Here is a 54,925-nt window from a genome sequence, read left to right as displayed (position 1 = left end):
GTGGCGTCCGGCTGTCCGCCGCCGTCGGTGAGGCCGAGCTGATCGGGGCCGACGCCGAGGAAGAGACCGAGAAGCAGGACGACCAGGCCGCCGATGCCACCCCCGATGGTCGCCTTCCCGCCCGGGACGCGGCTGCCGCGCACGTCCTGCACCTCGGAGGTGTCCAGACTGGCGTCGTCGTCGAACTGCATGCGGATTCCGCCCTCTGCGCGTTCCGGCCCCCCGCAGGGCATCCTTGCCCGGCGGTCCCCGCCCGGCCCAGGTCACTCACCCGAACGGGGGACGTCGACGGGACCGGGCGACGGAACCGACCGGATACCCGGAGCGAGACCGATCGAACACCCGAACGCAGAAAAAGTGCTTGCACGGCCCCGTTAGACTTGGCCCATGGCCATTCTCCTCGCGCATTAGACGGCGGGAACGTCCTCAGCCGCCCACCCGCCACACAACCCGCCCCTGGAGTCTGTCCGTGATCTCCGCCTCCGGTATCGAGCTGCGCGCCGGCGCCCGAGTCCTCATCGAGTCCGCCACGTTCCGCGTCGCCAAGGGCGACCGCATCGGTCTGGTCGGCCGCAACGGCGCGGGGAAGACCACGCTCACCAAGTGCCTCGCCGGCGAGGGCATCCCCGCCGCGGGCCAGATCACGCGCTCCGGCGAGGTCGGCTACCTCCCCCAGGACCCCCGCACCGGCGACCTCGACGTGCTCGCCCGCGACCGCATCCTCTCCGCACGGGGCCTGGACGTTCTGCTCAAGAAGATGCGCGACAACGAACAGCGCATCGCGAACGGCCAGGGCGCCACCCGCGAGAAGGCCATGCGGCAGTACGAGCGCCAGGAGACGGAGTTCCTCACCAAGGGCGGGTACGCCGCCGAGGCCGAGGCCGCCACCATCGCCGCCGCGCTGAACCTCCCCGACCGGGTGCTGGGCCAGCCCCTGCACACCCTCTCCGGTGGTCAGCGCCGCCGTATCGAACTGGCCCGGATCCTGTTCTCGGACGCCGACACCCTGCTCCTCGACGAGCCGACCAACCACCTCGACGCCGACTCGATCATCTGGCTGCGCGACTACCTCAAGAGCTACCGCGGCGGCTTCATCGTGATCTCCCACGACGTCGACCTGGTCGAGACGGTCGTCAACAAGGTGTTCTACCTGGACGCCAACCGCGCCCAGATCGACGTCTACAACATGGGCTGGAAGCTCTACCAGCAGCAGCGCGAGGCCGACGAGAAGCGCAGGAAGCGCGAGCGGCAGAACGCCGAGAAGAAGGCCGCGGCCCTGCACTCGCAGGCCGACAAGATGCGCGCCAAGGCGACGAAGACGGTCGCCGCGCAGAACATGGCCAAGCGCGCCGACAAGCTGCTGTCCGGCCTGGAGGCGGTCCGCCAGCAGGACAAGGTGGCCAAGCTGCGCTTCCCCGAGCCCGCGCCCTGCGGCAAGACCCCGCTGATGGCGGAGGGTTTGTCGAAGTCGTACGGCTCGCTGGAGATCTTCACCGACGTCGACCTGGCCATCGACAAGGGCTCCCGCGTGGTCATCCTGGGCCTCAACGGCGCGGGCAAGACGACCCTGCTGCGCCTGCTCGCCGGGACCGAGCAGCCGGACACCGGCGCGGTCGTGCCCGGCCACGGCCTCAAGCTCGGCTACTACGCCCAGGAGCACGAGACCCTCGACCCGGAGCGCACGGTCCTGGAGAACATGCGCTCGGCGGCCCCCGACCTCGACCTCGTCGAGGTGCGCAAGACGCTGGGTTCCTTCCTGTTCTCCGGCGACGACGTCGACAAGCCGGCCGGGGTCCTCTCCGGCGGCGAGAAGACCCGCCTCGCACTCGCCACCCTGGTCGTCTCCTCGGCCAACGTCCTGCTCCTGGACGAGCCCACCAACAACCTCGACCCGGCCAGCCGCGAGGAGATCCTCGGCGCGCTGCGCACCTACAAGGGCGCCGTCGTCCTGGTCACCCACGACGAGGGCGCCGTCGAGGCGCTCCAGCCGGAGCGGATCATCCTGCTGCCGGACGGCGTCGAGGACCTGTGGGGCGCGGACTACGCGGACCTCGTCGCCCTCGCCTGAGAGCGGTCCGCCGGGGTCAGCGCGACTTGATCGAAAGCGTGATCCACGGCGTATGGATCATTCGGCTTACCGGTGATCCATCATCTGTGTGAGATCTCCTCGTACCGAAGTGTGTCCTACATCCATTTCACGGCCGAGCCCTTCATCGACAAGGGCTCGGCCGTTGCGCGTCGCTGACCTGGCACTTCACAAATGAACCCGTTCGGCGGTACGAACACGCTTCGGTGGAATTACAGATTCCGTATGTGGGGACTCGCTCCTGTCGTCAAAACCATGTCTCACGGACCTTGCCGAATGGGTGGCCATGAACGCCCGGAGGGGTGATCATGAGGAGACCAGAGCGCACTTCCCATGAGGAGGCACGGGTGGCCGAGACTCTGAAGAAGGGCAGCCGGGTGACCGGCGCCGCGCGCGACAAGCTCGCGGCAGACCTGAAGAAGAAGTACGACTCCGGTGCGAGCATTCGGGCGCTGGCCGAGGAAACCGGCCGCTCGTATGGCTTCGTCCACCGGATGCTCAGCGAATCGGGCGTCACGCTTCGAGGGCGTGGCGGAGCGACGCGGGGCAAGAAGGCCGCATCGTCCTGAACCGGGCGGCCCATCGGCTTCGATGGTGGCCACCCGGTCGATCGACCGGTCGACCGGGTGGTTACTGTGCAGTCACTTAGCTGTGCCGAGCCACGGCACTGAGATGACCGCACGCATCGGAGGCGCCCCATGGCTACGTCCAGCCAGGACGGCCAGGAACTCGTTCCCCTGCTCGACAAGGACGGCGTACGGCTCACCGTCGAGGACACCCTCGCCACGGTGACGCTGACCAACCCCGCCAAGCGCAACGCCCAGAGTCCCGCTCTGTGGCGTGCCCTCGGCGAGGCGGGTCGGCTGCTGCCGGGCTCCGTCCGGGTCGTCGTCCTGCGTGGCGAAGGCAAGTCCTTCTCCGCCGGGCTCGACCGGCAGATGTTCACGCCGGAGGGGATCGAGGGCGAGCCGTCGTTCATCGACCTCGCCCGCAGCGGTGACTCCGAACTCGACGCCGCCATCGCCGAGTTCCAGGAGGGATTCACCTGGTGGCGGCGCAGTGACGTCGTGTCCATCGCCGCCGTACAGGGCCACGCCATCGGGGCCGGTTTCCAGCTGGCCCTCGCCTGTGACCTGCGCGTCGTCGCCGACGACGTGCAGTTCGCCATGCGTGAGACCAGCCTCGGCCTGGTCCCCGACCTCACCGGCACCCACCCCCTGGTGGGCCTCGTCGGCTACGCCCGGGCGCTGGAGATCTGCGCCACCGGGCGCTTCGTCACGGCCGAGGAAGCGGTGAACACCGGCCTCGCCAACATCGCCGTCCCCCTGGACCAGCTGGACGGCGCGGTCAAGGACCTGGCGGCGGCGCTCCTGTCCGCCCCCCGCGACGCGGTCATCGAGACCAAGGCGCTGCTGCGTGGCGCCCAGGACCGGACCTACGACGAGCAGCGCGGCGCCGAGCGGGCCGCCCAGACCCGACGGCTGCGCGACCTGGCCGGCATCGGGGACTGACCCCGTCACGGCCGTCACCAGCACGGCATCGGTGACTGACCCCCGTCACGGCCGTCACCAGCACGGCATCGGTGACTGACCCGCCATGGCCGTCACCAGCACGGCATCGGGGACCGACTAACCCGTCACCGCCGTCACCAGCACGGCCACCGTCGGATGATCCGGTAGCGCGGTGCCCACGGCGGCGCGGACCTCACGGGCCACGTCCACGGCCCGGCGGCCCGCGCCGACCGCCAGTTCGACGCGGACATGGCGGCGTGGCAGCGCGCCCTCCCCGGTCTCACGGTCCCCGATATGCACAGGGCGCCCCAGGAGACCGGTCAGCATGCTCACACCGGGCACCGCCAGCGCGGCGACGGCCGCCAGGGTCTCGTCGCCGGGCGCCGCTTCCGCGGGACGCGGCGCCGTGGGCTGTCCTGCGGAAGGGGGTCCCGGCCGTACGGCGGAGGGCTCCGCCGCCTCGTCCGGCAGCGGCGTCTCGTCCAGCAGGGCCGTCACCCGCAGGTCCACCGCGCCGAGATCGAGGCCCAGGGACTCGGCGGCCGCCCCGGCCAGGACCCCGCGCAGCAGCTCCGCCGTCACCGGCAACGGCTCGGCGGGCGTGGCCCCGAACTCCGCGGTGAGCCGCAGCGGGCCGGGCCGCAGCGCGGACGGCGGCGCCGGCACGACGGACTCGTGCGCGTCCCCCGGATGGGCGAGTCCGATCCGGACGGTGCCCAGCCGTACCCCCACAAGGCCGTGCGCGGCGGTCCGCAGCACCGCCGTGGCCGCCTCCTCGGAGATCCACGCCCCGTCGCCCGGCCCGCCCAGGGGCAGCAGCCTGCCCAGTCCCAGCTGGTGCCGCACCGTCCGTGCCCATTGCTCCGCCGTCATTCCTCCAGCCTGCCGCATCTCCGGCGCGAGATCGCGCCAGCGCACTTACGGTGGTCGAAGGAGGACCACCGAAAGGGGTGACGGCGATGACCGACATGACGCAGAGCACCGAGGCGGAGCCGCAGCTGCGCAAGACCACCAGGCGCGGTGGCGGTGACCCGGCCACCCGGGGCCGTACCACCATCGCCGACGGGGTCGTGGAGAAGATCGCCGGGCTCGCGGCCCGGGACGTCCTCGGCGTGCACGCCATGGGGAGCGGCCTGAGCCGCACCTTCGGTGCCGTGCGCGACCGGGTGCCCGGCGGCTCCAAGTCCGTGACCCGCGGGGTCAAGGCCGAGGTCGGCGAGGTGCAGACCGCGCTCGACCTGGAGATCGTCGTCGACTACGGCGTCTCGATCGCCGACGTGGCCAAGGCCGTACGGGAGAACGTCGTGGCCGCCGTGGAGCGCATGACCGGGCTGGAGGTCGTCGAGGTCAACATCGCGGTGAGCGATGTGAAGCTGCCCGACGAGGAGGACGAGGAACCGGAACCCCGGATCCAGTGACCGCACCCACCTTGAGGACCTTCAGAGGAGCGCACGATGAGCATGGCCGTGGCCGGCATGATCGCCGGTATGGCGCTGGGCTTCGCAGGGTATTTCGGCGGGTTCGGTGCCTTCCTGCTGGTGGCGGCGCTGGGCGCCATCGGCTTCGTCGTCGGCCGGTTCCTGGAGGGGGACCTGGAGGTCGGCGACTTCTTCCGCAGCCGTGACGACCGGCGTGACCGGCGGCGATGACGCCTGTGAGCAGCGAGACCGGTGAGGCGGGCGAGGCGGAAGCGGTCCGCAGACCCGGGACCGCCGACGTCGTGGCGCCGGGCGAGCGGGGCGCGACCCGCATCGCCGACCGGGTGGTGGCGAAGGTCGCCGGACAGGCTGCCCGCGAGGCGCTCGGAGCGCTGCCCGCCGACGCCGAACCCCCGTACGCCACCGTCGTCGTCCACCACGGGCTGGCCCGCGTCCGCATGCACCTGGAACTGGACTATCCCTGCGACATCGGGGCGCGTTGCAAAGCGGTGCGTCAGCAAGTGGTCGAGCGGGTAGTCGCGTTGGTGGGCATGGAGGTGTCGGAGGTCGCCGTCCAGGTGGAGCGGCTGCATCCGGCACAGGGACACGGCGTGGCACAGGGGAGGACGCGATGAGCGAGCCCCAGGGCTCCGAGGGCACCACACAACGACTGCCGGTCATCGAACGGGCGGCCGAGCCGGATCAGCGCGGTCAGTCCGCGTCGGCGGCCGCGTACGGACCACCACCGGTGCCGGAGGGCGAGACCGGCGGCACCCAACGCCGGTTCTGGTCGGCGCGCAGGATCCCGGCGGCCGTCGTCGCGCTGCTGCTCCTGCTGACCGCGGGCGTCTTCCTCTACGACATCGCAGCCGTCCGGGCCCACCGGCCGCCCATGCACTGGCGCCGCGAACTCGCCCGGCAGCTCGCCGCCCGCCCCCTGGACGACACCTGGGTCCTGCTCGGCGCGGGCGTGGCCGCAGTCCTCGGCCTGTGGCTGATCGTGCTGGCCGTGACGCCGGGCCTGCGCGCGGTCCTCCCGATGCACCGCGCCCACCCCGACGTCCGCGCCGGCCTCCACCGGGACGCCGCCGCCATGGTCCTGCGTGACCGGGCCATGGAGGTGGCCGGCGTCCAGTCCGCGCGGGTCCGGATGAGGCGGCGGAAGGCCGACGTCCGCGCCGTCTCCCACTTCCGCGAACTGGACGACGTGCGCGCCGACCTGGACCTGACCCTCGCGGAGGCGATCAGGGGACTGGGTCTGTCCCGGCCCCCCGCCCTCGCGGTGCATGTGGCGCGCGCCGCCCGGAAGAAGGGCTGAGACCGATGCTGAGGACCGTCAACCGCGTACTGATCGGCCTGGTGGGTCTGTCGCTGCTGGTGCTCGGCGGCTCGGTGCTCGCCGTGGGCCTCGGTGTGAACCCGCCGTCCTGGTGGATCCACGACGGCAAGCACGACGTCCTGCTGAGCGACGCCGAGCGCACCCGCTGGAACAGCGAGAGCTGGTGGTGGCCGACGGTCATCGCCGCGCTGGCCCTGGTGGTGCTCCTGACCCTGTGGTGGCTGACGGCGGTCCTGCGCAGGCGCCGCCTCACGGAGGTCCGCGTCAACACGGGCGACGGCGAGGGCGCACTGCTGAGGGGCCGGGCCCTGGAGGGCGTACTGGCGGGCGACGCGGCCCAGTTGGACGGAGTGCACAGGGCCCAGGCCCGCCTGAAGGGCCGTCCGGAGGCTCCGGAGACCCACGTACGCCTCCACCTGGAACCGCACGTGGACCCCGGAACAACCTTGAACTACCTGACGGCAGAGGCCCTGACCCACGCCCGCAATTCAGCAGGGCTCGAGTCCCTTCCGGCCGAGGTCCGCATGACGGCGGTCAAGCACAAGGCAGAAAGGGTCAGTTGAGAAGCCCAGGGGCGCGGGGCTGTATCAATTTGCGGCTCTGCCGCGTGGGCGCGACAAGCCCCCACCGGCCCGCGCCTCAGAACCCGTGCCGCATGCCCCCGTCAACGGGCAGCATCACCCCGGTCAGGTATGAAGCAGCCGGCGACAGCAAAAACGCCGACACCCGCCCGAACTCCTCCGGCGTCCCATACCGCCGCAACGGAATCCGGGACTCGTTCGCAGCCCGAGTAGCCTCCGGGTCCGCGGACATCCCGTCCAGCTCCCGCACCCGATCCGTATCGATACGGGACGGCAGAAGCCCCACCACCCGAATTCCGCGCGGCCCCAATTCGTCGGCAAGAGACTTCGCGAACCCGGCGAGCCCCGGCCGCAGCCCGTTCGAAATGGTCAACCCGGGAAGCGGCTCGTGCACGGACGCCGACAGCACGAACCCGATGACACCCCCGGCCTCCAGCTCCGCCGCGGCCGCCCGGGCCAATCGAACGGCCCCCAGGAACACCGACTCGAACGCAGCCTGCCACTGCTCGTCCGTGGTGTCGGCGACGAACCCGGGCGGGGGCCCACCGACACTGATGAGCACCCCGTCGAACCCGCCGAAATGCTCACGCGCGGCGGCGATCAGAGCCTGCGCCGCCGACGGGTCGGCGTTGTCGACGCCCACGCCCACCGCGTTCGGCCCCAGCTCCGCCGCCGCGGCGAGCGCACGCGACTCGTCCCGCCCGGTCACCACGACCTTCGCCCCGTCCGCGACCAGCTCACGCGCGGCCGCGTTGCCCAGCCCACGGGTCGCTCCGGTGACGACGTACACACGGTCCTTCAGCCCAAGATCCATGGCCCCTATCCTGCCTGCTCGGCGCCGAAGAGGGTGAGGGCGGTCGTCACCAGTCCGATGTGACTGAAGGCCTGCGGGAAGTTCCCGAGCTGCGCGCCGGCCACCGGGTCGTACTCCTCGGACAGAAGCCCCACGTCGTTGGCGAGGCCCAGCAGCCGTTCGAACAGCGCCCGCGCCTCCTTCCTGCGGCCCGTCATATGCAGCGCGTCGGCGAGCCAGAACGAGCACACCAGGAAGCTGCCCTCGCCGCCGGGCAGCCCGTCCACCGGCGTCTTCTCGGCGCTGTACCGCCGTACGAACCCGTCGTGCTCCAGCTCGGCGCGGACCGCGTCGATGGTGCCGACCACCCGCGGGTCGTCCGCGGGCAGGAAGCCGACTCGGGGGATGAGCAGCAGGGACGCGTCGAGCTCGCGGGAGCCGTAGTACTGGGTGAAGGTGTTGCGTTCGGCGTCGTAGCCCTTCTCGCAGACCTCGCGGTGGACCTCCTCGCGCAGCGCGCGCCAGCCCTCCAGGTCGCCGCCCAGCTCGGGGAAGGCCTCCAGGGCGCGCACCGCGCGGTCGGCGGCGACCCACACCATGACCTTGGAGTGGACGAAGTCGCGGCGCCCGCCGCGCACCTCCCAGATCCCCTCGTCCGGCTGCCGCCAGGAGGCCCGGAGGAAGTCCAGCAGGACGCTCTGGAGGGACCACATGTGCGGCTTGGCCGGCAGTCCGGCCCGCCGGGCCAGCGACAGCGAGTCCATGACCTCGCCGTACACGTCCAGCTGGAGCTGTTTCACGGCCTCGTTGCCGATCCGGACCGGCCGGGAGCCGCCGAAGCCGGACAGCCAGGGCAGTTCGAACTCGGGCAGCCGCCGCTCGCCCGCGACGCCGTACATGATCTGGAGGTCCGCGGGGTCGCCGGCGACCGCGCGCAGCAGCCAGTTCCGCCAGGCCTCGGCCTCTTCCAGGTAGCCGCACTGCACGAGGGCGCCCAGGGTGAGGGTGGAGTCGCGCAGCCAGCAGTAGCGGTAGTCCCAGTTGCGCACCCCGCCCATCTCCTCGGGCAGCGAGGTGGTGGCCGCGGCCACGATGCCGCCGGTGGGCCGGTAGGTGAGCGCCTTGAGGGTGATCAGGGAGCGGACCACGGCGTCCCGGTGCGGGCCGTCGTAGCGGCAGCGCGCCGACCACTCCTGCCAGTCGGCCACACTGCTTTCCAGCGTCTCGAACGGGTCGGTCAGCGGAGGGCGCGGCTCGTGCGAGGGGTGCCACGTGAGGACGAACGCGACCTTCTCGCCCTCCTCGACGGTGAATTCCGAGTGCGTGCCGAAGTGCTCGCCCCAGGTGTGCACCGGGGGGACGCTGCGCAGCCATGTCGAGTCGGGTCCCGCGACGGCCACCCGCTGCCCGTGGGCCCTGCGCACCCACGGCACGATCGAGCCGTACTCGAAGCGCAGCCGCAGCGTGCTGCGTACGGTGACCCGGCCGCGCAGCCCTTCCACGACCCGTACGAGATCGGGGGCGACGTCGCGCTGCGGCATCAGGTCGGTGACCCGCACCGCGCCCTCGTCGGTCTCCCACTCGGTGTCCAGGACGAGGGTGCCGGGGCGGTAGCCGCGCCTGGTGCACCGGTCCGCGCCCTGCGGGGCGATCCGCCAGTGGCCGTTCTCCTCGTCGCCGAGCAGCCGCGCGAAGCAGGCCGCCGAGTCGAAGCGGGGCAGGCACAGCCAGTCCACGGAGCCGTCCGTGCCGACCAGCGCGGCGGTCTGTTCGTCGCCGATGAGGGCGTAGTCCTCGATACGGGGGATCCGGTGAGCCGGCGGGGTTCGGGGGTGCACGCAGTGCGGATTCCCGGCTGGTCGAAACGGCAATCAGCGGTGGGGCCGGGGGAGTGACACCGCCGGGCCGAGAAGATCACCGCCGGGACCGGAAGGGCCACCTGTCCGGTCCGCCGTCGGATCACACCGCGGCCGGCTCGGCCTCCGCGGCGCTCTCCCGCTCCGCCTTCTCGCGGCGGTCGCGCAGCTCGCGCCGGACCAGGATCACCCAGCCGATGGGCACGCCGACCGAGAACAGCCACCACTGGATCGCGTAGGCGTAGTTCAGCGCGGCGTCCTCACTGCCGGGGTTGCCGCCGATCAGCTCGGGGGTGTCACCCTTCGGCTCCGGCGAGATCTGCGCGATGTAGCCGCCGAGGACCTGCTTGCCCAGCCGCCGGGCCTCCTGCTCGCTGTTGATCAGCATGACCTGCCGGTCCGGGAGCCCCTTGAGGTTCTTGATGCCGCTCGCCGCGGTCGTCTCGTCAGGCATCAGCCGCCCGGTGACGGTGATCTCTCCGGCGGGGGGCGCGGGGATCCTCGGGAACGCGGTCTGGCTCGGCCCGTTGGAGGGGATCCAGCCACGGTTGACCAGGAGCACCTTGCCGTCGTCGAGGACGAAGGGGGTCAGGACGTGGTAGCCGACCTCGTCGTCGGAGTTGGTGCGGCGCCGGACGACCTCCTCGGCGGCGGTGTCGAAGCGCCCCTTGGCGGTGACCTTGCGGTACCGGTCGTGCGTGGTCACCGTGTGCCCCGGGGAGGTCATCTCCTCCACCGGCACCGGCTCGGCGTTCAGCGCCTCGGTCACCAGGTTGTTGCGGGCGGTGCGCTCCTCGTAGCGGTGCATCTGCCAGATGCCCAGCCGGATCATCGTGGGGATGAGGAGCAGGGCGACCAGCGTGAGGATCACCCACTGCCGGGACAACAGGAAGCGGTACACCCCACGACGGTACCTCCAGGGTCGTGGGGTGCCATGGGCAGGGGGTGCCCTCCTGCCGGGCAGGGGTGGGTCAGACCCGGTCCACGATGCCGGCCTTCCCTTCCGCGCGGGCGCAGTGCGCACCACAGAACCAGTGGCCCTCGACCTCCACGCCCTGCCCGATGATCTGCACACGACAGTGCTCGCAGATCGGTGCCATCCGGTGGATCGCGCAGGAGAAGCAGTCGAAGACATGCACCGCGCCCTGGGCGTGCACCTCGAAGGTCATTCCGTAGTTGTTGCCGCAAACTTCGCAAGTCGCCATGCGCCACAGGGTGAGCGGTGACCGCCGCGGGGGCGAGCCGATGCCGGGCGAGTCGTACGACAATCACCCGTCCGTCGGCAGCCACCGGCCCCCGCCGACGCCGGTCACCCTGTGGCGTACGGCCGTCCCTGACGCCGGCACCTGTTCCGCACGGCCTCCGCTGACGCCGCTCGCTTGGTCCCCACGGCCGCCCCCGGTGCCGGTCGCCTGTTTCCTGCGGCCTCCCCTGCCGCCGGTTCGCTCGTTCCCTACGTCTGCCCCTGCTGTTCCTTACGGACGCCCCTGCGCCGGTGATCCGTGCCGTACGGTCACCCCTCCGACGCCGGTTCCACGTCCCGGAGAAGTTGTCCGAAGGCCGCCTCGTCGACGACGGGTGTGCCGAACTGCCGTGCCTTGACCACCTTGGACGTGCCCGAGTCCGGGTCGTTGGTGACGAGGAGGCTGGTCAGCCGGGAGATGCTGGTGGCGACATGCAGCCCGGCCTCGACCGCCCGGTCCTCCAGGAGGTCCCGCTCGGTCGAGGTGTCCCCGGAGAACGCGATCCGCATGCCCTGCTTGAGCGGTCTGCCGTCCACGTACCGCCCCGGGTTGGGGTAGGGGCACGCGGGCCGCTTGCGCGCGGGCCGCCAACTGGTCGGCCGATAGCTGCCGTAGCCCGAGGACTGCCGGGGCACGGCCCGGTCCGTCCACTCGGTCAGCGGCCGGCACTCGTGCAGCGGCAGCCGCACACTGCGCGCGGCCGCGGCCCGCAGACTCGGCCGGAACGCCTCCGCGAGCACGCGCGCGTCGTCGAGGGCGTGGTGCGCCCGCCGCTGTACGACGCCGAAGTGGGCCGCCAGCGTCTCCAGTTTGTGGTTGGGCAGCGGCAGCCCGAGCTCCTTGGACAGGACGATGGTGCACAGCCGCTGACTCACCGGCGCCACCCGCCCCGCGCGCGCGTACTCGCGGGCGATCATCTGCCAGTCGAAGACGGCGTTGTGCGCGACGAGGACGCGCCCGTCGAGACGGGCCGAGAACTCCTCGGCGATGTCCTGGAAGAGGGGCGCGCCTTCGAGGGTGTCGCTCGTCAGCCCGTGGATCCACACCGGGCCGGGATCGCGCTCCGGATTGACCAACGTGTACCAGTGGTCCTCGACCTCACCGCGGGCGTCCAACCGGTAGACGGCCGCCGAGATTATCCGGTCGTCCCGGGCCAGGCCGGTGGTCTCCACGTCGACGACCGCGTATCCCTGCGGATACGCGGCCGGCCACGCTGTGGGGGAGGACGCTGCGGTCGACTGGTCTTCGAGCATGGTCCCTGAGGATACGGGCCGCGACTGACAGTCCTTCACGGCGGCGTCGGTACCAGGCTCCTGGGCACAGGAGTGCGATCCTCCGGGAATGACCGAACCGACGCATGACGAGGCCCACGGCGGCGCCCTCGGCGCCCGCCTCAACTGGCTGCGCGCGGCTGTCCTGGGCGCGAACGACGGCATCGTCTCCACCGCGGGACTGGTCGTCGGCGTGGCGGGGGCGACGAGCGACCGCTCCGCGTTGCTGACGGCGGGTCTGGCCGGGCTGCTGGCCGGCTCGCTGTCCATGGCGGCCGGCGAGTACGTCTCCGTGTCGACGCAGAGGGACTCGGAGAAGGCGGCGCTGGCCCAGGAGAAGCGGGAACTCCGCGAGCAACCGGAGGCGGAGCTGGAGGAGTTGACGGAACTCCTGGAGCAGCGCGGCCTCTCCCGGGACGTGGCCCTGGAGGCGGCTCAGCAGCTGACGGAACGTGACGCCCTGCGGGCCCACGCGCGCGTGGAGCTCGGCATCGACCCGGACGAACTGACCAACCCCTGGCACGCGGCCTGGGCGAGCTTCCTGGCGTTCACGGCGGGCGCGTTGCTTCCCCTGCTGGCCATCGTCCTGCCCCCGTCGGGATGGCGGGTGCCGGTCACGGTGGTGTCGGTGGTCGGCGCGCTGGTGCTGACCGGCTGGAGCAGCGCGAGGCTGGGGGCGGCGGCGCCGGGGCGGGCGGTGCTGCGGAACGTGGGGGGCGGGTTGCTGGCGATGGGGGTCACCTATGGCGTGGGGATGCTGTTGGGGGCGGCGGGGGTCTAGTCGACGGGCAGACCGTCCCTTGGGCGAGCGTCTCTCTGCGAGGGCGTTTCGTTGCCCGGGACCCCTTGGCGGAGATCACCAAGAAGCAAGCGCGTACCGCCGTCAATACTTGTCGGTAACAACGTCTAGCCGGGCCCGATCTGCGGTTCTACGGTGCACGCATGCCGAACCTCCCCGATGTCGTGGTCTGGTCCATACCCGCCTTCGTGCTGCTCACCGTCGTCGAGGTGATCAGCGTGCGCATCCATCCCGACGAGGACGCGGCGGGCTACGAGGCGAAGGACGCCGTCACCAGCATCGGCATGGGACTCGGCAGCCTCCTCTTCGACTTCCTCTGGAAGATCCCGATCGTCGCCGTCTACACGGCCCTGTACGAACTCACCCCGCTGCGCGTCCCCGTCCTGTGGTGGACGATCCCCCTGATGCTGCTCGCGCAGGACTTCTTCTACTACTGGTCCCACCGCGGCCACCACGTCGTCCGCATCCTGTGGGCCTGTCACGTCGTCCACCACTCCAGCCGGAAGTTCAACCTCACCACCGCGCTGCGCCAGCCCTGGACGAGCCTGACCGTCTGGCCGTTCTACGTCCCCCTCGTCGCCGCGGGGGTCCATCCGGCCGCGCTCGCTTTCTGCTCCTCCGCGAACCTCGTCTACCAGTTCTGGATCCACACCGAACGCATCGACAAGATGCCCCGCTGGTTCGAGTTCGTGTTCAACACCCCGTCCCACCACCGGGTCCACCACGCCTCCCAGGGCGGCTACCTGGACCGCAACTTCGGCGGGATCCTCATCGTCTGGGACCGGCTCTTCGGCTCGTTCGTCGCCGAGACCGAACGGCCTGTCTACGGGTTGACCAAGAACATCAACACGTTCAACCCGATCAAGGTGGCCACCCATGAATACGTGGCGATCGTCAAGGACATCAAGAACGCGCGGAGTTGGCGCGAGCGGGCCGGCCGGGTCTTCAGAGGACCGGGCTGGGGGCCTGCCCCCGCTGCGGAGACCGCCGAGGAAACCGTGCCCGCGTGAGGACTCCGCGCATCTCCGGGAACCGCTGCCGCGTCCTCCTCGCCGCCTTCGCCCTCGCCGCCGCCCTCGATCTCGCCTCCCTGGCCGTCGGCTCCCACGGCGGTCACGTCGTCGCCAAGCCCCTCCTCATGCCGCTCCTCGCCGCGTGGGCGGCCGCCCGGGGCGCGCCACGTCTGCTCGTCGCCGCGCTCCTGTGCGGCTGGGGTGGTGACATCCTCCTGTTGTCCGACGCCGACCCCGCCTTCCTCGCGGGCATGACCTGCTTCGCCGCGGGACACGTCTGCTACCTCGCCCTCTTCGGCCGGCGCGGCACGCCACGCGCGCGAGCCGCCCTCCTCGTCCCGGCCTATGCCACGGCCCTCGTCACCACGGTCGCCCTGCTGTGGCCCGACCTGCCGGCCGGCCTCCGCGTCCCCGTCGCCGGCTACAGCACCCTGCTCGTGGCCATGGCCTGCGCCGCCGCCGTCCGGCTCGGCCCCGTCGCCGGACTCGGCGGTGCGCTCTTCCTGCTCTCGGACACCCTCATCGCGACCGGCGTCGCCGACTGGCCCCAGCCGCCCCGCCCCGACCTGTGGATCATGCTCACGTACCTCGCCGCCCAGTTCCTGCTGGCCACGGGCACCCTGCGAGCCCTCGAAGCGCGCCCGGGGCCGATGGCGACGTACGGTGAGGTGCGCTCGACCACCCCCTGAGCGCAGCCGCACCCTCGCACGAGAAGGATCCTCGACATGCGCGCCACCACCATCCACGCCCCGTACGACATGCGTGTGGAGGACGTCCCCGAGCCGGTGGTGCAACTGCCCACCGACGCCGTGCTGCGGGTGCTGCGCGCCTGTATCTGCGGCAGCGACCTGTGGGCCTACCGCGGTGAGGCGGCCCGGCAGCCGGGGCAGCGCATCGGGCACGAGTTCCTCGGCGTGGTCGAGGAGACCGGCTCCGAGGTCGGCACGGTCAGGCGCGGTGACCTCGTCGTCGCGCCCTTCATGTGGTCCGACGGCGTCTGCGACTACTGCCGCGAGGGCCTGACCACCTCCTGCGAGCACGGCGGCTTCTGGGGCTCCGTCGGCTACGACGGCGGTCAGGGCGAGGCCGTACGCGTCCCCTTCGCCGACGGCACGCTCGTACGGCTGCCCAAGGAGGCGGCCTCCGACAGCCGTCTGCTGTCCTCCCTGCTGACCCTCTCCGACGTCCTGGGCACCGGCCACCACGCCGCCCTGGGGGCGGGCGTCCGCCCGGGCGCCACGGTCGCCGTCGTCGGTGACGGAGCGGTCGGCCTGTGCGCGGTGCTCGCCGCCAAACGGCTCGGCGCGGAACGGATCATCGCTCTGGGCCGCCACCAGGTCCGCACCGACATCGCGCGCCGCTTCGGCGCCACCGACGTCGTCGCCGAGCGCGGGGAGGCCGCCGTCGAGGCCGTACGCGAACTCACCCGCGGCCAGGGCGCCCACGCCGTCGTCGAGGCCGTCGGCACCGAGCAGTCCATGCGGACGGCGGTCGACATCACCCGCGACGGCGGCGCCATCGGCTTCGTCGGCGTGCCGCACGGCAGCGGCACCGGCCTCGACCTCGGTGTCCTGTTCGACCGGAACATCGCCCTGCGCGGTGGCGTGGCGCCGGTCCGCGCCTACATCCCCGAGCTGCTGCCCGACGTCCTGGACGGGACCGTCGACGCCTCACCCGTCTTCGACATGACCGTCGGCATCGAGGGGATCCCCGACGGCTACAAGGCCATGGACGAGCGCACCGCTCTCAAGGTCCTCGTGACCAACTAGCAGCCGGGCCACGCCGACCAGGGCCGGCGCTCACCAGCGGATCGGCAGCGGCAGCGCCGTCAGCAGCCCCGACACCACGACCACCAGACCCAGCGCGACGACCTCCGCGCGCGCGGGGACGCAGGCGGCCAGCGGGTCGGGGGCACGGCGCAGCCGCAGCCGGGCGCACAGCGCGAGCACGGCGACGACCGCGACGAGGAGCACCTTGGCCAGCAGGGTGCGCCCGTAGGCGGTGTCCGTCAGCTGCGTCAGGATCGTGCCGGACGGCATCCGGCGCAGCGAACTCCACACCCCGGTCGCGGTCACGGCGGCGAGCAGTACGGCCGCCACGCGCGCGTAGCGCCCCAGCAGCGCGGCGCCCTGCCCGGTCGGCCCCCAGCGGCGCAGGGTCCGCAGCACATGCAGCAGTCCGCCCGCCCACAGCGCCGCGCACGTCAGATGCACCGCCGTCAGCCCGGAACCCACCATGGGCGTGTGCTCGGTCGGAGGATGCGCGCGCAGGGCCTCCGCCACGACCACGGCGCCCAGGGGCCACACCTGGACGGAGGACCGGTAGGTGCGTGCGCACAGTCCGGCCACCAGGAACGCGTTGATCTCCAGCAGGGCCAGCTTGCCGTCGCGTGACGCGTACAGGCCGCCGAAGTCGATCTGGGAGAGGCGGTGCGGCACGTGGTTGCCGGTCGCGACGACCGCGGCGAGCCCCAGCGCGGCGACGGCACCGACGGCGGCCGCCCAGGGGGCCCAGGAACGCGGGCGGTCCGGGGAAGCGCCGGGTACCGAGCGGGCCAGGCGGCGTACGGACAGCTCGCCCAGCGGCAGGCACAGCGCCGCGAACAGCATCGCCCGCAGGAGGGCCACCCCGCCCGCACCGGGCGCGGCGGCCTCCCCGGTGCCGTGCAAGGCGGCGGACGGACCCAGCAGCGGTATCGCCACGGCCAGCGTCACCAGCACGAGGACGACGGCCGCCCGGCCGATGCCGGTGCCGGTGCGCCGCACGGATCCGCTCGCGTCAGCCGTCTCGGCGGTGGGTCTGCTCAAGGTCACCCGACGATACTTGCCAGACCGGACAGAACGGGCAACCTTGGGGAAACAACTGGGAGTACGGCATTCCGTCCACCGGCAGATCTCAGGGCCCGCCAAGGGGCCAGGCGGGCTCAGCCCCAGCGCGCCGCGTCCGTGCCCCACGGCACCGGCGGCCGGTCCCAGTCCACCGGTCCGCCCTCGAAGGAGACCGGCGACCGCGCGTACCGCAGCCGTCCCAGTGGACTGTCCGTCTCCGAGAGCCAGCCCTGGAGGCCGTCGTAGGGTGCGCTCCCGGCGTTGTCCGCCGCCGTCCCGCTCGGCCCCGCCGTCCAGCCCCTCTCCTCCGTCAGCCGGAGGGCCGTCCGCGCCAGCGCCAGCCGCACGGACCGGCTCCCGCCCTCCCGCGCCTGTTCGGCAAGCGCCCGCAGGACGGCCGCCGCCAGCAGATAGCCGGTCCCGTGGTCGAGGGCCTGCGCGGGCAGTGCACCCGGGGCTTCAGCGGAACCCTCCAGGACGGCTATCCCCGTCGCCGCCTGCACCAGGCTGTCGAAGCCCCGCCGCCCGGCCCACGGCCCGTACGCGCCCCATGCCGACAACTGCGCCACGACGACACCGGGCCGCCGCTCCGCCAGCGCCTCGGGGGACAGCCCGAAACGGTCCAGGGCGCCCGGCCGGTACCCGGTGACGACCACGTCCGCCTGTGCCAGCAACTCCTCGAAGGTCCGCCCGCCGGTGACCAGGTCGAGGGTCGCCGACCGCTTTCCGAAGCCCGTGTCGGCGTGCTGGTCCGGCAGTTCGGGGAGGTGCGGCGCGTCCACGCGCAGGACGTCCGCGCCGAGCAGGGCGAGGGTGCGGGTGGCGACCGGTCCCGCGAGGACCCGCGTCAGGTCGAGGACCCGCAGACCGGCGGCCGGCAGCAGGGGAGAGGCACCGATCGGGGCGAACACGCGCGCGGGTGCGCCGTCCAGCCGACCCCGCTCGACCAGCGGCCGCTTCGCCACCTCGGCCGCCTGGGGGTGTGCGGCCCACTCCTCGGGGGAGCGCAGGGCGACGGCGAGCCCTCCGGCCGCGTACACGGTTTCCTCGACGTCCAGGGCGGACCGCTCGGCGAGCACCGCCTCGACGGCCGCCGGGTCGTCCGGCACCCCGAGCGCGGCCAGGAGCCGCGCGCGGTGGTGCGGGTAGTTGGCGTGCGTGCGCACCCAACCGTCCGCCGTCCGCCAGAACCGTGACAGCGGTGCGAAGGTGACCGGCGCGCGACCGTTGATCAACAGATGGCGCTCGCTCAGGAAGGCGGCGGCGACCGACCCGTCGTCCACCCGTGCGGTCGGCACCTCGGGCAACCCGGCCCGCATCGCCCCCAGTTCGGCGGCGGCCCGTGCGCACTCGCCGACACAGGCGCGCGCCAGTTCCCGGACGGGAAGGCGCCCCTGAAGGACGCCTTCCCGCACGACAAACTTGATTCCAGTCATGACTGCACTATGCAGTATTGACTGCATCAATATATGGACCGACCTCGATCGACCCGATCGACCCTTGTTCCTGCTCCAGTTCCTACTTCGTCACCGCGTCCAGCGCGTCCACCGTGCCCCAGCCGTAGAAGCCGTTGCGGTTCTTCGCCCCCTCGCACACCGCGTCGACCTTGCCGTCGCCGTTGATGTCGTACGGCTTCGTGCACGCCGTGGCGTCGGCCTCGGCGTACAGCAGTGCCTTCACCAGGGCCGGCGGGGCGTACGGGTGCGTCGACTTGATGAGGGCGGCCACGGCGGCGACGTGCGGCGACGCCATCGACGTACCGGCCATGTAGCCCCACCTGCCGCCGGGCAGCGTGCCCAGGATCAGACCGCTGGTCGCGGGTGGCGCGGGCGTCTGGTAGGCCGTCGAGTCACCGCCGGGCGCGGCCACGTCGATGACACCCAGGCCGTAGTTGGAGAACGACGACTTGATGCCCTTCGCACCGGTCGCCGCGACCGTCACGACACCCGGCAGCTGCGTCGGTATGTCGAAGCACTCCGACGGGTCGATCACCCGGTCCGACGGGGTGCCGTCGTTCGGCGAGACCGGGTCGGTGATCTCGTCGGCCGCCAGGTCGTAGTTCTCGTTGCCGGCCGCGGCCACGTTCACCACGCCCCGCTTCTCCGCGTACCGCGAGGCCCGGGTGACGGCGTCCACGAGCGCCTTCTGGTCCGGGTCGTCGGTGCAGTTGAAGTACCAAGGGTCGGTGTAATAGCTGTTGTTGGTGACGTCGACACCATGGGTGGCCGCCCACATGAAGCCGCACACGACGGCCTCGGTGTAGAAGTAGCCGTCGGTGGTCGACACCTTGATGCCCGCCACCTTCACCCCGGGCGCGACACCGGTCATGCCGACGCCGTTCTTGGCCGCGGCGATCTCACCGGCCACGTGCGTGCCGTGCGGGCTCTCCGCCGCGCTCGGCCGCCACGCCCCGTCGGTCGTGTCGGGCTTGCCCGTCACGCAGTTGACCGACGCGGCCCGGTCGAAGTTCGGCGCGAGGTCCGGGTGGGTGTCGTCCACACCGGTGTCGATCACGGCGACGGTCACCTTGCTGCTGCCGAGCGACTTCTCGTGCGCCTTGTCCGCCTTGATGGCGGGCAGGTCCCACTGCAACGACTCCAGCGGGTCCTGGCCGGCGTCCGCGGCGGCCTGTGCGGCGGCCATCTGCGCCGAGCTGAGCGCCTTCGGTGTGCCCTCGTCGGTCGTCGACTGCGCGGGCAGCGGCGCGTTGCGGGTGTTGCCCGCCGACTCGACCCCGCGGACCTTGCGGATCGTCTTCGCGAAATCGGGGTTCGACGAGTGGACGACGATCACGCCGATCCGGTCGTACGACGTGACGATCGTGCCGCCGGCCTGGGCGATGGCCTTCTTCACCTGAGCGGAAGGACCGTGCCCGGCACGGACGTTGACGACATAGCTGAGCGCCGTGCCGTCCGCGTCGGCGGTGGCGGCGAGGAGGTCGGCCGCGGTGCCGGCACCGGCCGTGGTGGCCGGCACGCCGCTCGCGGTGCCGGGCAGGCCGGCCGCGGACGCCGTGGCCCCCGGGAGGAACGCCATGGCCGTCGCCATGGCCATGCCGAGCGGGAGCGCGAGTGCGCGCCGCCGGCGCGGGTGGAGCCCTGTCATGATGAAAGTCTCTCCAGTTCGTTCTCGGGACAAGCGGTCCGTACGAGTGGTGCCGTGGGTCCGGATCGGCGCGTCACTTGACCGCGCGCAGCGCGTTGACGATCCCGAAGCCGTAGAACCCGTTGACCCGGGTGCCGCCCTCGCAGACCGCGTCCTGCGTACCGTCGCCGTCCTGGTCGTAGGAGGCCGGGCAGCTCGTCGCGTTCGCCTGCACCTTGAGCAGCGCCTGGAGCTGGGCCGGGCTCGCCTTGGGATGCGTCGACTTCAGCAGCGCGGCGACGCCCGCGGCGTGCGGCGAGGCCATCGAGGTGCCCTGGAGGAAGCCGTACGCGCCGTTGGGCAGGGTGGACAGGATGCGGCCGTTCTTCGACGGCGTGTCCGGGATCTGGTAGAGCCGGTCGCCGCCGGGCGCCGCGACGTCGATGACGCCCTTGCCGTACGAGGAGTAGTACGACTTGAGGTTCTTGACGCCCGTCGCGCTGACCGTGACGACGCCCGGGAGCTGCGTCGGCACGTCGAAGCACTCGTGCGGGTCGACGGTCCGCTCCACCGCCGTCGAGTCGTCGGGGCTGGAGTCGTCGACGATCGCGTCGGAGTCCAGGTCGTCGTTGGAGTTGCCCGCCGACGCCAGGCTGAGCGTGCCCTTCTTCTGCGCGTACTGCTGCGCCCTGTTGACCGAGTCGACAATGGCCCGCTGATCCGGATCGTCCATGCAGTTGTACAGCCATGGATCAACGTAGTAGCTGTTGTTCGTGATCTCGACGCCGTGGTCGGCCGCGAACACGAAGGCGCACACGACGCTCTCGGGATAGAAGAGGCCGTTGCTCCGGTCGGTCACATTGATGGCGGACACCTTCACGCCGGGCGCGACCCCGGCCACGCCGATGCCGTTGCGTGCGGCGGCGATCTCACCGGCCACGTGGGTGCCGTGGTAGTCGTCCGCGGTGTACGGCCGCCAGGCGCCCGGCGTGGTGTCCGGGACACCGCCGTTGCAGTTCGCCGACTGGGCGGCGGAGAAGTTGGGCGCGATGTCGGGGTGGGTGTCGTCGACGCCGGTGTCGATCACGGCGACGGTCACCTTGCGGCTGCCCGGGTTGATCCTGGCGGCCTGGTCGGCGCCTATCGCGCGCAGGTCCCACTGGTCGGCCTCGAGGGGCTCGCTGTCCGGCGTGGCGGCCGAGGTCTTCGCGACCTTCGCGGCCTGCTCCGCCGACAGCACCTGGACCGCGCCCTCGTCCGTCGTGCCCGCCGGGGTCAGCGCCGAGGTGCGGGTGGCGCCGGCCGACTGCACCCCGCGCACCTGGCGGATCTTCTGCGCGAAGTCCGGGGCGGAGGAGTGGACGACGATCACGCCGATCTTGTCGTAGGCGATCACGACGGTGCCGCCGGCCACCGGTATCGCCTTCTTCACCGCCGCGATCGTGCGGTGGTCGAGCCTGGTGTTGACGACGTACGACAGGTTCGTCGCGTCCGCGGCCCGCGCAGTGGAGTCCGTGGCGGGGGCGGCCGAGGCGGCCGAGGGCAGGAAGCCGAGCGAGGCCGTGAGGGACAGCACGACCGGAACGGCGAGCGCGAGGCTGCGTCTCGAACGTCGGGAACGCGGCTGGGACATGGGGTCTCCACATCATCCGGAAACGAAACCGGCCCGAGGCACAGGGTGGTGCTCGGGCAGGTACATGACGGGTGGTGCAGCCCGAAGCTATCTCCCGATGTCGCTGGCCAGCAATGACTTCCCCAAGGCGAGTTCGGAAAGAAGCAAAGTGAGTTGAACCGGTCCCAGCGCGGCGCCGTGACCTTGAACAGGGAACGCGAGGACACTCGCCCCCGATCCCCGTCACCACCGCACCCGCAACGCGAGGAGACCCCGTGGCCACCGACGCACCGCCACCCTCGAAAGAGACCCACAAACTCCCCACCTCCGCGGAGTTCACCGAGGTTCAGGAGAGCGCGGAGTTCGGTGAACTGCGCCGCTCCTACCGCTCCTTCGCCTTCCCGCTGACCGTCGGCTTCATCGCCTGGTACCTGCTGTACGTCCTGCTGTCCAACTACGCGGGCGACTTCATGGGCACCAAGCTCTTCGGCAACATCAACGTCGCCCTGGTCCTCGGTCTCGCCCAGTTCCTGACCACGTTCCTCATCGCCTGGTGGTACTCGCGCGTCGCCGCCGCCAAGTTCGACCCCAAGGCCGAGGCCATCAAGTCCCGGATGGAGGGCGGAGCATGAGCCCCGCGATCACCCTCGCCGCAGGCGAGGCCAGCGAGCACCGGCCGCTGATCATCAGCCTGTTCGCCGTCTTCGTCGTCGCGACCCTCGTCATCACGGTCTGGGCCGGACGCCAGACCAAGGACGCCTCCGACTTCTACGCGGGCGGACGGCAGTTCACCGGCTTCCAGAACGGCCTCGCCGTATCCGGCGACTACATGTCCGCCGCGTCCTTCCTCGGCATCGCGGGCGCCATCGCCCTGTTCGGCTACGACGGCTTCCTGTACTCCATCGGCTTCCTGGTCGCCTGGCTCGTCGCCCTGCTCCTGGTCGCCGAACCGCTGCGCAACTCCGGCCGCTACACGATGGGTGACGTCCTCGCGTACCGCATGCGCCAGCGCCCGGTCCGCACCGCGGCCGGCACCTCCACCATCGTCGTCTCGATCTTCTACCTGCTGGCCCAGATGGCCGGCGCGGGCGTCCTGGTCTCCCTGCTGCTCGGCATCACCAGCGACGGCGGCAAGATCGGCATCGTCGCCCTGGTCGGCGTCCTGATGATCGTGTACGTCACCATCGGCGGCATGAAGGGCACCACCTGGGTCCAGATGGTCAAGGCGGTCCTGCTGATCGCGGGCACCCTGCTGCTGACCTTCCTGGTGCTGCTCAAGTTCGACTTCAACGTCTCCGACCTGCTCGGCACGGCCGCCGACAACAGCGGCAAGGGCGCCGCCTTCCTGGAGCCGGGCCTGAAGTACGGCGCCACCGGCACCACCAAGCTGGACTTCATCTCGCTCGGCATCGCCCTGGTCCTCGGCACCGCCGGTCTGCCGCACATCCTGATCCGCTTCTACACGGTGCCCACCGCCAAGGCCGCCCGTAAGTCGGTCATCTGGGCCATCGGCCTCATCGGCGCCTTCTACCTGATGACCCTCGCCCTCGGCTTCGGCGCCGCGGCCCTCATCAAGCCGGACGAGATCATCGCCTCCAACAAGGCGGGCAACACGGCGGCACCCCTGCTGGCCCTGCATCTGGGCGGCGTCGACTCCAACTGGGGCGCGATCCTGCTGGCCACCATCTCGGCGGTCGCCTTCGCCACCATCCTCGCGGTCGTCGCCGGACTCACCCTGGCCTCGTCCTCGTCGTTCGCCCACGACATCTACGCGAACGTCATCAAGCGCGGCCAGGCCACCGAGAAGCAGGAGATGAGCGCGGCCCGCTGGGCCACCGTCGGCATCGGCGCGGTCTCCATCCTGCTGGGCGCCCTCGCCCGCGACCTCAACGTCGCCGGTCTCGTCGCGCTCGCCTTCGCGGTCGCCGCCTCCGCGAACCTTCCGACGATCATCTACAGCCTCTTCTGGAAGCGGTTCACCACCTCCGGCGCCCTGTGGTCGATCTACGGCGGCCTCGTCACGGCGGTCGGCCTGGTGCTGTTCTCGCCGGTCGTCTCCGGCAAGCCCTCCTCGATGTTCCCGGACGTCGACTTCCACTGGTTCCCGCTGGAGAACCCGGGCATCATCTCGGTCCCGGTGGGCTTCCTGCTCGGCATCCTCGGCACCTACCTCTCCAAGGAGGAGCCGGACAAGGGCAAGTACGCGGAGCTGGAGGTCCGGTCCCTGACCGGCACCGGCGCCCACTGACCCGCTCCCTGAGCAGCGGCCGTGTCGTAGGTCTCTACGACACGGCCGCTTCGTACGTCGTGGGATCGGGCACTGTCGTTGTCAGTGACGTCACGTAGGCTCGCAAGTGACGGAAAGAGATGACCGCCGACTGAACCGCCACGAGGGAGGGGGCCCACGTGCTCATCGACACCTTTGGCCGGCAGGCCACCGACCTGCGGGTCTCGCTGACCGACCGCTGCAATCTGCGCTGCACGTACTGCATGCCCGAAGAAGGTTTGCAGTGGCTGGCCAAGCCGGATCTGCTCACCGACGACGAGATCGTCCGCCTGATCGACATCGCCGTCACCTCCCTCGGCATCGAGGAGGTCCGCTTCACCGGCGGGGAGCCGTTGCTGCGCCCCGGTCTGGTCGGCATCGTCGAGCGCGTCGCGGCCCTGGAGCCGCGCCCCCGGATGTCCCTGACCACCAACGGCATCGGCCTCAAGCGCACCGCGGAGGCCCTGAAGGCGGCGGGCCTGGACCGGGTCAACGTCTCCCTGGACACCCTGCGCCCCGACGTCTTCAAGACCCTCACCCGCCGGGACCGCCACAAGGACGTCCTGGAGGGCATGCGGGCCGCCCGCGAGGCGGGCCTGACCCCGGTCAAGGTCAACTCCGTCCTGATGCCGGGGCTCAACGACGACGAGGCGCCCGACCTCCTGGCCTGGGCCGTGGAGAACGACTACGAACTGCGCTTCATCGAGCAGATGCCCCTGGACGCCCAGCACGGCTGGAAGCGCGACGGCATGATCACCGCCGGGGACATCCTGACCTCCCTGCGCACCCGCTTCGAGCTGACGGAGGAAGGCTCCGAGGAGCGCGGTTCGGCTCCCGCGGAGCGCTGGATCGTCGACGGCGGACCGCACCGGGTGGGTGTCATAGCCTCCGTCACCCGGCCGTTCTGCGCGGCCTGCGACCGCACCCGCCTGACGGCCGACGGCCAGGTGCGCACTTGTCTGTTCGCCCGCGAGGAGACGGACCTGAGGGCCGCCCTGCGCTCCGACGCGGGTGACGAGGAGATCGCCCGTCTCTGGCGTGAGGCGATGTGGGGCAAGAAGGCGGGAGCGGGCCTGGACGACCCGACGTTCGTCCAGCCGGACCGCCCGATGTCGGCGATCGGCGGCTAGGCCCCTTCGGGCGCCTGCCACTCCTCGAACGCCACGACGTCCTTGAGGAAGCCCCGCACCCCGAGGAACTGCGACAGATGCTCCCGATGCTCCTCGCACGCAAGCCACGTCTTGCGCCGCTCGGGCGTGTGAATCTTCGGGTTGTTCCACGCGAGCACCCACACGGCGTCGACACGGCAGCCCTTGGCAGAGCAGACAGGGGTCTCGTCACTCACGGAATTCGTCTCACAAGAGGGGGAAAAAGGCGACGCCGAGCAGCCACGGGGGGAGCTGCCCGGCGTCGGTCCGTCGCTCCGACGGGGGATGCGGAGCGCGTACGAAGTATGTCACGGGTAACCCTTGGCCCGGCACTGGAACAACATGATTGATCTGAGCTTTTCTTGAGCTTGGTGCGGAGCGGACTCGTCATGTCCGTTCGCGCGGTTCACCCCGTACGCCCGCCGTCGGCTCAGCCTCGCCGTCCTCCGCCGGGCGTTCCGCGAAGCCCTCGTCCGCACGCGGCGGCATGATCATCGGCCGGTTCGGAACGGTCACGAACGTCGACGGCAGGGAGGGCGCGTTCTCCCGCCCCGCGTTGGCGATGACGACGGCGATGTAGGGCAGCACCGCCCCCAGCACCAGCGCCACGATCGCGACGTGCCGTTCGACGTTCCAGAGCGTGGCCGCGAGCACCACGGAAATCGTACGGACGGTCATCGAGATGACGTACCGGCGCTGCCGTCCGCGCACGTCCTCCTGGAGGCTGGTCCGGGCGCCGGTGATCCGGAACACCTGGGCGCTGCCGCCGCCATGCTGCTTCCGCATCACATTCCACCATCCGCCCGCATCGGACTCCCGCCGCCCCGTATCCGCTCCGTACCCGGTGGAGGCACCGGGCCAGGACACTCTCCACGGTACGCCGCACCTGCGCCGTCTACGAGACCGGGTCACCTCTCGCCGGGCCGAACAGGCTCACTCCCGCGCGTACGGCCGTACCCGACATGCGTCGTAGCGCGAACGGGCCGACACTGGCCGTAATGCTCACGTCGAGCCGTACGAGGAGGCAGCCATGGGCTGGTTGTGGGCGATCATCGTGGGATTCGTGCTGGGCCTGATCGCGAAGGCGATCATCCCCGGCAAGCAGCACAGCCCCCTCTGGCTGACCACCATCTTCGGCATGCTGGGCGCCATCGCCGGCAACGCCATGGCGCGCGGGTTCGGCGTGGAGGAGACCCCCGGCATCGACTGGAGCCGCCACGTCTTCCAGCTGATCGCCGCGATCATCATCGTCGCCGTCGGTGACATGGCCTACATGGCGACGCTGGGCAAGAGGAAACACCGCCGGGCCTGAGAGCCGCCGTACGACGAAGGGGGCGCCCTCCGCGAGGAGAGCGCCCCCTTCCGACATGCCCGGAACCTACGCGGACGTGACCTCGACCGCCGCCAGGTTCTTCTTGCCCCGGCGCAGCACCAGCCAGCGACCGTGCAGCAGGTCCTCCGCGGCCGGGACGGCGTCCTCGGCGGTGACCTTGACGTTGTTCACGTAGGCCCCGCCCTCCTTCACGGTCCGGCGCGCGGCCGACTTGCTCGCCACAAGACCGACCTCTGCGAACAGGTCCACGACCGCGCCGAGCTCGGCCACCTGGATGTGCGGGACCTCGGAGAGCGCCGCGGTCAGCGTCTTCTCGTCGAGCTCCGCCAGCTCACCCTGCCCGAACAGCGCCTTCGAAGCGGCGATCACCGCGGCCGTCTGCTCGGCGCCGTGCACCAGCGTCGTCAGCTCCTCCGCGAGCGCCCGCTGCGCGGCACGGGCCTGCGGACGCTCCTCGGTCTGCCGCTCCAGCTCCTCCAGCTCCTCGCGGGACCGGAAGGACAGGATGCGCAGGTAGGTCGAGATGTCCCGGTCGTCCACGTTCAGCCAGAACTGGTAGAACGCGTACGGCGTCGTCATCTCCGGGTCGAGCCAGACGGCGCCGCCCTCGGTCTTGCCGAACTTGGTGCCGTCCGCCTTGACCATCAGCGGCGTCGCCAGACAGTGCACCGAGGCGTCGGGCTCCAGGCGGTGGATCAGGTCCAGGCCCGCCGTGAGGTTGCCCCACTGGTCGCTGCCGCCCTGCTGGAGCGTGCAGCCGTAGCGCCGGTACAGCTCCAGGAAGTCCATGCCCTGGAGCAGCTGGTAGCTGAACTCCGTGTAGCTGATGCCCTCCTGCGACTCCAGCCGGCGCGCGACCGAGTCCTTGGTCAGCATCTTGTTGACCCGGAAGTGCTTGCCGATGTCCCGCAGGAACTCGATGGCCGACAGGCCGGCCGTCCAGTCCAGGTTGTTCACCATCGTGGCGGCGTTCTCGCCCTCGAAGGACAGGAACGGCTCGATCTGCGCGCGCAGCCGGGTCACCCAGTTCGCGACCGTCTCCGGGTCGTTCAGCGTGCGCTCCGCCGTGGGGCGCGGGTCGCCGATCTGGCCGGTCGCCCCGCCCACCAGGGCCAGCGGACGCAGCCCCGCCTGCTGGAGCCTGCGCATGGTCAGGACCTGCACCAGGTGGCCGACGTGGAGGGAGGCCGCGGTCGGGTCGAAACCGCAATAGAACGTGACGGGACCGTCCGCGAGCGCCTTGCGCAAAGCGTCCTCGTCAGTGGACAGGGCCCACAGCCCCCGCCACTTCAGCTCGTCGACGATGTCCGTCACGGTTCTCGTATCTCCTAGAAAGTTCCTCGGGCAGTCGAGTGGCTGCCGGCTACGAGGTTATACGCCCTGACTGACAGAACTCATATTGAAATCCGGCACCCGCAGCGCGGGCATCGCGGCCCTGGTGAAGTAGTCGCTCCACTCCCGCGGCAGCGTCTTCTCGGTCCGCCCCGCCTCCGTCGCCCGCCCCAGCAGGCCGACCGGCGACTCGTTGAACCGGAAGTTGTTCACCTCACCGGTCACCTCGCCGTTCTCCACGAGGTACACGCCGTCCCGGGTCAGCCCGGTCAGCAGCAGCGTGGCCGGGTCGACCTCGCGGATGTACCACAGGCAGGTCAGCAGCAGCCCGCGCGCGGTGTTCGCGACCATGTCCTCCAGGGACAGGTCCGAGCCGCCGTCGAGGACGAGGTTGCCCGCCCCGGGGGCGACGGGCAGCCCGGTCAGGCCCGCGCCGTGCCGGGTGTTCACCAGGTGCGCCAGCTCGCCCGCACGGACCCAGTCGGTGGCCGCGATCGGCAGACCGTTGTCGAACACCGACTGGTCGCCCCCGGAGGAGTGCGCGACCACGAAGGGCGCCGACTCCAGGCCCGGTTCGTTGGGATCGCTGCGCAGGGTCAGCGGCAGCTCGGTCAGCCGCTCGCCGACCCGGGTGCCGCCGCCCGGCTTGGAGAACACCGTCCGCCCCTCCACCGCGTCCCGCCCGGATGCCGACCACTGCTGGTAGATCAGCAGGTCGGCGACCGCGGTCGGCGGCAGCAGCGTCTCGTACCGCCCGGCGGGCAGCGGGACGCGCCGCTCGGCCCATCCGAGGCGTACGGCGAGCTCGGCGTCCAGCGCCGCCGGGTCGACGTCCTTGAAGTCCCGCGTGGAGCGTCCCGCCCAGGCCGAGCGGGTGCGGTCCGGCGACTTGGCGTTGAGCTCCAGCGTGCCGTTGGGCTGGTCGTGGCGCAGCCGCAGCCCCGTGGACGTGCCCAGATAGGTCGACACGAGCTCGTGGTTGGCGAAGCCGTACAGTTCGCGGCCGCCCGCACGCGCGCGTGCGAAGGACTCGCCGAGCGCCGGCGCGAAGTCGCCGAAGACGGCCGAGGAGGTCTCGGCGGGCCCGTCCGTGAAGTCGGGGGACTCCGGCACACCGGTGACCAGCGGCTGGGCGTCCTCGGCGGGCCCGGCACCGCGTGCGGCGGCCTCCGCGGCCCGTACCAGCGGCTCCAGCTCGTCGGCGGTCACCGCGGACCGGGAGACGACCCCGGAGGCGGTGCCCTCCTTGCCGTCGACGGTCGCGACGACGGTGAGCGTGCGCCCGCGCGTTACGCCGTTCGTGGTGAGCGCGTTGCCCGCCCAGCGCAGGTTGGCGGTCGACTGCTCGTCGGCGATCACGACACAGCCGTCGGCCCGGGACAGCGCGAGGGCCCGCTCGACGATCTCGTGCGGCTTGGTGGTGCGGGCGCTCATCGACCGGCCTCCTGGGTCGTGTTGAGGATGTTGACACCCTTGAAGAGGGCTGACGGGCAGCCGTGGGACACGGCCGCGACCTGGCCCGGCTGGGCCTTGCCGCAGTTGAAGGCGCCGCCGAGGACGTAGGTCTGCGGGCCGCCCACCGCGGCCATGGAGCCCCAGAAGTCGGTGGTGGTCGCCTGGTAGGCCACGTCCCGCAGCTGACCGGTGATCCGCCCGTTCTCGATCCGGAAGAACCGCTGACCGGTGAACTGGAAGTTGTAGCGCTGCATGTCGATCGACCAGGACCGGTCCCCGACGACGTAGATCCCGCGGTCCACGCTGCCGATGAGGTCCTCCGTGGACATGCCCGCCGGGTCCGGCTGGAGCGACACGTTGGCCATGCGCTGCACCGGGACATGCCCGGGGGAGTCGGCGTAGGCGCACCCGTTGGAGCGTTCGAAGCCGGTCAGCTTCGCGATCCGCCGGTCCAGCTGGTAGCCGACGAGCGTGCCGTCCTTCACCAGGTCCCAGGACTGGCCCGCGACGCCTTCGTCGTCGTAGCCGATGGTCGCGAGGCCGTGCTCGGCGGTGCGGTCACCGGTGACGTTCATCAGCTCGGAGCCGTAGCGCAGCTTGCCGAGCTGGTCGAAGGTGGCGAAGGAGGTGCCGGCGTAGGCCGCCTCGTAACCGAGGGCGCGGTCCAGCTCGGTGGCGTGGCCGATGGACTCGTGGATGGTCAGCCACAGGTTGGACGGGTCGACCACGAGGTCGTACAGGCCCGACTCCACGCTCGGCGCCCGCATCTTCTCGGCGAGCAGCTCCGGGATCTGCTCCAGCTCGCTCTCCCAGTCCCAGCCGGTGCCCGTGACGTACTCCCAGCCGCGCCCGACGGGCGGTGCGATCGTCCGCATGGAGTCGAACTCGCCGCTGGACTCGTCGACCGAGACGGCCGTGAGCGACGGATGCAGGCGCACCCGCTGCTGGGTGGTGACCGTGCCCGCGGTGTCGGCGTAGAACTTGTTCTCGTGCACGGTGAGCAGCGAGGCGTCGACGTGGTTGACGCCGCTCGCCCCCAGCAGCCGCGCGCTCCAGTCCCCGAGCAGCGCCGTCTTCTCCTCGTCGGGCACCGAGAACGGATCGATCTCGTACGACGAGACCCACGTACGGTCGGCGTGCACGGGCTCGTCGGCGAGCTCCACCCGCTCGTCCGACCCGGCGGCCCGGATGACCTGCGCGGACAGCTTCGCCATCGCCACGGCCTGGGAGGCGACCTTGGCGGCGGCGTCCAGTGTCAGGTCCACGCCCGACGCGAAGCCCCAGGTGCCGCCGTGCACGACCCGCACCGCGTACCCGAGGTCGGTGGTGTCCGAGGACCCCGCGGGCTTGGCGTCCCGCAGCCGCCAGGACGCGCTGCGCACCCGCTCGAACCGGAAGTCCGCGTGCTCGGCCCCGAGCGCACGCGCGCGTGCCAGCGCGGCGTCGGCGAGGGCGCGTAGGGGAAGCGCTGTGAAGGCTTCGTCGATGGTATGAGGCACCTGGGTCTCTTTCTGTCGGGACGGGGTCGGCGGCCGGTCGGGATGGGGTAGGCGGCGGCCCGCCCCCGATCATGTCGCGGCGACCGGCGCCCGGACCACACGTTTGTGACCGCTGCCGCCATCTTTCTGTAGAGACCCGACAGCGAGCCCCTTGAGCCACTGTCGGTGCCCGAATGTCCTCGGCAGGGGACGGACCGATAGGTTTTCGGAGAAGCCGCCTGTCATCCAGGTTTTCGGGCGGGTGTGTCAGACCCCTATGGAAAGGGTGATCCGTTGAGCCGCTCGGTTCTCGTCACCGGAGGCAACCGGGGCATCGGCCTCGCCATCGCCCGCGCTTTCGCCGACGCCGGCGACAAGGTCGCCATCACGTACCGCTCGGGTGAGCCGCCGGCCGCCCTGACGGAATTGGGCTGCCTCGCGGTCAAGTGCGACATCACCGACTCCGAGCAGGTGGAGCAGGCCTACAAGGAGATCGAGGCCGAGCACGGTCCGGTCGAGGTCCTGATCGCCAACGCCGGCATCACCAAGGACCAGCTCCTGATGCGCATGTCCGAGGAGGACTTCACCTCGGTCATCGACACCAACCTCACCGGCACCTTCCGCGTGGTCAAGCGCGCCAACCGCGGCATGCTGCGCGCCAAGAAGGGCCGCGTCGTCCTGATCTCCTCGGTCGTCGGCCTCTACGGCGGCCCAGGCCAGGCCAACTACGCCGCCTCCAAGGCCGCTCTGGTCGGCTTCGCGCGCTCCCTCGCCCGTGAGCTGGGGTCGCGCAACCTCACCTTCAACGTCGTCGCGCCCGGCTTCGTCGACACCGACATGACCAAGGCCCTCACCGACGAGCAGCGCGAGGCCATCGTCAAGCAGGTGCCCCTCGGCCGGTACGCGCAGCCGGAGGAGGTCGCCGCGACGGTGCGGTTCCTCGCCTCCGACGACGCCTCGTACATCACTGGAGCCGTCATTCCCGTTGACGGCGGACTGGGAATGGGTCACTGATCACCATGAGCGGAATCCTCGAGGGCAAGCGCGTCCTGATCACCGGTGTGCTGATGGAGTCCTCCATCGCCTTCCACGCCGCCAAGCTGGCCCAGGAGCAGGGCGCCGAGATCATCCTGACGGCGTTCCCGCGGCCCACGCTGACCGAGCGCATCGCCAAGAAGCTCCCCAAGCCCACCAAGGTCATCGAGCTCGACGTCACCAACGACGAGCACATGGGCCGGCTGGCCGACGTGGTCGGCGAGGAGCTCGGCGGCCTCGACGGTGTCGTGCACTCCATCGGCTTCGCGCCGCAGGACGCGCTCGGCGGCAACTTCCTGAACACGCCGTTCGAGTCCGTGGCCACCGCCATGCACGTCTCGGCGTACTCCCTGAAGTCGCTCACCATGGCCTGCCTGCCGCTGATGCAGAACGGCGGCTCGGTCGTCGGCCTCACCTTCGACGCGCAGTACGCCTGGCCGCAGTACGACTGGATGGGCCCGGCCAAGGCCGCCCTGGAGGCCACCAGCCGCTACGTCGCGCGCGACCTGGGCAAGCAGAACATCCGCTGCAACCTCATCTCCGCGGGCCCGCTCGCCTCCATGGCCGCCAAGTCCATCCCGGGCTTCAGCGACCTGGCCTCCGTGTGGGACAACCGTTCCCCGCTGGAGTGGGACCTCAAGGACCCGGAGCCGGCCGGCAAAGGCATCGTCGCCCTGCTGAGCGACTGGTTCCCGAAGACCACGGGCGAGATCATCCACGTGGACGGCGGGCTGCACGCCATCGGAGCGTGACGCTGCCGCCGAGGCTCGGCCGACGCTGAGGGCCCGCACCTTTCACAGGTGCGGGCCCTCACCCGTTCGGCCCACCAGGCCGGGCGCGGTACGGCCACAACTGGGCACCCTGGATTACGCGTTCACCCGCGCTTTCCTCCCCAGCACGGCCGAGGAGGTCCCCTTGTGCGCCTGTCCCGCAGTCTGGCCTCAGTGACCGCAGCCGTCTGTCTCGTGATGTCCCCGCCGTACGACGCGATGCCGCACACGCGCGTGGCGGCGCGTGAAGCCGCACCGCCGGAGCCCTTCGGGGCGTCCTGCCGCAGCCAGGTCACCGGTTCCCGGGTGACCGCCTACTGCCACAACCCGTTTCCCCGCACCGACGGCGTCCGCCTGCACATCGAGTGCGCCCGCTGGTGGGACCTGGACACCGACGGCGCCGAGGTCGGGGCGGGGCCCGCGCAGACCGTACGGCTGACCGGCCGGTGCTGGAAGGAGGTCCGCTCGGTGTGGGTCAGCCACCGGAAGCTGGCGCTGTGAACCGTCCAGGACGGCACAGGAAGGGATAGCCGGCCGCCTCCCGCGCGGCGGCGCCGGCGTCACCCGCGCGGATCGCGTCGACGAGCCGTGCGTGGTCCATGTACATCTCGGGTGTCAGCTCCTCGCCGACGTCCTCGCGCAGCCAGTCCCGCAGCACCTCGCCGAGATCCGCGTACATCTCGGTCATCACGTCGTTGTGCGAGGCGGCCACCACGGCCAGGTGGAAGGTGGTGTCCGCGGTCACGAACGCCTCCGCGACCCCCGACGCCCATGCCTCATCACGCCGTACCAGGAGCGTGTCGAGCTGCTTGAGGTCCTTCTCGGTGCGCCGCTCGGCGGCCAGCCGCGCCGCGGCCGACTCCAGAGTGGAGCGCAGCTCGGCGACGTGCCGGGGGTCCGCGTCGGCGAACCTGCGGTGCATCACGCCCGCCAGCTCACTGGTCGCCACGACGTACGTGCCCGAGCCCTGGCGGATGTCCAGCAGCCCGTTGTGCGCGAGGGCACGGACGGCCTCACGGACGGTGTTGCGCGCGACCCCGAGCTGTTCGACCAGCTCGGGCTCGGTCGGGATCCGGGAGCCGACCGGCCACTCGCCCGAGGTGATCTGGTTGCGCAGCGCGGCGATGACCTGCTCGGACAGCGCCGAGCGGCGGGGATGACTCAGGGGCATGGCACACCTTCGCACGGCCGGGGCGGCCGAGGGCGCCCTGGGGATGGACAACCAATCATCCTATGATTCTATGATGGGTGCCATGGCAAGCGAGGAAACCCGGGCAGTGAAGCCCACGGCAGCACGCGTCCCGTCGGCAGAAGGGCCCCTTCCGCCCGCCCCGCGCGCGTGGGCGGTGCGGCTGGTCGTAGTCGGCATCGTGCTCTCCGCGCTCAACCTCCGCCCCGCCATCACCAGCCTCGGCGCCCTCCTCGAAGAGGTCCGCGACGGACTCGGCATGAGCGGCAGCGTGGCCGGGCTGCTCACCTCCGTGCCCCCGCTGTGCTTCGCGGTCTTCGGCGTCGCGGCCCCCCGCCTGGCCCGCCGCTTCGGCGCGGGCGCGGTGGTGTGCGCGGGCATGGTCGCCATCACCACCGGCCTGCTCGTACGGCCGTACACGGGCTCCACGCCAGGCTTCCTTGCCGCCAGCGCCCTCGCCCTCATGGGGATCGCCGTCAGCAACGTCCTGATGCCGGTCATCGTCAAGCGCTGGTTCCCGGACCGGGTCGGCTCCATGACCGGCCTGTACTCGATGGCCCTGGCTCTCGGCACCTCGGCCGCGGCCGCGGTGACCGTGCCGCTGACCGACGCGCTCGGCGGCGGCTGGCAGTCAGGCCTCGCGGTGTGGGCCGCTCTCGCCGGAGCTGCCGTACTGCCGTGGATCCCGCTCGTACGGGACAAGGGTCCCGGGTCCGCCGTGGGCAGCGTGCACGCGCGCGTGGAGGGTGCCGGACCCGTCCGGCACGTGCACGCGCGCGTGGAGCCGACCGCGCTGCGGATCACCCGGAGCCGGACCGCGTGGGCGCTCGCCGTCTTCTTCGGGCTCCAGGCCACCGCCGCCTACATCACCATGGGCTGGATGGCGCAGATCTTCCGGGACGCGGGCGTGCCCGCAGGCACCGCCGGGGTGCTGCTCGCCGTCACCATGGTGATGGGCGTCCCCCTGGCCTTCGTCATCCCGCGGGTGGCCACCCGGCTGTCCCACCAGGGCCCGATCGTGCTCGCGCTCGGCGTCTGCGGCCTCTCCGGCTACGCGGGCCTCTACCTCGCGCCCGCCGCCGGCGCCTGGGTCTGGGCCGTTCTGCTCGGCGTCTCGAACTGCGCCTTCCCGCTGGCCCTCACCATGGTCGGGATGCGCGCCAGGACCGGCGCGGGCGTGGCCCAGCTCTCTGCCTTCGCGCAGAGCACCGGCTATCTGATCTCCATCCCCGGCCCGCTCCTGGTCGGTGTGCTGTACCAGCACAGCGGCGGCTGGGGCCTGCCGATCGCGCTCATGATCGGCCTGATGATCCCGCAGATGGCCGTCGGAGTGCTCGCGGGCCGTGACCGTACGGTCGAGGACGAGGCGGCCGCGGCGGCACCCTGACGGTCCGGGTAAGAGACCGGAGTGCGACACTGGCCGCATGCTCGACCCGAACCCCCAGAACGGCCAGAAGAAGATGCTGCTGGTCTTCGGCTCGTTCCTCGCCATCTTCGTCGTCATCGCGATCATCGCCACGATCGCCTCGCCTTGATCCGGATCTTGATCCGATGACCCCCGACCTTGGTCCGATGACCCGCTCCCCGGGGCGGCGGTGGGGTTAACCCCCCTGTCCCCTAGGGGGCGAGTGTCAGGGTCAACTGGGTGGATCACCGGATGGGTTGAGGCCCTCCGGGTCCGTACCTTCGAGTTGTGACCGCGAGCAGCGGATCACCGGAACTCGAAGACCGGAGGCACTCATGTCGGCCCCTGCGCACACCCCGCCCCACCCGGCGTCCCGGGGCGGCGTCGACATCCGGCTGCCCTGGTGGGCCCTGGCCCTGCCGACGCTGGCCTTCGTCGTGCTCCTGGCCCTCATCCTCAATCCCTCCGACGCGCACGCGGCCGCCGGCGACCCCGCCGTCACCCAGTTCCTGGAGCGCGTACAGCAGCTCATGGCGCGTTAAGCACCCGCGAAGCCGCCCGTCAACTCCCTGCGCCCCGTGGCCTGTTTCATGCGAAGCTGGATCCTATGAGCGTCGCAGAACCCCGCAGGATTGTCCTTTTCCGGCATGCGAAAGCCGACTGGCCACAGGTCACCGACCATGAGCGGCCGCTCGCCGACCGGGGCCGAAAAGATGCAGCGGAGGCCGGACGGCGGCTGACCGATTCCGGCATCCCCTTCGGCCTGGCCCTCTGCTCCACCGCCACCCGGACCCGGGAGACCTGGAAGCTCGCGGTGCAGGAGTTCCCGCACCGGCCGAAAACGGTCTACGAGGAGCGGATCTACGAGGCCTCTCCCGGCGAGCTGATCGCCGTGCTCAACGAGACCCCGGACGACGTGCAGAACGCCGTCCTGATCGGCCACAACCCCGGAGTGCAGGGCCTGGCCGACATTCTCGCCGGCGCCGCCGAGGGGGACACCCGCCGCCGGATGAGCGAGCGCGGCTTCCCTGCCGCCGCCTTCGCCGTCCTGTCCTTCAGCGGTCCCTGGAAGGCCCTGGAGCCCGGGGTGGCCACCCTCGTCGAGTACTGGGCACCCTCCGACTGAGACCCCGACCCGCACGCCAGACGCGACGTGACAGGGCCCGGCACCGAGACGGTGCCGGGCCCTGTCATGCACACCGTGCCGAATTCCGCCCCGGACACCGATGGGCGGTCACCTTCACTCCGCACGCCGACGGGCGGTCCGGCCTGCGCACCGGGCGTCGACCGGTGGTCCGGCCTGCACTTGCACACCGACGGGCGATCCGGCCTCCACCCGCACACCGACGGGCGGTCCAGCCTGCGCCCCGCACGCCGACGGGGCCGACTCAACCCTCCGCCCCGTCCGCCGGTCTCAGTCCTCTACGTGCGCGTCCGCCGCCTCGACCTCTTCGCGGGTGACGCCCAGCAGGTACAGCACCGTGTCCAGGAACGGCACGTTCACCGCGGTGTGCGCGGCCTCCCGCACCACCGGCTTGGCGTTGAAGGCGACCCCGAGCCCGGCCGCGTTCAGCATGTCCAGGTCGTTCGCGCCGTCCCCGATCGCCACCGTCTGGGACAACGGCACCCCAGCCTCCGCGGCGAACCGCCGCAGCAGCCGCGCCTTGCCCGCGCGGTCCACGATCTCCCCGGTGACCTTCCCGGTGAGCTTCCCGTCGACGATCTCCAGCGTGTTCGCCTGGGCGAAGTCCAGCCCGAGCCGCTCCTTGAGGTCGTCGGTCACCTGGGTGAACCCGCCCGAGACGACCCCCACCTGGAAGCCGAGCCGCTTCAGCGTCCGGATGAGGGTGCGCGCGCCCGGCGTCAGCCGCACCTCGCTGCGCACCTTGTCCACGACCGAGGCGTCCAGCCCCTCCAGCAGGGCCACGCGCGCGTGCAGCGACTGCTCGAAGTCCAGCTCGCCGCGCATCGCGGCCGCGGTCACCTCGGCCACCTGGTCCTCGCAGCCGGCGTGCGCGGCGAAGAGCTCGATCACCTCGTCCTGGATGAGCGTCGAGTCCACGTCCATGACGACCAGCCGCTGGGCCCGGCGGTGCAGACCGGCGGCGACGACGGCCACGTCCACGCCGAGCTTGCCGGCGTCCGTCACCAGGGCGGTGCGCAGCGGCTCGGTCTCGACGCCGGACACCGCGAACTCGACGGCCGTGACGGGGTACTTGGCCAACCGGAAGATACGGTCGATGTTGCCGCCGGCCTTGGCGATCTTGGCGGCGATGGCGGCGGTGGCCTCCGCGGTGAGCGGGTGACCGAGCACGGTGACAAGGGAACGCCCGAGGCCGCGCGGCCGGTTGTCACCGAGGCCGGAGATGATCTCCGCCTGCATCTTGATCGACTCGGCCCAGCTGTGGACGGTCGCCCGCAGATCGCCCTCCTGCGGGCGCGGCGGCGCGGTCACGAGCGCGCACAGCACCATCCGGCCACGGGTGACGACCTGCTCGATGTCGACCACGTCGACCGAGTAGGCGGCGAGGGTGTCGAAGAGGCCGGCCGTGATGCCCGGCCTGTCCTTCCCGAAGATCTTGACGAGAAGGGTGGGGACGTCGGGAGACGAGGTCTGCGAAGCGCTCATGGTGCTCCCACCGTATCCGGCACCCAGTGCCTTCTGCTCCCGCGGTCCGTCTGACGGACAGGGAACAGTCGGTGTCGGGCGGGTGGCGCGGGCCTTGCGAGCCGACCACGTCCGCGCGTCAGCGCCGTCCCTTCGGGTTCCCCGGCGGTGGCGGGGGAGGAGGCGGCGGTGGAGGCGGGGACTGCCGTCCTTCCTCGCCTCCGGAGCCTCGCCGGTCACCGGGCCGCCGCACGGGAGGGTGTTGGGGTGAACGAGGGGGCGGGTCGATCGGACCGGCCACGGTGGGAGCGCCGTAGACGGTGTCGGACCGCCCCGGCGAGTCGTCCTCGGGCCCCCTCAGCTCCTCAGGCCCTCTCAGTCCCTCAGGCCCCCGCAACTCCTCCGGCACCCGCAGATACGGGTTCGTCGCCGCGTTGGGAGGCCGATAGGAAGCACCGGGCACGTACGGACCGGCTTCACCTCCGTACGGCTCGAATCCGCCGCCATGGGGCACGGAACGCCCGGCCCGCGGATCAGGCTCGCCGCCGTACGGCCCCGGCCCGCCGCCCCCGTACAGCCTCGCCGCACGGTCGTCATAGGGCCCGGACCCACGCTCGCTCTCGTACCGAGGATCCCCGCCGACCCCCACCCCCGTCCCTCCCGTGGACCAGGTCCCGGCACCCGCTTCCGCCCCCGCCACCACACGCAGTGACAGCCCGGACGCCCGCGACCCCGCCGCGCCCGTGGCCCGCGCCAGCAGCGCCCCCGCCGCTCCCGCCGCCGCGCCCCACACCGCCCCGAGCAGCGCCGCCATCCCGAGCTGCCCCCGCAACTCCACCCCCGCGCCGAACGCGTCGAACCCCAGCACCGACAGCGAGGCATTCACCGACACCTCCGTCAGCCAGGCGAGCAAGGGCAACGCCAACGCGGTCGCCACTCCCAGCCGCACCGCACACCGCCCGGCGAAACCGAGGGTCCCCGGGTCCCGTACGGCTCCCATGTCTCCGCCGTACGCATGCCCCGCCCGCACCCCCACCGGCGTCCGCACCGCCGTGAGCACCCCCGCCAGCAGCATCATCAGCGCCGCCCCCACCCCCAGCAGCCACACCCGCCCGTCCAGCGCCGCCAGCTTCCCCAGCGTCACCGAGTGGTCGGAGCCCGAGCCGAGGAGCCGGTCCAGGGGGTCCGGGAGGAAGTTCGTCAGGACGCCGGTCGCGCGGCCTTCGAAGGGGACGAACAGGCCGATGGGGATGCCCAGCCAGACCCCGTTCGGCGTCCCGAGCAGCGCCGCGCCCGCGATCCGCTTCGGATGGTCGTCGCCGATCGCCGCGAACGCCGCCGCGGAGAGCCCCGCGACCACCGCGACCAGCAGCACCGTCACCAGCGCGGACACCGCCGGCCGTACCACCCGGTGCACGGCCTCCCAGCCGCGCGGCAACGGCGTTCGGCGGGACGCCAGCAGCGCGACCAGCAGGATCCCGATCGACCAGCCCAGACCGCCGAGCAGCGTCGGCGCGGTGTCCACCGTGAAGCCGACGGCGGCCTTCGCGTCGACGAGGTCGCCGATTTTGTCGGGCAGCAGCCCGCCGATGTCGCCGACGTCGCCCAGCCCGGGAATGTTCAGCCCTCCGCCCCCGCCCGCCCCGGGCAGCTTGTCGAGTCCCAGGGCGCCCCCGTCGATCGTGATGACGTCGTGCCCCGCCCAGGCCAGCCCGCCCAGCATCGCCACGAACAGCGCGATCACCGAACCCGCGCGCGCCAGCAGCTCGGAGGGTGCGATCACCGCTCCGGCCGCCCGCAGGGACCGTAGGAAGAACCAGGACAAAAGCACCGCACCGACCAGGCTGACGCCCAGTGGCGTGATCTCGATGGCGGTCGCGGCCTGTGCCCCCGTCAACCCGAAGGCGGACCCGTCCCCGGAGGGCGTCACCGAACCTCCCGCCGCGAGGGTCACCACCGCCGCGGTCATCGGGCCGAGCGAGGCCACCGAATCGGCCTCCAGCAGATGCAGTCCGAGCGCGGCCGTGCCCGCCATCCCGATCAACGCCCAGCTCACGGACGTCACCGCGGACAGCACGATGTCCCCCCACGGCAGCCGGACGCCGTGCGGCGCGTTCTCGACGCTCCTGGACGCACTCATGGCAGACCCCCCGATCCGCGGCGCGGCCGAGACCGCGCTCATCCCCCTCGCGTGGATTACCCACTCTCCGGGTCGGTTTCAACCCCGTCAACGGAACCGGCCGAAGCGTGCGAACGTGCTCTTCTCGGGGCTCGTGTTTCGGTCAGGCAGCGGAGCCTGAAATAGTTCCCGACGATGTTCGACATCCCTACACTCCCTGTGACGGGGGCAGTTCGGGGACTACTCAGTGGGGCGTGGCGTGCCGGAACTCGTACTGGAAGCGAATGGACGTACCTGGACGCTCGATCCGTCCCGGGCGTACCGCCTTGGGCGTGATCCGCAGGGTGACATCGTGTTCGACGACGCCAGGGTGTCCTGGCGGCACGCCACGATCAGCCGGAGCGGGCGCGACTGGGTCATCGAGGACCACAGCAGCACCAACGGGACGTTCCTGCACGGGCAGCGGATCCACGAGTCGGAGCTCGGCCCCGGCGCGGCGCTCCGTCTCGGCAACGCGAACGACGGCCCGCTGCTGAGCTTCACCGGTGCCGCGGCCCCGGCCGCCGAGCCCCAGCAGCAGCGGTACGCCGCGCAGAGCGCGAACCCGGCCTGGGCCCGGCAGACACCCCAGCAGCCGGCCTCTCAGCAGACTCCGTACCAGGCGTCCCACGAGGCCCCGCAGCAGACCCCGCCGCAGACCTCCCACCAGGCCCCGCAGGCCGCCAAGTCCGGCTGGCCCGAGCCCCAGCGGCCGCACTCGTCGCACCAGCCCCAGCGGATCCCGCAACAGCAGGGCCCCGGCGGGGGAGTGGACGCCGGCTCGACTCCCGTCTACGGCGACCGCAGCCCGACCACGTTCCACCAGTTCACCATCGGCCGCATCATGCGCATCGGCCGTGCCCTGGAGAACGACCTGGTCGTCTCCGACCTCCAGGTCTCCCGCCACCACGCCGAGTTCCACTCGATGCCCGACGGCCGCATGGAGATCCGCGACCTGGGCTCGCACAACGGCACCTACGTCAACGGCCAGCCGATTCCCAAGGGCGGCTCGCTGCTGCTCGGCGCCGCGGACATCGTCGGCGTCGGCCACTCCACCTTCCGGATCGTCGGCGACCGCCTGGAGGAGTTCGTCGACACCGGCGAGGTCTCCTTCTCCGCCCGCCACCTCACCGTCACGGTCGACGGCGGCAAGCAGATCCTCAAGGACGTCTCCTTCGGCGTACCGGAGAAGTCCCTGATCGCGGTCATCGGACCCTCCGGTTCCGGCAAGTCGACCCTGCTCAAGGCACTCACCGGCTACCGGCCCGCCAACCAGGGCGACGTCCTCTACGACAACCGCAACCTCTACAAGCAGTTCGCCGAGCTGCGCCAGCGCATCGGTCTGGTCCCGCAGGACGACATCCTGCACAAGGAGCTGACCGTCAAGAAGGCCCTGAAGTACGCGGCCAAGCTGCGCTTCCCGGCCGACACCACCGGCGAGGAGCGCGAGCACCGCATCGACGAGGTGCTGCGCGAGCTGAAGCTGGACATCCACCGCGAGAAGAAGGTCACCGCGCTCTCCGGCGGCCAGCGCAAGCGCGTCTCGGTGGCCCTGGAACTGCTCACCAAGCCGTCCCTGATCTTCCTGGACGAGCCGACCTCCGGCCTCGACCCGGGCATGGACCGCGATGTCATGCAGCTGCTGCGCGGTCTCGCCGACGACGGCCGCACGGTCCTCGTCGTCACCCACTCCGTCGCCGAGCTCGCCCTGTGCGACAAGCTCCTGGTGATGGCCCCGGGCGGCGCCGTCGCCTACTTCGGCCCGCCCGAGGAGGCCCTGAACTTCTTCGGCTACGACACCTGGGCCGACGTCTTCTCCGCCTTCGAGAACTACCGCGACTACGACTGGGCCGGACGCTGGAAGGGCTCGCAGCACTACCAGATGTACGCCGCGGACATAGACGCCGTGGCGCCGCAATCCGTACAGACGCCTCCGATGCAGGGGATGAAGCCGCCGAAGCCGCAGGGCTGGACGGGCCAGTTCGCGACACTCGTGCGCCGCTATGTCTCCGTGATCGCCTCCGACAAGGGCTTTCTGGCCCTGATGGTGATCCTGCCGGCCGTGCTCGGCGCGGTGAGCCTGCTGATCGACTTCGGCAACGCCCTGCTGCCCAAGCCCGTCGACCCGAGGACCAAGCTCCCGGAGCCGAACAGCACGGCCACCACCGTCCTGCTGATCCTCGCGGTCGGCGCCTGCTTCGCCGGGGCCGCCAACTCGGTCCGTGAACTGATCAAGGAACGGGTCATCTACGAACGGGAGCGCGCCACCGGTCTGTCCCGCTCGGCGTACCTGATGTCCAAGGTCTTCGTGCTCGGAGTGATCACCGTGCTCCAGGGCCTGCTGGTCGGTGTCATCGGCTTCTCCACCCGCGGCATCCCGAAGGAGGGCCTGGTCCTCGGCCACGCCACCCTCGCGGAGCTCTGCCTGCCGATCATGGGTCTCGGGTTCACGTCCATGATGTTCGGCCTGATCATCTCCGCGCTGGTGAAGACGTCCGAGAAGACCATGCCGCTGCTGGTCATGTTCGCCATCGTCCAGGTGGTCTTCACCGGCTGCCTGTTCACCCTGAACGGCGCGGTCGGCGTCAACGAGTTCTCGTACCTCATGCCGTCCCGCTGGGCGGTCGCCGCCGCGGGCGCCACCCTGGACTTCAACCAGGTCAACCCGCCCAAGCCGGGCGGTGCGACCGACCCGCTGTGGAACCACACCGTCAGCGCCTGGGGCCTCGACATGATCGCCCTCGTCGCCATCGGCGTGGTCTGCGGCTTCCTCGTGGCCCGCTTCCTGCGCCGCCACGAACCCGAGGTCATGCGCAAGTGATCACTGCCGTACGACGGTGAAGGGCGGCACCCCGACAGGGTGCCGCCCTTTCCGCGTACGAGAGGTCCGCGCGGCCTCAGTACGCGCTGTTGACGTTGTCGATCGAGCCGTACCGGTGGAAGGCGTAGTTCGCGGACGCGGTGATGTTGGCGACCGGGTCGTACTGGCTCCAGGCCGTACCGGGGACGTGGTAGGCGTTGAAGGTCGGCTTGATGATCTGGAGCAGACCGATCGACGGTACGCCGTTGATGGCGTTGATGTCCCAGTTGTTGATGGCGTTCGGGTTGCCCGAGGACTCCCGGATGATGTTGCGGTACAGGCCGTTGTACGTGCCCGGGATGCCCTTGGACTTCATGATGTCCAGGGACTCCTTGATCCAGCCGTCCAGGTTGTTGGCGTAGGACTTGCGCACGGCGGCCTTCAGCTTGGCGCGGTGCGCGGCCCGGCTCGCGGCCTTCGCCTTGCGGGCCTTCTCGGCCTTCTTCTTCGCGGCGGCCTTCTTCTTCGCGGCGGCAGCGGCGGCGGCCTTCTTCTTGGCGGCCGCAGCCGCCTTCACCTTCGCCTCGGCCTTGGCCTTGGCCTCGGCGGCCTGGCCCTGGAGGCTCTTGGCGGCGAGCTGCTCGCTGACGTCCGACTGTAGGCTCTTGAGCTGCTCGGAGGAGTACTTGACCGGGGCCGAGGAGACGGCGGCCTCGGAGGTGGTCGTCTCGGCGTTGCCGGGCACCGCACTGAAGGCCACGGCCGCGGCGCCGAGCGTGGCGACACCGGCTACGGCGATCTTGTGACGCTTGGTGAGAGCGGGACGATGAGCACGAGTGAAGGTGTACTTGGGCATGCGGAATGGACCTCTTCGGATAGCGCGGAGGTCGCTCGCTGTCCGGTGGGGACACGGGTGCTTCCGGCACAAACGCCGCGGTGGGAGTCCGCGGCGCTGAGCGACGAGAGCCATTCTTAGCGGCCGCAAAATGCCCGGGCAAAGGTGTGACGTACGATCCCCGATAGTGGGCCGGGGGAGGGCAAATCGGGACAGACTGGAACGTCTGCCCCGTTCACCCCGGAGGCCTTTGTCTCCTATTTCGCTTCGTACGTGATCTGGGCCCTATGTGCGGGCTCACACCGGCTTCACAGCGTTCTCACGAGCAGTTGCTGAAGCAATGCTCTGCGTGAGGATCCTCCGGGGGCAGCAGGAGATGCACGTCCCCGAACTCGTGCCACAGGTAGCGCCCGCGCAGCGCCTCCTCGTAGCCGCGGTCGATCGCGGCCCGCCCGGCGACCGCCTCCAGCATCAGCAGATGCGAGGCCTCGGGCTCGTGCAGCCCGGTCAGCAGCCCGTCGACCACCCGCACCCCGCGCTCCGGGGTCACGACGAGATCCGTCCACCCCGCACGCGCGCGTACGACCCCGTCCTCCCCGGCCGCCGACTCCACGGCCCGCACGGCGGTCGTCCCCACGGCGAGGACCCGGCCGTCCCCGGCCTTCACCGCGTTGATCAACCGGGCGGAGGTCTCCGGCACCGCGAACCGCTCCGGATACGGCGGCTCGTGCGCCTCCACCGAGGCCACCCCGGCGTGCAGCCGCACGGGCGCGAACCCCACCCCCCGGCTCACCAGCTCCGCCACCGTCCGCCCGGTGAAGGGCCGCGCCGCACTGGGCATCTCCGCACTGCCCGACCCGTCGGACGACGGCAGCGCGAACACCGTCTGGTAGACGGACAGCGGCTGGTCCCGCTCCGTGTAGGAATACCGAACGGGCCGCCCGTGCTCCCGCAGCAGCCCGAACACCCCGCCGGACACCCGCGCCCACCACAGCCGCTCGCTCACGGCCTCCTCCAGCACCAGGCGCAGGCCCCCGGGCAGCCGCACCTCCGTCCCCGCGGGCCCGCCTGCACGCGCACGCGTGGTGCCCCTCCCGTCCGGATCCCGCAGCTCGACCGTCCACCGCCCGTCGTCCCCGCGCGTGGAGAAGTGCACCACCACACGCGTGTGCCCGATCCGCCCGTCGACCGCCGCGGCCAGCGTGGGCGAGGTGTTCACGACGAGCAGGTCCCCGGCCCGCAGCAGCCGCGGCAGCTCCGCGAAGGAGTGGTGCGACACCTCGGTGCCCCGCGACACCAGCAGCCGTACGGCGTCCCGGTCCAGCCCGGGCCCGCGCTGCTCGGCCGGCACCCGCGCCGACAGCTCCTCCGGCACCTGGTACCCGCGCCGACCGGACGCAGGCACCCCCGTGGCGACGGTCACAGCCCCTCCAGCAGCGCCGGAGCCCCGTACCGCCCACTCGCCGGCCGCTCGTCCAGCAGCCGCAGGAACGCCGGCACGACACCCGCCGGCCGCGGCCGCGGTTCCCTGTCCTGCGGTACGGCCGCCGCGTACAGGTCCGTCGCCATGTCCCCGGGATCGACGGCCCACACCCGCAGCCGGGGCTCCTCCTCGCCCAGCACCGCCGCGAGGTGGTCCAGGGCGGCCTTGGACGCCCCGTACCCGCCCCACGTCTCGTACGCCTCGGCGGCAGCGTCCGAACTGACCGCGATCACCGTGCCCGCCTCCGACGCCCGCAGCAGCGGCAGCGCCTCCTGGACCAGGCCCAGCGCGGCCACGACGTTCACCTCCAGCGCGCGGCGGAACCCGTCCAGCGGTAGCCCGTCGAGGCGGGTCAGCGGCTCGACGCCCAGCGCGCTCGCGTTGTTCACCAGCAGATCGACACCGCCGAGCTTCTCGGCCGCGGCCACCAGCTCGGAGCGGTGCGCCGGGTCCGTGACGTCTCCGGGCAGGGCCGTCACCCGGGTCCCGTGCGCGGCGAGCGCGGCCGCCGTCCCCGCCAGCACCTGTGGCGTCCTGGCGTCGAGCACCAGGTCCCAGCCCCGCGCGGCCAACGCCTCGGCGAGCGCCCGCCCAAGACCCTTCGAGGCCCCCGTGATGATCGCGACCGGCATGACATCCGTCCCCTCGTCCTCCACGCCTCCTGATCGGCGTGCCCCCAACGTAGGAACGGGTCCCGGCCGGCCGCCTCGGACGCGGGCCGCAGAGCGGTAAGGCCCTTCGCCCTAGGTCGCTCGCCCCAGTGGGGCGCGGTCACAGGTCCGATCCGCACTGTCACAGCCCGCCCGTACGCTGAGGGCATGAGTCAAGGTCCACGGTCCGGCCTCGCCGCGGTGAGCTCCGCGCTGCTGGCCATGAGCAGGCATCTCGAGGTGCGCGACGTCCTCAAGACGATCGTCGCCTCGGCCCGCGAGCTGCTCGACGCCCAGTACGCCGCCCTCGGCGTCCCGGACGACCACGGCGGCTTCGCCCAGTTCGTGGTGGACGGCGTCAGCGACGAGCAGTGGAAGGCCATCGGCCCGCTCCCGCGCCAGCACGGCATCCTCGCCGCGATGCTGCACAAGGCCACCCCCGAGCGCCTCGCCGATGTCCGCAAGGACCCCCGTTTCGAGGGCTGGCCGTCGGCCCACCCAGACATGTCCGACTTCCTCGGCCTGCCGATCCGCGACGGCGACGAGGTCATCGGCGCCCTGTTTCTCGCCAACAAGCTGCGTCCTGTGGGGGGACACCCCCCACACCCCCCGTGCACGAAGCCCGAGGGCGGCTGCGGCTTCACCGAGGAGGACGAGGAACTCCTCTCGATCCTCGCCCAGCACGCCGCGATCGCCCTCACCAACGCCCGCCTCTACGAACGCAGCCGCGAACTGACGATCGCCGAGGAGCGCTCCCGGCTCGCCCACGAACTGCACGACGCGGTCAGCCAGAAGCTCTTCTCCCTGCGTCTGACCGCCCAGGCCGCGGCAGCCCTCGTCGACCGCGACCCGTCCCGCGCCAAGGGTGAGCTGCATCAGGTGGCGGTGCTGGCCGCCGAGGCCGCCGACGAACTGCGCGCCGCGGTCGTGGAGTTGCGCCCCGCCGCCCTGGACGAGGACGGCCTGACCGCCACCCTGCGCACCCACGTCCAGGTCCTCGACCGCGCCCACACCGCCCGGGTGACCTTCACCGCCCGCAGCTTCCGCGCACTGCCCGCCGCCCAGGAGGAGGCCATGCTCCGCGTTGCCCAGGAAGCCCTGCACAACGCGCTGCGGCACTCGGGCGCCGAGCATGTCGACGTGACGCTGGACCGGCGCGGCGGCGGAGCCGTCCTGCGGGTCACGGATGACGGAAGCGGCTTCGAACCGACGGCGGTCCGCCGCGCGGGACGCCACCTGGGCCTGGTCTCCATGCGGGACCGCACCAGCGGGGTCGGCGGCACCTTGACCGTTGAATCGGCGCCCGGCAAGGGCACCACGATCGAGATGGAGGTCCCCGGTGGCTGACGCGATCAAGGTCCTGCTCGTCGACGACCACCAGGTCGTCCGCCGGGGCCTGCGTACGTTCCTCGAAGTACAGGACGACATAGAGGTCGTGGGCGAGGCCGCCGACGGTGCCGAGGGAGTCCAGCGCGCCGAGGAACTGAAGCCCGACGTCGTCCTCATGGACGTCAAGATGCCGGGCATGGACGGCATCGACGCCCTGCGCCGGCTCCGCGAACTGGACAACCCCGCGCGCGTGCTGATCGTCACCAGCTTCACCGAACAGCGCACCGTGGTCCCGGCCCTGCGCGCGGGAGCCGCCGGATACGTCTACAAGGACGTGGACCCCGACGCCCTGGCCGGCGCCATCCGCTCCGTCCACGCCGGCCACATCCTGCTCCAGCCCGAGGTGGCCGGCGCCCTGCTCTCCCAGGAGGAGAACAACTCCGGCCAGGGCAGGGGCGGTTCGCTCACGGAGCGGGAGCGCGAGGTACTCGGACTGATCGCGGACGGCCGCTCCAACCGGGAGATCGCCCGCGCTCTGGTCCTCTCCGAGAAGACCGTGAAGACCCACGTCTCGAACATCCTGATGAAGCTCGACCTGGCGGATCGAACCCAGGCGGCACTGTGGGCGGTTCGTCATGGTGTGGCCTGATAGGACTTCATACTGTCGTGGGAATGTCCCCCATACGGCGCAACCCTGATGGATCTCCACCGTTCTCCAGTGCGTGCTGCGGCGACTGCCGCGGCAATCGTTAGGGAGGGCTCAGTAGTGAAGAACCTGAAGAAGGCAGCGGCCGTGACGATGGTGGCCGGCGGGCTGATCGCCGCCGGTGCCGGCATGGCCTCCGCCACCGACGGGGCGCACGCCGACGGCAAGGCCGTGGGCTCGCCGGGCGTCGCCTCGGGCAACCTCGTCCAGGCCCCGGTCCACGTCCCGGTGAACGCCGTGGGCAACAGCGTGAACGTCATCGGTGTGCTGAACCCGGCCTTCGGCAACCTCGGCCTCAACCACTGATTCCTGGCCCCTGGCGGGCCGTGGCTCCGGCCTCCCGGACGTGTCACGCGTCCGGGAGGCCGGTCCGTTTGTCGTCCGAATGAGCCGAACGGTGAATCCTGCGGGGATATGCGTGCCGCCGGGCCTGCGAGCGCGTTGATCAGCGCACGACCCGCGGCCGGGTCGGATACGCGAACGCAGGAGGAACGTTTCCCATGAACATCGCCAAGAAGGCCGCCGTGGCCATCACCGTCGCCGGTATCGCCACGGGTGCCGCCGCCGGTGCCGCTGTCGCCGACGCGGGTGCCGACGGCGCGGCCGTGGGCTCGCCGGGCGTCGTCTCGGGCAACCTGGTCCAGGTCCCGGTCCACGTCCCGGTGAACGTAGTCGGCGACAGCGTGAACGTCATCGGCCTGCTGAACCCGGCGTTCGGCAACACGGGCGTGAACGGCTGACGCCTGGCCTGAACCGAGGGGCCCCTCAAGTCAACGACGACTTGAGGGGCCCTGTCGTGTGTTCGGCCGCGGGCCGGTGGGGGCCTGTCGCGCAGTTCCCCGCGCCCCTGAAAACAGGTGGGTGCAGTCATGCGCGCTCAGCTGTACCCACCTGTTTGGGGGGGCGCGGGGAACTGCGCGACAAGCCACGACGCACCGTCACCCACGAGACCACAGAACCCGGCACCCCCCTAGGCGCAGCTCACCGCACCCCCCGCTCCCGCTCCTCCACATACGCGTTGTACGCAGCCACCTGCGCCCTACGAGCCGTCCGCTCCACCGGCCGCAACGCCTCCCCCCGAGCCCGCATCTCCGCGGAACTCACCGCGCCCCCATGCCCGTTCTCGTACGCCAGCGACACCAGCAACCCCACCCGCTGAGCAAGCTCCAACACCCGCACCGCGCGCGGCGGATACCCCGGCGCCAGAACCTCCCGCCCCCGCTCGGCCCGAGCCCGGTAAGCCCCGATCGCCGCCTCCGCCACCGGCCCCGATCCGGCCACGTCCAGCCGCGACAACACCTCCGTCGCCTCCCGCAGGGCCTCCGCGAGTTCCCGCTCCGCCTCGCCCAGCGAGGGCACGTCCGCCGGCGGAGCCTCCCGCACCGGCAGTACCCGCCACACCACCTCGACATGCACATCACCCGAGGGCCCGGCCTCGTACACCTCGGGCACCAGGCCCAGCGCGGCGCCGTGACAGACGACCGCCTCCTCCGCCTCCAACGCCCGTGCGTTGAACTCCGGCGGCCCGCTCAACCCCAGCGGATGCCCGGGTGCGGGCAGCGCGACCCGCAGCCCGGTGACCCCGAGCGACCGCAGCCGCCCGAGCGCCAGGGTGAGACCGACCGCCGCCGTCTCCCCGGGCAGTCCCTCCACCCGGTGCACGGCATCGTCACCGACGATCGCCAGTACGGCGTCGTCGGGCGAGACAAGTCCGGCCAAAAGGCCGTTTCCCCAAGCGGCAAGGCGTCCAGAGCGCGGTTCCGAGAGCATGCCCCCCAGCCTAAGGACCGGACCTATGGACCGGACCGCGCGGCTGGTGGCGTAGATTTCATCGAGGGCTGCGCCCAAAAGCGCGCACGCGACAGCCGAGACGTCGACACCGTCACACTGCAAGGGGAGACAACGCGCTCATGAGCGATGTTCTGGAGCTTCAGGACGTATCCGTGGTCCGTGAGGACCGGGCTCTGGTGGACCAGGTCTCCTGGTCGGTCAAGGAGGGCGAGCGCTGGGTCATCCTCGGCCCCAACGGCGCCGGCAAGACCACGCTCCTGAACCTCGCGTCGAGCTACCTCTACCCCAGCAAGGGCACCGCCACCATCCTCGGCGAGACCCTCGGCAAGCCCGGCACCGACGTCTTCGAGCTGCGCCCCCGCATCGGCATGGCCGGCATCGCCATGGCCGACAAGCTCCCCAAGCGCCAGACCGTACTGGAGACCGTGCTGACGGCCGCGTACGGCATGACCGCGGGCTGGCAGGAGGAGTACGAGGACATCGACGAGCAGCGCGCGCGTGCCTTCCTCGACCGCCTCGGCATGAGCGACTACCTGGACCGCAAGTTCGGCACCCTCTCCGAGGGCGAGCGCAAGCGCACCCTCATCGCCCGCGCCCTGATGACCGACCCCGAGCTGCTCCTCCTCGACGAGCCCGCCGCCGGTCTCGACCTCGGCGGCCGCGAGGACCTGGTCCGCCGCCTGGGCCGGCTCGCCCGCGACCCGATCGCCCCCTCGATGCTGATGGTCACCCACCACGTCGAGGAGATCGCCCCCGGCTTCACCCACGTCCTCATGATCCGCCAGGGCAAGGTGCTCGCCGCCGGTCCCCTGGAGCTCGAACTCACCTCCCGCAACCTCTCCATGTGCTTCGGCCTCCCGCTCGTCGTCGAGCAGGTCGGCGAACGCTGGACCGCTCAGGGCCTTCCGCTGTCGTGATCAAGTGAAGTCCCCGCAAAAACACGGGTAAGAAGCCCCTCCCGGCGCCATCGCGCCCTGTCGGAGGCGGTACCCCCGGACCTACCATTGACCACGTGAACGACATCGACGCATGGGTGTGGTGGCTCGTCGGCGCGGCAGCGCTCGGAATCCCGCTCGTGGTGACCGCGATGCCGGAGTTCGGCATGCTCGCGGTCGGCGCCGTCGCGGCAGCGGTCTCGGCCGGGCTCGGCGGTGATGTCGTCGTGCAGGTGCTCGTCTTCGTCGTCGTCTCGGTGGCCCTCATCGCCGTCGTACGGCCCATCGCGGCCCGGCATTCCTCGCAGCGACCCCAACTCGTCACCGGCGTCGACGCCTTGAAGGGCAAGCAGGCCGTCGTCCTGGAGCGCGTCGACAGCGCGGGCGGCCGGATCAAGCTCGCCGGAGAGGTCTGGTCGGCCCGCGCCCTCGACACCGGCCGGGCCTACGAAGTGGGTCAGGAAGTCGATGTCGTGGACATCGAGGGAGCGACCGCGATCGTCATGTGACCTCGCAGGATGCAACTGAACCGAACGCACCACGAGTTGCACGACGGTCTGTCAGACTCGACCAGCAAGATCTTCAACAACCATAAGATCTTCCGAAAACGCCGAGGCGGAGAAGGGCACGGGGAGCACGATGGAACCGGTCATCATCGTCTTGATCATTCTGGTGGTGTTGGTCTTCATCGCCCTGATCAAGACGATCCAGGTCATCCCGCAGGCGAGCGCCGCCATCGTCGAGCGCTTCGGCCGCTACACGCGGACACTCAACGCGGGCCTCAACATCGTGGTCCCGTTCATAGACACCATCCGCAACCGCATCGACCTGCGTGAACAGGTCGTGCCGTTCCCGCCGCAGCCGGTGATCACCCAGGACAACCTGGTCGTCAACATCGACACGGTCATCTACTACCAGGTCACCGACGCCCGCGCCGCGACCTACGAGGTCGCCAGCTACATCCAGGCGATCGAGCAGCTCACCGTCACCACGCTGCGCAACATCATCGGCGGCATGGACCTGGAGCGGACCCTGACCTCCCGCGAGGAGATCAACGCGGCCCTGCGCGGCGTCCTCGACGAGGCCACCGGCAAGTGGGGCATCCGCGTCAACCGCGTGGAGCTGAAGGCGATCGAGCCCCCGACCTCCATCCAGGACTCGATGGAGAAGCAGATGCGCGCCGACCGGGACAAGCGCGCCGCGATCCTCACCGCGGAAGGTACCCGGCAGGCCGCGATCCTCACCGCCGAGGGTGAGAAGCAGTCCCAGATCCTGCGCGCCGAGGGTGAGGCCAAGGCCGCCGCCCTGCGCGCCGAGGGCGAGGCCCAGGCGGTCCGCACGGTCTTCGAGGCCATCCACGCCGGCGACCCGGACCAGAAGCTGCTCTCCTACCAGTACCTCCAGATGCTCCCCAAGATCGCCGAGGGCGACGCCAACAAGCTCTGGATCGTCCCCAGCGAAATCGGCGACGCCCTCAAGGGCCTCTCCGGTGCGATGGGCAACTTCGGCAACATCGGCGGCGGTTCAAGCGGAGGCAACGGCGGCACGGAACGCCGGGAAACCCCGAAGATCGACTGATGTGCACACGGAGATGGGGCTCACCTCGTCCGAGGTGAGCCCCATCCCTGCCTTCGGCTACGACCTAGGCGGCCTCCCCGGCCAACCACTCCGGCAGCGCCGAGAAGTCCTCGTGGCCCAGCGACAACAGCATCGCGTCCGCCGGAGTCGGCTCGAACGGCTCCCGCAGCAACGGCATCCCCGCCTCCGCCGGAGTCCGGTTCGCCTTGCGGTGATTGTCCTCCGCGCAGGACGCCACCGTGTTCAGCCAGGTGTCCTGACCACCCTGCGACCGCGGCACCACATGGTCCACGGTCGTCGCCCGCCGCCCGCAGTACGCGCACCTGTGCCGGTCACGCACCAGAACACCCCGCCGAGACCACGGAGCTTGTCTTCGGAAGGGCACCCGCACGTACCTGCACAACCTGATCACCCGGGGCGCCGGTATGTCGACCGCGGCTCCGCGCATGCGCAGTTCGGGGTGGGACTGCTCGACGACGGCCTTGTCCTGAAGCACCAGAACGACGGCTCGATTCAACGTCACCGTCGACAGCGGCTCAAAGCTCGCGTTCAGTACCAGCGTCTCCCGCATGACCAGCCCACCTCCCGTTGCGTACCGGCCCACCCCTGGCGGGCTTGGGCTTGGATCAACTCTGGCCGGGCACGCCGAGATGGACAACGCAATAAAAAGTGCCCGCCCCTGATCAATTCCATGACCAGAGGCGGGCAAACGCTCGTTGAACGTCAGTCTTCGGCGGGCACCTCGTACTCACCGATCAACTGGGCACGCGCGATCGCGTGGAACCGCAGGTTGAACCCCACAACGGCAGGCGACGCGTCGGAATCCGGCCCGAGCTTCTCCTGATCCACCGCGTACACCGTGAAGACGTACCGGTGCGGCCCGTCCCCGGCCGGCGGAGCGGCCCCACCGAAGTCCTTCGACCCGTAGTCGTTCCGCGCCTGTACGGCACCCTCCGGCAGCCCCTCGAACTTCCCGCTGCCCGCGCCCAACGGCAGCTCGGTCACCGAGGCCGGGATGTCGAACACGACCCAGTGCCAGAACCCGGAGCCCGTGGGGGCGTCGGGGTCGTAGCAGGTCACGGCGAAGCTCTTGGTCTCCGCAGGGAAACCCTCCCAGCGCAGCTGCGGGGAGGTGTTGCCGGCCGCGTAGACCTGAGCGTCCTTCAGCGTCGCCCCCTCGGAGACGTCCTCACTCGTCACCGTGAACGACGGCACGGGCGGATGGAAGTCATGGGGGAGCGGCCGCCGCTTGAGCTCGGTCACCTCGGTACCTCCTGGTCTGTCAGCGGAATCAACAGTTCCGAGCCTAGAACCAGTTGCGCCTGCTGCCGACCTCGGACAGCCACTGGTTGAGGTATCCGGCCCAGTCGGTGCCCTGGTAGTCGTGCAGACCCACCTGGAAGGAACGGAAGGTGTCACTGCCCTCGCTGAACAGACCCGGCTTCTTGTCCATCTCCAGCACCACGTCCATCGCGTGACCGTCTGCGACGAAGCTCAACTCGACCTGGTTCAGCCCCCGGTACTGCTGCGGCGGGAAGAACTCGATCTCCTGGTAGAACGGCAGCTGCTGCCGCGTCCCACGGATGTGCCCGCGCTCCAGGTCCGCGTTCTTGAAGCGGAAGCCCAGCTGGAGGAACGCGTCCAGGATCGCCTTCTGTGCCGACAGCGGGTGCACGTTGATCGGGTCCAGGTCACCGGAGTCCACGGCACGCGCGATGGCCAGCTCGGTGGTCACACCGACGTTCATCCCGCGCAGCGCCTGCCCGTCGATCATGGTGATCGGCGTCTCCCAGGGGATCTCGAGACCGAACGGCACCGCGTGCACCGCGTTGGCTTGGAGCGTGAAGGCACCACCGAGCGAGACCTTCGTGAACTCGATGTCCTGCTTGTACTCCTGGTCGCCGCTCTCGACCTCGACCCTGGCCTGGAGCCCGACCGACAGCCCCTCGATCTCCTGGTCCACGGACCCGCCCTGGATCCGCACCTCGCCCTGGACGACACCACCCGGGACGACGTTGACCTCGGTCAGCACCGTCTCCACCGAAGCCCCGCCGGCCCCCAGGCTCGCGAGCAGCTTCTTGAACGCCATGTCTCTCCTCTTAAGAACGCGCGGATTCCTGATCCCTACAAACGCGATCCGGCCGTGGTCGGTTCCGCGCCCTCACCCTGGCAAGCGGACGAAGCCTTGACCACCCCTTGGCACACACCCGTCTGGACTACGCTCGTACGCCATGATCACGTCCCCGGACCGTACGCCACTGCCACGAGACTTCTTCGACCGCCCTGTACTGGAGGTCGCCCCCGATCTCCTCGGCCGGCTGCTCGTCCGTACGACCCCGGACGGTCCGATCGTGCTCCGCATCACGGAGGTCGAGGCCTACGACGGCCAGAACGACCCCGGCTCCCACGCCTATCGCGGCCGCACGGCCCGCAACGACGTGATGTTCGGTCCGCCCGGCCATGTGTACGTCTACTTCACCTACGGCATGTGGTTCTGCATGAACCTCGTCTGCGGCGAGGAGGGCCGGGCGAGCGCCGTCCTGCTCCGGGCCGGCGAGGTCCTCGAAGGCGCGGAACTGGCTCGCAAACGTCGACTCTCGGCCCGAAATGACAAAGAACTGGCCAAAGGACCGGCCCGGCTGGCCACCGCCCTGGGCGTGGACCGGGCCCTGGACGGCACGGACGCCTGTGCCTCGGGCGAGACCCCGTTGAGGGTGCTCACCGGCACCCCGGTCGCCTCCGACCAGGTACTCAACGGTCCGCGCACCGGAGTGGCCGGCGAAGGAGGCGTGCACCCCTGGCGGTTCTGGGTCGCCGACGACCCGACAGTGAGCCCCTATCGGGCCCACGTCCCGAGGCGCCGCTCAAGTTGACTCGCTCTTGGAAGATGCGTAACGTGGCCCGAGCCGCTTGACCCGGTTACGGCGATCGCCAGCAGCCGAGAGCGGCCAAACCACTACCTACGACATCCCCTCAGCGGGGACGATTTCGGCGTGCCCGCACGTCCGAATTCGAACTCGCGGAACTCGATTATGAGTTGCCGAGGGAATGGGCTAACGTAGTGAATGTCGAAAGGCCCCGCCGACAGGGAATCAGGCCCGAAAGGATCTGATAGAGTCGGAAACGCAAGACCGAAGGGAAAAGCCCGGAGGAAAGCCCGAGAGGGTGAGTACAAAGGAAGCGTCCGTTCCTTGAGAACTCAACAG

At 70.9% G+C, this 54,925-nt stretch carries 57 protein-coding genes and 1 pseudogene (1 of these 58 cut by a window edge); 32 read left to right on the top strand and 26 right to left on the bottom strand.

Annotated elements, in window-relative coordinates; translation table 11 throughout:
- Nucleotides 1-191, bottom strand: partial view of a neutral zinc metallopeptidase gene (locus tag IF54_RS0114540; RefSeq protein WP_030318407.1) — the 5' end (the start) only. The gene continues 700 nt to the left of window position 1, outside the view; 191 of the gene's 891 nt are visible here — the first part of the coding sequence; its start codon is at nt 189-191; its stop codon lies off the left edge, out of view.
- Between the two features lie 278 nt (nt 192-469).
- Here IF54_RS0114540 and IF54_RS0114535 point away from each other — a divergent pair, with 278 nt between their 5' ends.
- The 3 genes from IF54_RS0114535 to IF54_RS0114525 all read left to right on the top strand — a co-directional run bounded on the left by IF54_RS0114535 (nt 470) and on the right by IF54_RS0114525 (nt 3,597).
- Nucleotides 470-2,068, top strand: coding sequence for an ABC-F family ATP-binding cassette domain-containing protein (locus IF54_RS0114535; protein WP_030318402.1), 1,599 nt, complete (start codon nt 470-472; stop codon nt 2,066-2,068).
- Between the two features lie 365 nt (nt 2,069-2,433).
- Nucleotides 2,434-2,655, top strand: a complete 222-nt coding sequence (locus IF54_RS0114530) for a helix-turn-helix domain-containing protein (protein ID WP_004002281.1) — start codon at nt 2,434-2,436, stop codon at nt 2,653-2,655.
- A gap of 129 nt (nt 2,656-2,784) precedes the next feature.
- Nucleotides 2,785-3,597: an enoyl-CoA hydratase/isomerase family protein gene (locus tag IF54_RS0114525; protein ID WP_030318399.1), complete on the top strand. Its 813-nt coding sequence runs from the start codon at nt 2,785-2,787 to the stop codon at nt 3,595-3,597.
- Nucleotides 3,598-3,714: 117 nt separating this feature from the next.
- Here the strand turns inward: IF54_RS0114525 and IF54_RS0114520 are convergent, their stop codons facing one another.
- Nucleotides 3,715-4,470 (bottom strand): hypothetical protein, encoded by a 756-nt coding sequence (locus IF54_RS0114520; RefSeq protein ID WP_030318397.1) that lies wholly within the window; start codon nt 4,468-4,470, stop codon nt 3,715-3,717.
- 86 nt (nt 4,471-4,556) lie between these two features.
- On the opposite strand from IF54_RS0114520, the gene IF54_RS0114515 reads away from it, so the two are divergent.
- Genes IF54_RS0114515 through amaP form a run of 5 tightly spaced genes read left to right on the top strand, consistent with a single transcriptional unit; the run spans nt 4,557 to nt 6,917 of the window.
- Nucleotides 4,557-5,015 carry an Asp23/Gls24 family envelope stress response protein gene (locus IF54_RS0114515; protein ID WP_020140752.1) on the top strand — a complete coding sequence of 153 codons (459 nt, stop codon included), beginning with the start codon at nt 4,557-4,559 and terminating at the stop codon, nt 5,013-5,015.
- A 36-nt stretch (nt 5,016-5,051) separates the two neighbouring features.
- On the top strand, nt 5,052-5,246 hold the full coding sequence (locus IF54_RS0114510; RefSeq protein WP_030318395.1) for a hypothetical protein: 195 nt from the start codon (nt 5,052-5,054) through the stop codon (nt 5,244-5,246).
- On the top strand, nt 5,243-5,650 hold the full coding sequence (locus tag IF54_RS0114505) for an Asp23/Gls24 family envelope stress response protein (RefSeq protein ID WP_030318392.1): 408 nt from the start codon (nt 5,243-5,245) through the stop codon (nt 5,648-5,650). The genes IF54_RS0114510 and IF54_RS0114505 overlap by 4 nt, the downstream gene beginning before the upstream one ends.
- Complete coding sequence (locus tag IF54_RS0114500; protein WP_030318390.1) at nt 5,647-6,333, top strand: DUF6286 domain-containing protein; 687 nt, start codon at nt 5,647-5,649, stop codon at nt 6,331-6,333. Before IF54_RS0114505 ends, IF54_RS0114500 begins: the two co-directional genes overlap by 4 nt.
- Before the next feature lie 5 nt (nt 6,334-6,338).
- Complete coding sequence (amaP, locus tag IF54_RS0114495) at nt 6,339-6,917, top strand: alkaline shock response membrane anchor protein AmaP (RefSeq protein ID WP_030318388.1); 579 nt, start codon at nt 6,339-6,341, stop codon at nt 6,915-6,917.
- A gap of 76 nt (nt 6,918-6,993) precedes the next feature.
- Here the strand turns inward: amaP and IF54_RS0114490 are convergent, their stop codons facing one another.
- The 5 genes from IF54_RS0114490 to IF54_RS0114470 form a co-directional block, all read right to left on the bottom strand.
- The gene (locus IF54_RS0114490; RefSeq protein ID WP_030318386.1) at nt 6,994-7,749 is read right to left on the bottom strand and encodes an SDR family oxidoreductase; all 756 of its coding nucleotides are present in this window, start codon (nt 7,747-7,749) and stop codon (nt 6,994-6,996) included.
- 5 nt (nt 7,750-7,754) lie between these two features.
- Nucleotides 7,755-9,566: a glycoside hydrolase family 15 protein gene (locus IF54_RS0114485; RefSeq protein WP_030318384.1), complete on the bottom strand. Its 1,812-nt coding sequence runs from the start codon at nt 9,564-9,566 to the stop codon at nt 7,755-7,757.
- A gap of 121 nt (nt 9,567-9,687) precedes the next feature.
- Complete coding sequence (locus IF54_RS0114480; protein WP_030318382.1) at nt 9,688-10,485, bottom strand: SURF1 family protein; 798 nt, start codon at nt 10,483-10,485, stop codon at nt 9,688-9,690.
- A gap of 70 nt (nt 10,486-10,555) precedes the next feature.
- Nucleotides 10,556-10,789: a hypothetical protein gene (locus tag IF54_RS0114475; protein WP_078616881.1), complete on the bottom strand. Its 234-nt coding sequence runs from the start codon at nt 10,787-10,789 to the stop codon at nt 10,556-10,558.
- A 308-nt stretch (nt 10,790-11,097) separates the two neighbouring features.
- Nucleotides 11,098-12,081: a DEDDh family exonuclease gene (locus IF54_RS0114470; protein WP_030318379.1), complete on the bottom strand. Its 984-nt coding sequence runs from the start codon at nt 12,079-12,081 to the stop codon at nt 11,098-11,100.
- A gap of 88 nt (nt 12,082-12,169) precedes the next feature.
- On the opposite strand from IF54_RS0114470, the gene IF54_RS0114465 reads away from it, so the two are divergent.
- The 4 genes from IF54_RS0114465 to IF54_RS0114450 all read left to right on the top strand — a co-directional run bounded on the left by IF54_RS0114465 (nt 12,170) and on the right by IF54_RS0114450 (nt 15,680).
- A complete protein-coding gene (locus IF54_RS0114465; protein WP_030318378.1) occupies nt 12,170-12,880 on the top strand; it encodes a VIT1/CCC1 transporter family protein in 711 nt (236 codons plus the stop codon).
- Nucleotides 12,881-13,041: 161 nt separating this feature from the next.
- A complete protein-coding gene (locus IF54_RS0114460) occupies nt 13,042-13,908 on the top strand; it encodes a sterol desaturase family protein (RefSeq protein WP_030318377.1) in 867 nt (288 codons plus the stop codon).
- Entirely contained in the window at nt 13,905-14,600 is a 696-nt protein-coding gene (locus IF54_RS0114455) for a lysoplasmalogenase (RefSeq protein WP_030318376.1), read from the top strand. Before IF54_RS0114460 ends, IF54_RS0114455 begins: the two co-directional genes overlap by 4 nt.
- 36 nt (nt 14,601-14,636) lie before the next feature.
- Nucleotides 14,637-15,680 carry a zinc-dependent alcohol dehydrogenase family protein gene (locus IF54_RS0114450; protein ID WP_030318375.1) on the top strand — a complete coding sequence of 348 codons (1,044 nt, stop codon included), beginning with the start codon at nt 14,637-14,639 and terminating at the stop codon, nt 15,678-15,680.
- Between the two features lie 30 nt (nt 15,681-15,710).
- Here the strand turns inward: IF54_RS0114450 and IF54_RS0114445 are convergent, their stop codons facing one another.
- The 4 genes from IF54_RS0114445 to IF54_RS0114430 all read right to left on the bottom strand — a co-directional run bounded on the left by IF54_RS0114445 (nt 15,711) and on the right by IF54_RS0114430 (nt 21,456).
- On the bottom strand, nt 15,711-16,724 hold the full coding sequence (locus IF54_RS0114445; protein ID WP_030318373.1) for a CopD family protein: 1,014 nt from the start codon (nt 16,722-16,724) through the stop codon (nt 15,711-15,713).
- Nucleotides 16,725-16,834: 110 nt separating this feature from the next.
- Nucleotides 16,835-18,175, bottom strand: a complete 1,341-nt coding sequence (locus IF54_RS0114440) for a CoA transferase (protein ID WP_107047835.1) — start codon at nt 18,173-18,175, stop codon at nt 16,835-16,837.
- Nucleotides 18,176-18,257: 82 nt separating this feature from the next.
- Nucleotides 18,258-19,844 (bottom strand): S8 family peptidase, encoded by a 1,587-nt coding sequence (locus IF54_RS0114435; protein ID WP_030318367.1) that lies wholly within the window; start codon nt 19,842-19,844, stop codon nt 18,258-18,260.
- Nucleotides 19,845-19,917: 73 nt separating this feature from the next.
- On the bottom strand, nt 19,918-21,456 hold the full coding sequence (locus IF54_RS0114430; RefSeq protein WP_030318365.1) for a S8 family peptidase: 1,539 nt from the start codon (nt 21,454-21,456) through the stop codon (nt 19,918-19,920).
- A gap of 254 nt (nt 21,457-21,710) precedes the next feature.
- On the opposite strand from IF54_RS0114430, the gene IF54_RS0114425 reads away from it, so the two are divergent.
- The 3 genes from IF54_RS0114425 to moaA all read left to right on the top strand — a co-directional run bounded on the left by IF54_RS0114425 (nt 21,711) and on the right by moaA (nt 24,831).
- Complete coding sequence (locus IF54_RS0114425) at nt 21,711-22,067, top strand: DUF485 domain-containing protein (protein WP_030318363.1); 357 nt, start codon at nt 21,711-21,713, stop codon at nt 22,065-22,067.
- Entirely contained in the window at nt 22,064-23,683 is a 1,620-nt protein-coding gene (locus tag IF54_RS0114420; protein ID WP_030318361.1) for a cation acetate symporter, read from the top strand. Before IF54_RS0114425 ends, IF54_RS0114420 begins: the two co-directional genes overlap by 4 nt.
- A 158-nt stretch (nt 23,684-23,841) precedes the next feature.
- A complete protein-coding gene (moaA, locus tag IF54_RS0114415) occupies nt 23,842-24,831 on the top strand; it encodes a GTP 3',8-cyclase MoaA (protein ID WP_030318360.1) in 990 nt (329 codons plus the stop codon).
- Here moaA and IF54_RS0114410 read toward each other — a convergent pair.
- Together IF54_RS0114410 and IF54_RS0114405 are read right to left on the bottom strand one after the other, a co-directional pair.
- Nucleotides 24,828-25,046 carry a hypothetical protein gene (locus tag IF54_RS0114410; RefSeq protein WP_030318359.1) on the bottom strand — a complete coding sequence of 73 codons (219 nt, stop codon included), beginning with the start codon at nt 25,044-25,046 and terminating at the stop codon, nt 24,828-24,830. The genes moaA and IF54_RS0114410 overlap by 4 nt on opposite strands.
- 190 nt (nt 25,047-25,236) lie before the next feature.
- Nucleotides 25,237-25,635, bottom strand: coding sequence for a DUF3099 domain-containing protein (locus tag IF54_RS0114405; RefSeq protein ID WP_030318357.1), 399 nt, complete (start codon nt 25,633-25,635; stop codon nt 25,237-25,239).
- 244 nt (nt 25,636-25,879) lie between these two features.
- On the opposite strand from IF54_RS0114405, the gene IF54_RS0114400 reads away from it, so the two are divergent.
- Entirely contained in the window at nt 25,880-26,161 is a 282-nt protein-coding gene (locus IF54_RS0114400; RefSeq protein WP_030318355.1) for a GlsB/YeaQ/YmgE family stress response membrane protein, read from the top strand.
- Nucleotides 26,162-26,227: 66 nt separating this feature from the next.
- Here IF54_RS0114400 and tyrS read toward each other — a convergent pair whose 3' ends face one another.
- The 3 genes from tyrS to IF54_RS0114385 are packed head-to-tail and all read right to left on the bottom strand — an operon-like array spanning nt 26,228 to nt 30,468.
- Entirely contained in the window at nt 26,228-27,496 is a 1,269-nt protein-coding gene (tyrS, locus tag IF54_RS0114395; protein ID WP_030318353.1) for a tyrosine--tRNA ligase, read from the bottom strand.
- 57 nt (nt 27,497-27,553) lie between these two features.
- A complete protein-coding gene (locus tag IF54_RS0114390; protein ID WP_030318351.1) occupies nt 27,554-28,948 on the bottom strand; it encodes a metallopeptidase TldD-related protein in 1,395 nt (464 codons plus the stop codon).
- Nucleotides 28,945-30,468 carry a TldD/PmbA family protein gene (locus IF54_RS0114385; protein WP_030318349.1) on the bottom strand — a complete coding sequence of 508 codons (1,524 nt, stop codon included), beginning with the start codon at nt 30,466-30,468 and terminating at the stop codon, nt 28,945-28,947. Before IF54_RS0114385 ends, IF54_RS0114390 begins: the two co-directional genes overlap by 4 nt.
- 273 nt (nt 30,469-30,741) lie before the next feature.
- On the opposite strand from IF54_RS0114385, the gene fabG reads away from it, so the two are divergent.
- The 3 genes from fabG to IF54_RS0114370 all read left to right on the top strand — a co-directional run bounded on the left by fabG (nt 30,742) and on the right by IF54_RS0114370 (nt 32,753).
- Nucleotides 30,742-31,461 carry a 3-oxoacyl-[acyl-carrier-protein] reductase gene (gene fabG / locus IF54_RS0114380; RefSeq protein WP_030318347.1) on the top strand — a complete coding sequence of 240 codons (720 nt, stop codon included), beginning with the start codon at nt 30,742-30,744 and terminating at the stop codon, nt 31,459-31,461.
- Nucleotides 31,462-31,466: 5 nt separating this feature from the next.
- Nucleotides 31,467-32,234 carry an enoyl-ACP reductase FabI gene (gene fabI / locus IF54_RS0114375; RefSeq protein ID WP_030318345.1) on the top strand — a complete coding sequence of 256 codons (768 nt, stop codon included), beginning with the start codon at nt 31,467-31,469 and terminating at the stop codon, nt 32,232-32,234.
- Nucleotides 32,235-32,399: 165 nt separating this feature from the next.
- Nucleotides 32,400-32,753, top strand: coding sequence for a hypothetical protein (locus tag IF54_RS0114370; protein ID WP_030318343.1), 354 nt, complete (start codon nt 32,400-32,402; stop codon nt 32,751-32,753).
- Here the strand turns inward: IF54_RS0114370 and IF54_RS0114365 are convergent.
- Complete coding sequence (locus IF54_RS0114365) at nt 32,728-33,423, bottom strand: FadR/GntR family transcriptional regulator (protein WP_030318338.1); 696 nt, start codon at nt 33,421-33,423, stop codon at nt 32,728-32,730. The genes IF54_RS0114370 and IF54_RS0114365 overlap by 26 nt on opposite strands.
- Nucleotides 33,424-33,493: 70 nt before the next feature.
- Between IF54_RS0114365 and IF54_RS0114360 the strand changes: the two genes are divergently transcribed.
- The 4 genes from IF54_RS0114360 (at nt 33,494) to IF54_RS0114345 (ending at nt 35,972) form a co-directional block, all read left to right on the top strand.
- Nucleotides 33,494-34,828 (top strand): CynX/NimT family MFS transporter, encoded by a 1,335-nt coding sequence (locus IF54_RS0114360; RefSeq protein WP_030318336.1) that lies wholly within the window; start codon nt 33,494-33,496, stop codon nt 34,826-34,828.
- A 37-nt stretch (nt 34,829-34,865) separates the two neighbouring features.
- Complete coding sequence (locus tag IF54_RS43895; RefSeq protein ID WP_020140711.1) at nt 34,866-34,976, top strand: SGM_5486 family transporter-associated protein; 111 nt, start codon at nt 34,866-34,868, stop codon at nt 34,974-34,976.
- A 205-nt stretch (nt 34,977-35,181) separates the two neighbouring features.
- Nucleotides 35,182-35,388 (top strand): hypothetical protein, encoded by a 207-nt coding sequence (locus tag IF54_RS0114350; RefSeq protein WP_030318334.1) that lies wholly within the window; start codon nt 35,182-35,184, stop codon nt 35,386-35,388.
- A 65-nt stretch (nt 35,389-35,453) separates the two neighbouring features.
- Nucleotides 35,454-35,972, top strand: coding sequence for a SixA phosphatase family protein (locus IF54_RS0114345; RefSeq protein WP_030318327.1), 519 nt, complete (start codon nt 35,454-35,456; stop codon nt 35,970-35,972).
- Nucleotides 35,973-36,260: 288 nt separating this feature from the next.
- Here the strand turns inward: IF54_RS0114345 and serB are convergent, their stop codons facing one another.
- Nucleotides 36,261-37,475 (bottom strand): phosphoserine phosphatase SerB, encoded by a 1,215-nt coding sequence (serB, locus tag IF54_RS0114340; protein WP_030318326.1) that lies wholly within the window; start codon nt 37,473-37,475, stop codon nt 36,261-36,263.
- Between the two features lie 118 nt (nt 37,476-37,593).
- Nucleotides 37,594-39,594 (bottom strand): streptophobe family protein, encoded by a 2,001-nt coding sequence (locus IF54_RS0114335; RefSeq protein ID WP_030318325.1) that lies wholly within the window; start codon nt 39,592-39,594, stop codon nt 37,594-37,596.
- A 238-nt stretch (nt 39,595-39,832) separates the two neighbouring features.
- Between IF54_RS0114335 and IF54_RS0114330 the strand changes: the two genes are divergently transcribed.
- Nucleotides 39,833-42,433 (top strand): FHA domain-containing protein, encoded by a 2,601-nt coding sequence (locus IF54_RS0114330; protein WP_030318324.1) that lies wholly within the window; start codon nt 39,833-39,835, stop codon nt 42,431-42,433.
- Nucleotides 42,434-42,509: 76 nt separating this feature from the next.
- Here the strand turns inward: IF54_RS0114330 and IF54_RS0114325 are convergent, their stop codons facing one another.
- The 3 genes from IF54_RS0114325 to IF54_RS0114315 all read right to left on the bottom strand — a co-directional run bounded on the left by IF54_RS0114325 (nt 42,510) and on the right by IF54_RS0114315 (nt 45,362).
- A complete protein-coding gene (locus tag IF54_RS0114325) occupies nt 42,510-43,268 on the bottom strand; it encodes a transglycosylase SLT domain-containing protein (RefSeq protein ID WP_030318323.1) in 759 nt (252 codons plus the stop codon).
- A gap of 298 nt (nt 43,269-43,566) precedes the next feature.
- A complete protein-coding gene (locus IF54_RS0114320) occupies nt 43,567-44,670 on the bottom strand; it encodes an S-adenosylmethionine:tRNA ribosyltransferase-isomerase (protein WP_199821213.1) in 1,104 nt (367 codons plus the stop codon).
- Nucleotides 44,667-45,362 carry an SDR family NAD(P)-dependent oxidoreductase gene (locus IF54_RS0114315; protein ID WP_030318321.1) on the bottom strand — a complete coding sequence of 232 codons (696 nt, stop codon included), beginning with the start codon at nt 45,360-45,362 and terminating at the stop codon, nt 44,667-44,669. The genes IF54_RS0114320 and IF54_RS0114315 overlap by 4 nt, the downstream gene beginning before the upstream one ends.
- 186 nt (nt 45,363-45,548) lie before the next feature.
- Here IF54_RS0114315 and IF54_RS0114310 point away from each other — a divergent pair, with 186 nt between their 5' ends.
- From IF54_RS0114310 to IF54_RS0114295, 4 genes are all read left to right on the top strand, one after another.
- Nucleotides 45,549-46,727 carry a GAF domain-containing sensor histidine kinase gene (locus tag IF54_RS0114310; protein ID WP_030318320.1) on the top strand — a complete coding sequence of 393 codons (1,179 nt, stop codon included), beginning with the start codon at nt 45,549-45,551 and terminating at the stop codon, nt 46,725-46,727.
- Entirely contained in the window at nt 46,720-47,358 is a 639-nt protein-coding gene (locus IF54_RS0114305; protein ID WP_030318319.1) for a response regulator, read from the top strand. The genes IF54_RS0114310 and IF54_RS0114305 overlap by 8 nt, the downstream gene beginning before the upstream one ends.
- Before the next feature lie 117 nt (nt 47,359-47,475).
- On the top strand, nt 47,476-47,721 hold the full coding sequence (gene chpE / locus IF54_RS0114300; protein ID WP_030318318.1) for a chaplin ChpE: 246 nt from the start codon (nt 47,476-47,478) through the stop codon (nt 47,719-47,721).
- Between the two features lie 194 nt (nt 47,722-47,915).
- A complete protein-coding gene (locus tag IF54_RS0114295) occupies nt 47,916-48,155 on the top strand; it encodes a chaplin family protein (protein ID WP_020140699.1) in 240 nt (79 codons plus the stop codon).
- A gap of 241 nt (nt 48,156-48,396) precedes the next feature.
- Here IF54_RS0114295 and IF54_RS0114290 read toward each other — a convergent pair whose 3' ends face one another.
- Nucleotides 48,397-49,185: a hypothetical protein gene (locus IF54_RS0114290; RefSeq protein WP_030318317.1), complete on the bottom strand. Its 789-nt coding sequence runs from the start codon at nt 49,183-49,185 to the stop codon at nt 48,397-48,399.
- Between the two features lie 140 nt (nt 49,186-49,325).
- On the opposite strand from IF54_RS0114290, the pseudogene IF54_RS0114285 reads away from it, so the two are divergent.
- The 3 genes and pseudogenes from IF54_RS0114285 to IF54_RS0114275 all read left to right on the top strand — a co-directional run.
- Nucleotides 49,326-49,856 (top strand): annotated as a pseudogene (locus tag IF54_RS0114285) (ABC transporter ATP-binding protein); the annotation flags it as partial.
- A 362-nt stretch (nt 49,857-50,218) separates the two neighbouring features.
- Nucleotides 50,219-50,650, top strand: a complete 432-nt coding sequence (locus IF54_RS0114280; RefSeq protein ID WP_030318314.1) for an NfeD family protein — start codon at nt 50,219-50,221, stop codon at nt 50,648-50,650.
- A gap of 130 nt (nt 50,651-50,780) precedes the next feature.
- Nucleotides 50,781-51,719 carry an SPFH domain-containing protein gene (locus IF54_RS0114275; RefSeq protein WP_020140695.1) on the top strand — a complete coding sequence of 313 codons (939 nt, stop codon included), beginning with the start codon at nt 50,781-50,783 and terminating at the stop codon, nt 51,717-51,719.
- A gap of 64 nt (nt 51,720-51,783) precedes the next feature.
- On the opposite strand, the gene IF54_RS0114270 is transcribed toward IF54_RS0114275, so the two are convergent.
- From IF54_RS0114270 to IF54_RS0114260, 3 genes are all read right to left on the bottom strand, one after another.
- Nucleotides 51,784-52,290, bottom strand: coding sequence for an HNH endonuclease (locus tag IF54_RS0114270; RefSeq protein ID WP_020140694.1), 507 nt, complete (start codon nt 52,288-52,290; stop codon nt 51,784-51,786).
- A 152-nt stretch (nt 52,291-52,442) separates the two neighbouring features.
- Entirely contained in the window at nt 52,443-52,982 is a 540-nt protein-coding gene (locus IF54_RS0114265) for a YbhB/YbcL family Raf kinase inhibitor-like protein (protein ID WP_030318312.1), read from the bottom strand.
- 43 nt (nt 52,983-53,025) lie between these two features.
- On the bottom strand, nt 53,026-53,808 hold the full coding sequence (locus tag IF54_RS0114260; RefSeq protein WP_030318306.1) for a sporulation protein: 783 nt from the start codon (nt 53,806-53,808) through the stop codon (nt 53,026-53,028).
- A 142-nt stretch (nt 53,809-53,950) separates the two neighbouring features.
- Here IF54_RS0114260 and IF54_RS0114255 point away from each other — a divergent pair, with 142 nt between their 5' ends.
- Nucleotides 53,951-54,592, top strand: a complete 642-nt coding sequence (locus IF54_RS0114255) for a DNA-3-methyladenine glycosylase (RefSeq protein ID WP_030318304.1) — start codon at nt 53,951-53,953, stop codon at nt 54,590-54,592.
- Nucleotides 54,593-54,925 lie beyond the last annotated feature (333 nt).

Origin of the sequence: Streptomyces sp. NRRL B-3229 (assembly GCF_000719505.1) — a bacterium.
In the GTDB taxonomy this organism is placed as follows: domain Bacteria; phylum Actinomycetota; class Actinomycetes; order Streptomycetales; family Streptomycetaceae; genus Streptomyces; species Streptomyces griseorubiginosus.
The sequence above is the reverse complement of the archived record's forward strand: the minus strand, read 5'-3'. Positions and strand labels throughout refer to the sequence as shown.

What these genes read in the sequence shown, in the direction of transcription:
- IF54_RS0114525 (WP_030318399.1), top strand. Translation starts at nt 2,785, where the DNA reads ATGGCTACGTCCAGCCAGGACGGCCAGGAACTCGTTCCCCTGCTCGAC.
- IF54_RS0114520 (WP_030318397.1), bottom strand. Translation starts at nt 4,470, where the DNA reads ATGACGGCGGAGCAATGGGCACGGACGGTGCGGCACCAGCTGGGACTG.
- IF54_RS0114515 (WP_020140752.1), top strand. Translation starts at nt 4,557, where the DNA reads ATGACCGACATGACGCAGAGCACCGAGGCGGAGCCGCAGCTGCGCAAG.
- IF54_RS0114510 (WP_030318395.1), top strand. Translation starts at nt 5,052, where the DNA reads ATGAGCATGGCCGTGGCCGGCATGATCGCCGGTATGGCGCTGGGCTTC.
- IF54_RS0114505 (WP_030318392.1), top strand. Translation starts at nt 5,243, where the DNA reads ATGACGCCTGTGAGCAGCGAGACCGGTGAGGCGGGCGAGGCGGAAGCG.
- IF54_RS0114500 (WP_030318390.1), top strand. Translation starts at nt 5,647, where the DNA reads ATGAGCGAGCCCCAGGGCTCCGAGGGCACCACACAACGACTGCCGGTC.
- amaP (WP_030318388.1), top strand. Translation starts at nt 6,339, where the DNA reads ATGCTGAGGACCGTCAACCGCGTACTGATCGGCCTGGTGGGTCTGTCG.
- IF54_RS0114490 (WP_030318386.1), bottom strand. Translation starts at nt 7,749, where the DNA reads ATGGATCTTGGGCTGAAGGACCGTGTGTACGTCGTCACCGGAGCGACC.
- IF54_RS0114475 (WP_078616881.1), bottom strand. Translation starts at nt 10,789, where the DNA reads ATGGCGACTTGCGAAGTTTGCGGCAACAACTACGGAATGACCTTCGAG.
- IF54_RS0114470 (WP_030318379.1), bottom strand. Translation starts at nt 12,081, where the DNA reads ATGCTCGAAGACCAGTCGACCGCAGCGTCCTCCCCCACAGCGTGGCCG.
- IF54_RS0114465 (WP_030318378.1), top strand. Translation starts at nt 12,170, where the DNA reads ATGACCGAACCGACGCATGACGAGGCCCACGGCGGCGCCCTCGGCGCC.
- IF54_RS0114460 (WP_030318377.1), top strand. Translation starts at nt 13,042, where the DNA reads ATGCCGAACCTCCCCGATGTCGTGGTCTGGTCCATACCCGCCTTCGTG.
- IF54_RS0114450 (WP_030318375.1), top strand. Translation starts at nt 14,637, where the DNA reads ATGCGCGCCACCACCATCCACGCCCCGTACGACATGCGTGTGGAGGAC.
- IF54_RS0114440 (WP_107047835.1), bottom strand. Translation starts at nt 18,175, where the DNA reads ATGACTGGAATCAAGTTTGTCGTGCGGGAAGGCGTCCTTCAGGGGCGC.
- IF54_RS0114435 (WP_030318367.1), bottom strand. Translation starts at nt 19,844, where the DNA reads ATGACAGGGCTCCACCCGCGCCGGCGGCGCGCACTCGCGCTCCCGCTC.
- IF54_RS0114430 (WP_030318365.1), bottom strand. Translation starts at nt 21,456, where the DNA reads ATGTCCCAGCCGCGTTCCCGACGTTCGAGACGCAGCCTCGCGCTCGCC.
- IF54_RS0114420 (WP_030318361.1), top strand. Translation starts at nt 22,064, where the DNA reads ATGAGCCCCGCGATCACCCTCGCCGCAGGCGAGGCCAGCGAGCACCGG.
- IF54_RS0114405 (WP_030318357.1), bottom strand. Translation starts at nt 25,635, where the DNA reads ATGCGGAAGCAGCATGGCGGCGGCAGCGCCCAGGTGTTCCGGATCACC.
- IF54_RS0114400 (WP_030318355.1), top strand. Translation starts at nt 25,880, where the DNA reads ATGGGCTGGTTGTGGGCGATCATCGTGGGATTCGTGCTGGGCCTGATC.
- IF54_RS0114390 (WP_030318351.1), bottom strand. Translation starts at nt 28,948, where the DNA reads ATGAGCGCCCGCACCACCAAGCCGCACGAGATCGTCGAGCGGGCCCTC.
- fabI (WP_030318345.1), top strand. Translation starts at nt 31,467, where the DNA reads ATGAGCGGAATCCTCGAGGGCAAGCGCGTCCTGATCACCGGTGTGCTG.
- IF54_RS0114365 (WP_030318338.1), bottom strand. Translation starts at nt 33,423, where the DNA reads ATGCCCCTGAGTCATCCCCGCCGCTCGGCGCTGTCCGAGCAGGTCATC.
- IF54_RS0114360 (WP_030318336.1), top strand. Translation starts at nt 33,494, where the DNA reads ATGATGGGTGCCATGGCAAGCGAGGAAACCCGGGCAGTGAAGCCCACG.
- IF54_RS43895 (WP_020140711.1), top strand. Translation starts at nt 34,866, where the DNA reads ATGCTCGACCCGAACCCCCAGAACGGCCAGAAGAAGATGCTGCTGGTC.
- IF54_RS0114350 (WP_030318334.1), top strand. Translation starts at nt 35,182, where the DNA reads ATGTCGGCCCCTGCGCACACCCCGCCCCACCCGGCGTCCCGGGGCGGC.
- IF54_RS0114345 (WP_030318327.1), top strand. Translation starts at nt 35,454, where the DNA reads ATGAGCGTCGCAGAACCCCGCAGGATTGTCCTTTTCCGGCATGCGAAA.
- serB (WP_030318326.1), bottom strand. Translation starts at nt 37,475, where the DNA reads ATGAGCGCTTCGCAGACCTCGTCTCCCGACGTCCCCACCCTTCTCGTC.
- IF54_RS0114335 (WP_030318325.1), bottom strand. Translation starts at nt 39,594, where the DNA reads ATGAGTGCGTCCAGGAGCGTCGAGAACGCGCCGCACGGCGTCCGGCTG.
- IF54_RS0114325 (WP_030318323.1), bottom strand. Translation starts at nt 43,268, where the DNA reads ATGCCCAAGTACACCTTCACTCGTGCTCATCGTCCCGCTCTCACCAAG.
- IF54_RS0114315 (WP_030318321.1), bottom strand. Translation starts at nt 45,362, where the DNA reads ATGCCGGTCGCGATCATCACGGGGGCCTCGAAGGGTCTTGGGCGGGCG.
- IF54_RS0114310 (WP_030318320.1), top strand. Translation starts at nt 45,549, where the DNA reads ATGAGTCAAGGTCCACGGTCCGGCCTCGCCGCGGTGAGCTCCGCGCTG.
- IF54_RS0114295 (WP_020140699.1), top strand. Translation starts at nt 47,916, where the DNA reads ATGAACATCGCCAAGAAGGCCGCCGTGGCCATCACCGTCGCCGGTATC.
- IF54_RS0114290 (WP_030318317.1), bottom strand. Translation starts at nt 49,185, where the DNA reads ATGCTCTCGGAACCGCGCTCTGGACGCCTTGCCGCTTGGGGAAACGGC.
- IF54_RS0114275 (WP_020140695.1), top strand. Translation starts at nt 50,781, where the DNA reads ATGGAACCGGTCATCATCGTCTTGATCATTCTGGTGGTGTTGGTCTTC.
- IF54_RS0114270 (WP_020140694.1), bottom strand. Translation starts at nt 52,290, where the DNA reads ATGCGGGAGACGCTGGTACTGAACGCGAGCTTTGAGCCGCTGTCGACG.
- IF54_RS0114260 (WP_030318306.1), bottom strand. Translation starts at nt 53,808, where the DNA reads ATGGCGTTCAAGAAGCTGCTCGCGAGCCTGGGGGCCGGCGGGGCTTCG.
- IF54_RS0114255 (WP_030318304.1), top strand. Translation starts at nt 53,951, where the DNA reads ATGATCACGTCCCCGGACCGTACGCCACTGCCACGAGACTTCTTCGAC.